Source organism: Streptomyces sp. NPDC050161 (genome assembly GCF_044460025.1).
In the GTDB taxonomy this organism is placed as follows: Bacteria; Actinomycetota; Actinomycetes; order Streptomycetales; family Streptomycetaceae; genus Streptomyces.
Genome location: NZ_JBITJM010000008.1, coordinates 57,672 through 115,342, shown reverse-complemented (window position 1 = coordinate 115,342; position 57,671 = coordinate 57,672). Strand labels below are relative to the sequence as shown.

General features: G+C 71.8%; 43 protein-coding genes and 1 pseudogene (2 of these 44 cut by a window edge). 20 read left to right on the top strand and 24 right to left on the bottom strand.

Annotated features, from left to right (window positions below; genetic code table 11):
* Together ACIBK8_RS16245 and ACIBK8_RS16240 are read right to left on the bottom strand one after the other, a co-directional pair.
* Positions 1 to 603 carry the 5' portion of an SDR family NAD(P)-dependent oxidoreductase gene (locus ACIBK8_RS16245; RefSeq protein ID WP_399042601.1) on the bottom strand. The gene continues 195 nt to the left of window position 1, outside the view, so only the first 603 of its 798 coding nucleotides appear in the window; its start codon is at positions 601 to 603; the stop codon falls past the left edge of the window.
* A 28-nt stretch (positions 604 to 631) separates the two neighbouring features.
* On the bottom strand, positions 632 to 2,089 hold the full coding sequence (locus ACIBK8_RS16240) for an MFS transporter (RefSeq protein ID WP_399042463.1): 1,458 nt from the start codon (positions 2,087 to 2,089) through the stop codon (positions 632 to 634).
* A gap of 291 nt (positions 2,090 to 2,380) precedes the next feature.
* On the opposite strand from ACIBK8_RS16240, the gene ACIBK8_RS16235 reads away from it, so the two are divergent.
* Positions 2,381 to 2,875 (top strand): MarR family winged helix-turn-helix transcriptional regulator, encoded by a 495-nt coding sequence (locus ACIBK8_RS16235; RefSeq protein ID WP_399042461.1) that lies wholly within the window; start codon positions 2,381 to 2,383, stop codon positions 2,873 to 2,875.
* Between the two features lie 103 nt (positions 2,876 to 2,978).
* On the opposite strand, the gene ACIBK8_RS16230 is transcribed toward ACIBK8_RS16235, so the two are convergent.
* Positions 2,979 to 4,355 (bottom strand): alkaline phosphatase, encoded by a 1,377-nt coding sequence (locus ACIBK8_RS16230; RefSeq protein WP_399042599.1) that lies wholly within the window; start codon positions 4,353 to 4,355, stop codon positions 2,979 to 2,981.
* A gap of 207 nt (positions 4,356 to 4,562) precedes the next feature.
* On the opposite strand from ACIBK8_RS16230, the gene ACIBK8_RS16225 reads away from it, so the two are divergent.
* The 3 genes from ACIBK8_RS16225 to ACIBK8_RS16215 all read left to right on the top strand — a co-directional run bounded on the left by ACIBK8_RS16225 (position 4,563) and on the right by ACIBK8_RS16215 (position 12,280).
* A complete protein-coding gene (locus ACIBK8_RS16225) occupies positions 4,563 to 7,298 on the top strand; it encodes a BTAD domain-containing putative transcriptional regulator (RefSeq protein WP_399042460.1) in 2,736 nt (911 codons plus the stop codon).
* A 146-nt stretch (positions 7,299 to 7,444) separates the two neighbouring features.
* Positions 7,445 to 8,122: a DUF4232 domain-containing protein gene (locus tag ACIBK8_RS16220; protein WP_399042459.1), complete on the top strand. Its 678-nt coding sequence runs from the start codon at positions 7,445 to 7,447 to the stop codon at positions 8,120 to 8,122.
* 381 nt (positions 8,123 to 8,503) lie between these two features.
* A complete protein-coding gene (locus ACIBK8_RS16215) occupies positions 8,504 to 12,280 on the top strand; it encodes a hypothetical protein (protein WP_399042458.1) in 3,777 nt (1,258 codons plus the stop codon).
* Between the two features lie 25 nt (positions 12,281 to 12,305).
* On the opposite strand, the gene ACIBK8_RS16210 is transcribed toward ACIBK8_RS16215, so the two are convergent.
* The 3 genes from ACIBK8_RS16210 to ACIBK8_RS16200 form a co-directional block, all read right to left on the bottom strand.
* A complete protein-coding gene (locus ACIBK8_RS16210) occupies positions 12,306 to 12,536 on the bottom strand; it encodes a DUF6296 family protein (RefSeq protein ID WP_399042457.1) in 231 nt (76 codons plus the stop codon).
* Positions 12,537 to 12,636: 100 nt separating this feature from the next.
* Positions 12,637 to 14,064, bottom strand: a complete 1,428-nt coding sequence (locus ACIBK8_RS16205) for a hypothetical protein (protein ID WP_399042456.1) — start codon at positions 14,062 to 14,064, stop codon at positions 12,637 to 12,639.
* A 67-nt stretch (positions 14,065 to 14,131) separates the two neighbouring features.
* The gene (locus ACIBK8_RS16200) at positions 14,132 to 14,737 is read right to left on the bottom strand and encodes a TetR/AcrR family transcriptional regulator (protein WP_399042454.1); all 606 of its coding nucleotides are present in this window, start codon (positions 14,735 to 14,737) and stop codon (positions 14,132 to 14,134) included.
* 113 nt (positions 14,738 to 14,850) lie between these two features.
* On the opposite strand from ACIBK8_RS16200, the gene ACIBK8_RS16195 reads away from it, so the two are divergent.
* From ACIBK8_RS16195 to ACIBK8_RS16185, 3 genes are all read left to right on the top strand, one after another.
* On the top strand, positions 14,851 to 16,041 hold the full coding sequence (locus ACIBK8_RS16195; RefSeq protein ID WP_399042453.1) for a cytochrome P450: 1,191 nt from the start codon (positions 14,851 to 14,853) through the stop codon (positions 16,039 to 16,041).
* A gap of 7 nt (positions 16,042 to 16,048) precedes the next feature.
* Positions 16,049 to 16,267: a ferredoxin gene (locus tag ACIBK8_RS16190; RefSeq protein ID WP_399042452.1), complete on the top strand. Its 219-nt coding sequence runs from the start codon at positions 16,049 to 16,051 to the stop codon at positions 16,265 to 16,267.
* Positions 16,268 to 16,637: 370 nt separating this feature from the next.
* Positions 16,638 to 18,119, top strand: coding sequence for a SpaA isopeptide-forming pilin-related protein (locus tag ACIBK8_RS16185; RefSeq protein WP_399042451.1), 1,482 nt, complete (start codon positions 16,638 to 16,640; stop codon positions 18,117 to 18,119).
* Between the two features lie 87 nt (positions 18,120 to 18,206).
* Here the strand turns inward: ACIBK8_RS16185 and ACIBK8_RS16180 are convergent, their stop codons facing one another.
* The 3 genes from ACIBK8_RS16180 to ACIBK8_RS16170 form a co-directional block, all read right to left on the bottom strand.
* A complete protein-coding gene (locus ACIBK8_RS16180; RefSeq protein ID WP_399042450.1) occupies positions 18,207 to 18,779 on the bottom strand; it encodes a TetR/AcrR family transcriptional regulator in 573 nt (190 codons plus the stop codon).
* 94 nt (positions 18,780 to 18,873) lie between these two features.
* On the bottom strand, positions 18,874 to 20,274 hold the full coding sequence (locus ACIBK8_RS16175) for an amidase (protein ID WP_399042448.1): 1,401 nt from the start codon (positions 20,272 to 20,274) through the stop codon (positions 18,874 to 18,876).
* Positions 20,261 to 20,470 (bottom strand): hypothetical protein, encoded by a 210-nt coding sequence (locus ACIBK8_RS16170; RefSeq protein ID WP_399042447.1) that lies wholly within the window; start codon positions 20,468 to 20,470, stop codon positions 20,261 to 20,263. Before ACIBK8_RS16170 ends, ACIBK8_RS16175 begins: the two co-directional genes overlap by 14 nt.
* Positions 20,471 to 20,620: 150 nt before the next feature.
* Between ACIBK8_RS16170 and ACIBK8_RS16165 the strand changes: the two genes are divergently transcribed.
* Complete coding sequence (locus ACIBK8_RS16165; protein ID WP_399042446.1) at positions 20,621 to 21,568, top strand: MBL fold metallo-hydrolase; 948 nt, start codon at positions 20,621 to 20,623, stop codon at positions 21,566 to 21,568.
* 29 nt (positions 21,569 to 21,597) lie between these two features.
* On the opposite strand, the gene ACIBK8_RS16160 is transcribed toward ACIBK8_RS16165, so the two are convergent.
* Positions 21,598 to 22,335: an SDR family oxidoreductase gene (locus tag ACIBK8_RS16160; protein WP_399042444.1), complete on the bottom strand. Its 738-nt coding sequence runs from the start codon at positions 22,333 to 22,335 to the stop codon at positions 21,598 to 21,600.
* Positions 22,336 to 22,965: 630 nt separating this feature from the next.
* Here ACIBK8_RS16160 and ACIBK8_RS16155 point away from each other — a divergent pair.
* Positions 22,966 to 23,136 carry a hypothetical protein gene (locus ACIBK8_RS16155; protein ID WP_399042443.1) on the top strand — a complete coding sequence of 57 codons (171 nt, stop codon included), beginning with the start codon at positions 22,966 to 22,968 and terminating at the stop codon, positions 23,134 to 23,136.
* Between the two features lie 941 nt (positions 23,137 to 24,077).
* Positions 24,078 to 24,866, top strand: coding sequence for an SAM-dependent methyltransferase (locus ACIBK8_RS16150; RefSeq protein WP_399042598.1), 789 nt, complete (start codon positions 24,078 to 24,080; stop codon positions 24,864 to 24,866).
* 16 nt (positions 24,867 to 24,882) lie between these two features.
* Here the strand turns inward: ACIBK8_RS16150 and ACIBK8_RS16145 are convergent, their stop codons facing one another.
* Together ACIBK8_RS16145 and ACIBK8_RS16140 are read right to left on the bottom strand one after the other, a co-directional pair.
* On the bottom strand, positions 24,883 to 25,827 hold the full coding sequence (locus ACIBK8_RS16145) for a helix-turn-helix domain-containing protein (RefSeq protein WP_399042442.1): 945 nt from the start codon (positions 25,825 to 25,827) through the stop codon (positions 24,883 to 24,885).
* 85 nt (positions 25,828 to 25,912) lie between these two features.
* On the bottom strand, positions 25,913 to 26,149 hold the full coding sequence (locus tag ACIBK8_RS16140) for a DUF397 domain-containing protein (RefSeq protein WP_399042440.1): 237 nt from the start codon (positions 26,147 to 26,149) through the stop codon (positions 25,913 to 25,915).
* 510 nt (positions 26,150 to 26,659) lie between these two features.
* On the opposite strand from ACIBK8_RS16140, the gene ACIBK8_RS16135 reads away from it, so the two are divergent.
* On the top strand, positions 26,660 to 26,869 hold the full coding sequence (locus tag ACIBK8_RS16135) for a hypothetical protein (RefSeq protein ID WP_399042438.1): 210 nt from the start codon (positions 26,660 to 26,662) through the stop codon (positions 26,867 to 26,869).
* Complete coding sequence (locus ACIBK8_RS16130) at positions 26,856 to 28,253, top strand: amidase (RefSeq protein ID WP_399042437.1); 1,398 nt, start codon at positions 26,856 to 26,858, stop codon at positions 28,251 to 28,253. The genes ACIBK8_RS16135 and ACIBK8_RS16130 overlap by 14 nt, the downstream gene beginning before the upstream one ends.
* 64 nt (positions 28,254 to 28,317) lie before the next feature.
* Here the strand turns inward: ACIBK8_RS16130 and ACIBK8_RS16125 are convergent, their stop codons facing one another.
* Positions 28,318 to 30,225 (bottom strand): ATP-binding protein, encoded by a 1,908-nt coding sequence (locus ACIBK8_RS16125; RefSeq protein ID WP_399042436.1) that lies wholly within the window; start codon positions 30,223 to 30,225, stop codon positions 28,318 to 28,320.
* Entirely contained in the window at positions 30,215 to 30,997 is a 783-nt protein-coding gene (locus ACIBK8_RS16120) for a response regulator transcription factor (protein WP_399042435.1), read from the bottom strand. Before ACIBK8_RS16120 ends, ACIBK8_RS16125 begins: the two co-directional genes overlap by 11 nt.
* Positions 30,998 to 31,109: 112 nt before the next feature.
* Between ACIBK8_RS16120 and ACIBK8_RS16115 the strand changes: the two genes are divergently transcribed.
* The 5 genes from ACIBK8_RS16115 (at position 31,110) to ACIBK8_RS16095 (ending at position 35,247) form a co-directional block, all read left to right on the top strand.
* Complete coding sequence (locus ACIBK8_RS16115; RefSeq protein WP_399042434.1) at positions 31,110 to 31,748, top strand: hypothetical protein; 639 nt, start codon at positions 31,110 to 31,112, stop codon at positions 31,746 to 31,748.
* On the top strand, positions 31,735 to 32,865 hold the full coding sequence (locus ACIBK8_RS16110; RefSeq protein ID WP_399042433.1) for a hypothetical protein: 1,131 nt from the start codon (positions 31,735 to 31,737) through the stop codon (positions 32,863 to 32,865). Before ACIBK8_RS16115 ends, ACIBK8_RS16110 begins: the two co-directional genes overlap by 14 nt.
* Positions 32,866 to 32,867: 2 nt before the next feature.
* Positions 32,868 to 33,620, top strand: coding sequence for an ABC transporter ATP-binding protein (locus ACIBK8_RS16105; RefSeq protein WP_393687057.1), 753 nt, complete (start codon positions 32,868 to 32,870; stop codon positions 33,618 to 33,620).
* The gene (locus ACIBK8_RS16100; RefSeq protein ID WP_399042432.1) at positions 33,617 to 34,861 is read left to right on the top strand and encodes an ABC transporter permease; all 1,245 of its coding nucleotides are present in this window, start codon (positions 33,617 to 33,619) and stop codon (positions 34,859 to 34,861) included. Before ACIBK8_RS16105 ends, ACIBK8_RS16100 begins: the two co-directional genes overlap by 4 nt.
* A gap of 257 nt (positions 34,862 to 35,118) precedes the next feature.
* On the top strand, positions 35,119 to 35,247 hold the full coding sequence (locus ACIBK8_RS16095) for a DUF6408 family protein (RefSeq protein ID WP_399042431.1): 129 nt from the start codon (positions 35,119 to 35,121) through the stop codon (positions 35,245 to 35,247).
* A gap of 55 nt (positions 35,248 to 35,302) precedes the next feature.
* On the opposite strand, the gene ACIBK8_RS16090 is transcribed toward ACIBK8_RS16095, so the two are convergent.
* Both ACIBK8_RS16090 and ACIBK8_RS16085 read right to left on the bottom strand, forming a co-directional pair.
* A complete protein-coding gene (locus tag ACIBK8_RS16090; RefSeq protein WP_399042597.1) occupies positions 35,303 to 37,417 on the bottom strand; it encodes a DUF2075 domain-containing protein in 2,115 nt (704 codons plus the stop codon).
* Positions 37,418 to 37,652: 235 nt separating this feature from the next.
* Positions 37,653 to 39,539 (bottom strand): DNA/RNA helicase domain-containing protein, encoded by a 1,887-nt coding sequence (locus ACIBK8_RS16085; protein ID WP_399042430.1) that lies wholly within the window; start codon positions 39,537 to 39,539, stop codon positions 37,653 to 37,655.
* A gap of 896 nt (positions 39,540 to 40,435) precedes the next feature.
* Here ACIBK8_RS16085 and ACIBK8_RS16080 point away from each other — a divergent pair.
* The gene (locus tag ACIBK8_RS16080; protein ID WP_399042429.1) at positions 40,436 to 43,222 is read left to right on the top strand and encodes a BTAD domain-containing putative transcriptional regulator; all 2,787 of its coding nucleotides are present in this window, start codon (positions 40,436 to 40,438) and stop codon (positions 43,220 to 43,222) included.
* Positions 43,223 to 43,248: 26 nt separating this feature from the next.
* Here ACIBK8_RS16080 and ACIBK8_RS16075 read toward each other — a convergent pair.
* From ACIBK8_RS16075 to ACIBK8_RS16045, 7 genes and pseudogenes are all read right to left on the bottom strand, one after another.
* Positions 43,249 to 43,644: pseudogene (locus ACIBK8_RS16075) on the bottom strand (helix-turn-helix transcriptional regulator); the annotation flags it as partial.
* A gap of 160 nt (positions 43,645 to 43,804) precedes the next feature.
* On the bottom strand, positions 43,805 to 44,521 hold the full coding sequence (locus tag ACIBK8_RS16070; RefSeq protein ID WP_399042428.1) for a hypothetical protein: 717 nt from the start codon (positions 44,519 to 44,521) through the stop codon (positions 43,805 to 43,807).
* Entirely contained in the window at positions 44,518 to 45,246 is a 729-nt protein-coding gene (locus tag ACIBK8_RS16065; RefSeq protein ID WP_399042427.1) for a hypothetical protein, read from the bottom strand. Before ACIBK8_RS16065 ends, ACIBK8_RS16070 begins: the two co-directional genes overlap by 4 nt.
* A gap of 24 nt (positions 45,247 to 45,270) precedes the next feature.
* Positions 45,271 to 46,728, bottom strand: a complete 1,458-nt coding sequence (locus ACIBK8_RS16060) for a hypothetical protein (protein ID WP_399042426.1) — start codon at positions 46,726 to 46,728, stop codon at positions 45,271 to 45,273.
* Positions 46,729 to 46,759: 31 nt separating this feature from the next.
* The gene (locus ACIBK8_RS16055) at positions 46,760 to 47,038 is read right to left on the bottom strand and encodes a hypothetical protein (RefSeq protein ID WP_393686915.1); all 279 of its coding nucleotides are present in this window, start codon (positions 47,036 to 47,038) and stop codon (positions 46,760 to 46,762) included.
* A complete protein-coding gene (locus ACIBK8_RS16050) occupies positions 47,038 to 51,450 on the bottom strand; it encodes an FtsK/SpoIIIE domain-containing protein (RefSeq protein ID WP_399042425.1) in 4,413 nt (1,470 codons plus the stop codon). The genes ACIBK8_RS16055 and ACIBK8_RS16050 overlap by 1 nt, the downstream gene beginning before the upstream one ends.
* Before the next feature lie 37 nt (positions 51,451 to 51,487).
* The gene (locus ACIBK8_RS16045) at positions 51,488 to 51,787 is read right to left on the bottom strand and encodes a WXG100 family type VII secretion target (protein ID WP_227046039.1); all 300 of its coding nucleotides are present in this window, start codon (positions 51,785 to 51,787) and stop codon (positions 51,488 to 51,490) included.
* A gap of 350 nt (positions 51,788 to 52,137) precedes the next feature.
* Between ACIBK8_RS16045 and ACIBK8_RS16040 the strand changes: the two genes are divergently transcribed.
* The gene (locus tag ACIBK8_RS16040; RefSeq protein ID WP_399042424.1) at positions 52,138 to 53,568 is read left to right on the top strand and encodes a ricin-type beta-trefoil lectin domain protein; all 1,431 of its coding nucleotides are present in this window, start codon (positions 52,138 to 52,140) and stop codon (positions 53,566 to 53,568) included.
* Positions 53,569 to 53,949: 381 nt separating this feature from the next.
* The gene (locus tag ACIBK8_RS16035) at positions 53,950 to 56,712 is read left to right on the top strand and encodes an AAA family ATPase (RefSeq protein WP_399042423.1); all 2,763 of its coding nucleotides are present in this window, start codon (positions 53,950 to 53,952) and stop codon (positions 56,710 to 56,712) included.
* Here the strand turns inward: ACIBK8_RS16035 and ACIBK8_RS16030 are convergent.
* Positions 56,684 to 57,671: the 3' portion of a serine/threonine-protein kinase gene (locus ACIBK8_RS16030; RefSeq protein WP_399042422.1), read on the bottom strand. 638 nt of this gene lie beyond the right edge of the window; the window shows 988 of its 1,626 coding nt (coding positions 639-1,626); its start codon lies beyond the right edge, outside the window — the gene reads right to left on this strand; it ends in the stop codon at positions 56,684 to 56,686. The genes ACIBK8_RS16035 and ACIBK8_RS16030 overlap by 29 nt on opposite strands.

The window sequence follows — 57,671 nt, the reverse complement described above, 5'->3', positions numbered from 1 at the left end:
GGGCAGGTTGTTCTCCAGGGCGGGGGTCATGACCGCGCCGGGGGCGACGGCGTTGCAGCGCACCCGCTGCGGCCCGTACTGGACGGCGATCGACTTCGTGACGCTGACCACCGCGGCCTTGACGGCGCCGTAGGAGGTTTGCAGGACGTCGCCGACGAGTGCGGCCACGGAGGCCGTGTTGATGACGGATCCGCCGCCGGCGCGGATCATGTGGGGCACCGCGTGCCGGGCGCCCAGGAGGGTGCTGCGCACATTGAGGGCGACGGCCCGGTCGAACTCGTCCATGTCCATGCGCAGCAGGTCCAGGTCCTTGCGCGGGTCGGTTCCGCCGACGTGGTTGCACAGCACGTGCAGGCCGCCGAACTCGCCGACGGCCGCGGCGACCAGGTCGGCGATGGAGCCCTCGTCGGTGACGTCCACGGTGCAGGGCAGCACCGTGCCGCCCGCGGCTTCGATGGTCGCGGCGGTCTCCTCGGCACCTCGGGTGTCGTGGTCGGCGACCACGACCCTGGCACCCTGACGGCTCATCAGTTCGGCGGCTGAGCGTCCAATGCCGCTGCCCGCGCCGGTGACGACCGCGACCTTGCCCTTGAGGCGTTCCATGGTCATGTCCCTTCGTTTTCCTGGTCGTTCAGTGTTGTCCGGTGGGGGTTCCGGGGTGTGCCATGACGGTCCCGGCGTCCTGCCCGGTGGTGGGGCGGTGGGGGCGCGGGACGGCGAGGGTGAGGAGGAGTCCGACGGCCGCGGCGAGCACCGCGACGACGTAGGTCATGCGGAACCCGTCCGCGGCCGGTACCTCGGCGGGGCCGAGCCGCATGGTCGTGTTCGCCAGGATCGCGGCCATCACCGCGCTGGACGTGGAGGTGCCGATGGACCGCATGAGCGCGTTGACGCCGTTGGCCGACGCCGTCTCGGTCACCGGTACGGCGTCCATGATCAGGGCGGGCATCGCGGCGTAGGCGATGCCGACACCGGCGCTGACGACCATCGAGGTGAGGACGATCTGCCACACCTGGGACATCAGCAGCACTCCGGCGCCGTAGCCGACGCCGATGACACCGACGCCGATGAGGAGCGTGGTGCGGGCACCGTGCCGGGCGGTGACGCGGGCGGAGACGGGCGACAGGGCCATCATCACCAGGCCGCCGGGCGCCAGGGCGAGCCCCGCCGCGAGCGTGGACTGCCCGAGCCCGTATCCGGTGGCCTCGGGCGACTGGAGCAGCTGCGGCAGGGTCAGCGACATCGCGTACATGGCGAAGCCGACGAGTACGGAGGCGAGGTTGGTGAACAGCACGGGCCGGCGCACGGTGACCCGGAGGTCCACCAACGGGCGGGATATGCGCATCTCGTAGGCCGCCCAGAGCGCCAGGATCACGGCGCCGCCCGCGAAGAGTCCGATGGTGCTGCCGCTCGTCCAGCCCCAGTCGCCGCCCTTGGTGACGGGCAGCAGCAGGCACACGAGGCCGGCGGCGAGTCCGATCGCGCCGGGGGTGTCGAACCGTCCGGGTGCCCGGTGCGGGGATTCGGGCAGCAGGGCGATCACCAGGACGAGGCAGGCGAGTCCCAGGCCGGCGGAGAGCCAGAACAGGACGTGCCAGTGGGCGTATTGGACGATGGCGGCGGAGACGGGGAGGCCGACCGCGCCGCCGACGCCGAGGGTCGCACTGACCAGTGACACGGCGCCGCCGACGCGGGCGGCCGGCAGTTCGTCACGCAGGATGCTGATGCCGACCGGGACCACGCCGGTGGCCAGGCCCTGGAGCACCCGCCCGGTGATCGCCGGGAGCAGGCTGTCGGACAGGGCGCACACCACGGATCCCACGACGAGCGCGAGCAGGCTGGCGATGAGGATCCGGCGTTTGCCGTACATGTCGCCGAGGCGCCCGGAGATGGGTGTCACCACGGCTGCCGCGAGGAGTGTCGCGGTGATCACCCAGGAGGCGTCGGACGGTTCGGCGTGCAGCAGGCGAGGCAGCTGCGGGATGACCGGGACGACGAGCGTCTGCATGAGCGACACCACGACGCCGCTCAGTGCGATCACGGCGGTGACCGCGCCCGGCCCCCTCCTGCGGGTGGAACTGGCTGACAACGGCGGGCTCCTTGGACGGGCCGGTGCCCATGGGGCACCGAAGGGCAGAGGCAGGCGGGACCGGGGGTGGTGCGCGCCGTTCGCGGGGTGCGTTCGGCCAGGGCCCGGCGCCTTCCAGGGCCCGGGACGCGTGGGGAGGGGCAGCCGCACAGGACTCGATAGGTACTGTGCACATGATGTGCACCATACGCATGAGGTGCATAGTGCACAACCTCTGTCGTGGTGGCCCCCGGCGCGGGGATGGCATGCGCGATGATGAGGGGGAACCAACGGTGGAAGAGGACCAAGGACATGAGTGAGCAAGAGCGCCGGCTGAGCGATCTGGAGCGGGAGCTGACCTTGCTGTCCCGGCATTTCGTCGCCGCCCGCGGCCCCCGCATCGGCCAGAGCCTGGAACGCTCGGCCTACGTCCTGCTCACCCGTCTCGAAGTCGGCGAGCCGCTCACGCTCAAGGAGCTGGCGCACACCTTCCAGGTCGACGTCTCCACCATCAACCGCCAGGTCAGCGCCATGCTCCGGAACGGCCTGGTGGAACGCATCCCCGATCCCGACGGCGGGATGGCCCGCAAGTTCCGGCCCACCGCACTCGGCCTGGAACGCCTGGAGGCCGACCGCGCCATCAGCCGCGCGGGGGCCACCCGCCTCATCGAGGCGACGGGGTGGACGGGCCGGCGCACCGAGCAATTCCTCACGCTGCTGGTCGAGTTCAACCAGAGCATCGAACAGCTCGAAGGGCTCACGTGGTCCCGCGAGGGCCGGACGGAGAACCCGTCGGCGGCGGACTGAGCCGGGACGCGCGGGACACGTCCGAGGCGTCCGCCGGGCTCCGGAACCGGTGAGGGGCCCGGGGGCGGACCGTTCCGCCCCCGGGCCCCTTTCGGCTGCGGTGTCAGCGGAGGGTGAGGGCGGTGCGGATGGTGGTGAACAGATCGGTCTGGTTGGTGACGCCGAGGACGCGGTCGGACTGGGGGCCCTGGGCGGCGATGCGGACCTGGGTGCCGGTGTGCTCCTGGGACTTGCCGGGGGTGTTCGTCGAGTAGTTGACCTTCAGCCGGCCGCCCTCGTCGGTGTCCAGGGTGGCGGACAGGCCGGGCGGGGTCGCTTCGAGCGGCACTATCTGGCTGCTGTGGCCGTGGTCGGCGGTGGTGACGACCAGGGTGTCGGGGTGCTTCGCGGCGTAGTCGCGGGCGACCTTGACGGCACGGTCGAACGCCGCGGTTTCACCGATCTGCCCGCAGGGGTCGGCCGCGTGGTCCTGCTTGTCGATGGAGGCGCCTTCGACCTGGAGGAAGAAGCCCTTGCCCGGCTTCTTGCCGTGCCCGCCGCGCTGCTTGGCCTCCAGCAGGTCGATGGCCTTGCGGGTCTGACGCTCCAGGCTCGGGGTGCCCGCGGGCCGGTCCGGGTTGCCGGTGACGCAGCGCTGCGGTGCGGTGCCGCCGACCGCGGCGGGCTTGCCGGTCCACTCCACCGGGACGGTCTCCGGCGCGAAGAGGCCGAGCACCGGCTTGCCGCCCTTGACGGCCCGCAGGCCCTTGTCGTCGGTGACGACCTGGTAACCGAGCTTCCTGGCCTGCTGGGTGACGGTCCTCCCCTTGTACGGGCCTTCGGTGACGGTCTGCTCGAAGCGGCCCTTGCCGCCGCCCAGCAGGACGTCCACCTTGTGGTTGACGCTCTGCTCGGCGATGGATCCGAGGCCGCCGTTGCCGAGGGTGTCGGCCGGGCACTTCTTCATGTCGGCAGGGCCCTGGCAGCTGCGGTCGCCGACGTGCGAGGCCAGCACCGCGGGGGTGGCGTCGGTGAGTTCGGCGGTGGTGACCGAGCCGGTGGCCAGGCCGTTGCGCTGGGCCAGCTCCAGGATCGTCGGCAGCGGCTTGTCGGTGTCCGGGGTCTTGGAGATGCGGCCGTTGACGGTCTTGTGGCCGGTGGCCCAGCCGGTGCCGCTGGCCGCCGAGTCGGTGACGTAGTCCGGCTTGCCGTGCTCGTCGACCGCGTACGTCGTGTAGGCGCCGGTCTTCGGGAAGCGGTCCATGTTCAGCCGGCCGTTGGCGCCCACCGTGTAGTCACGGGCGAGGGTGATCTCCGAGTCGCCCATGCCGTCGCCGATGAGCAGGATGACGTTCTTCGCCTTCTTGCCGTGGGCCGACAGGGCGGCCGGCGCGTCGGCTGCGCCCGTGTCCGACGCGGCGGCCATGGCCGGGACCGCCGTGGCGGCGACGAGGAGCGCGGCGGTGCCCCAGGCCCAACGGTGACGGTGCGGACGCGACATGGTCATCTGTGTTCCCTCTCATGACACCGGCCGGCTGCCGGTGAGGCTCACAGCCCAACAGGGCGGCGCGTACCCCGGGTGGCGTGCGGATGTCGTACCGGCAACGGGCGGGCAGCCGGAAAGGGCCAGGCCGGCCCGCGGCTGCCAGGACCGGTGGTCCGCACCCTCCGGTAATCTGATTCTTTCTCCGCAGGAGGGGTTACATCAGTGGAGTTCCGGCTGCTCGGAGCGGTTTCCGTCGCCACCGAGGTCGGCGAGCTGCCGCTCGGTCCCGCCAAGCGGCGCAGCCTGCTGGCCGCCCTGCTGCTACGTCCCAACCATCCCGTTCCGGTGGATCAGCTGACGGCCGCGCTGTGGGACCACGAACCGCCGCCGCAGGCCCGTAGCGTCATCCAGGGCCATGTGTCGCGCCTGCGGGTCCTGTTCGCCGGCGCGGACGCCGAGATGTTCGGCGTCGAACTGGTCACCAGGAATGCGGCATACGTGCTGCGGATGCCGGAGAGCCTGCTGGACGCCCACCGCTTCGAGGAGCTGGTGACGCTGGCCCGCGGCCAGCGGGTGCCTGCCGACGCGGTGTCGATGTTCCAGGAGGCGCTGTCGCTGTGGCAGGGGCCCGCGCTGACCGGTGCGTACCCGAGCCAGCCGCTCCAGGCCGCCGCGCACGCGCTGGAGGAACTGCGGCTGACCACCGTGGAGCTGCTGGCCGCCGGCTACACGCGGATGGGCGAGCACGCGCGGGCCGCCGCCGTGCTGCGCGCGGAGGCCGCCGTCCATCCGCTGCGCGAGTCGCTGTCCGCCGGGCTGGTGCGCGCACTGCAGCGTGCGGGGCGCCGCTCGGAAGCGCTCGACTGGTTCCACCGCACCCGGCGGCTGCTCGCCGACGAGCTGGGGGTCGACCCGGGACGGGAGCTGGCGGACGCCTACGCGGTGGTGCTGCGCGGTGAGCACGACGACGAGCCGCAGGCACCTGCGCCCGTACCGCAACCGGCGCCCGGCGCAGCACAGATGGCGCCTGCAGGGCTGCATCCGGGCACGATCGATCTGCTCCCCCGCATGCCGCGCGGCTTCCACGGGCGGGCGGGCGAGCTGACCGCGCTGTCCCGGGCCGCCGCGGGCGAGGCGCCCGTCTGCCTGGTCACCGGGCCCGCAGGCGTGGGCAAGACGGCGCTCGTGGTGCACTGGGCCCACCACAACCGCGACCGGTTCCCCGGCGGACTGCTCTACGCCGACCTGCGCGGCTTCAGCGATACCGGCGAGCCGACCCTCGTCGAGGTGCTGCGCGAGTTCCTGCTGGCGCTGGGGGTCGCGCCGCGCCGGATACCGGAGTCGGCAGGCGCCGCATCCGCGCTGTTCCGGTCCCTCGCCGCCGACCGCCAGCTCCTCGTCGTGCTCGACAACGCGCGCGGCTCCGAGCAGGTCAGGGATCTGCTGCCGGGCGGCACCCGCTGCGTCACGGTGGTCACCAGCCGGGACCGGCTGCGCGGCCTGATCGCCTCCGACGCCGCCCGGCCCGTGCCCGTCGACGTACTCGAACCGGAGGACAGCACCGCCCTGCTCGCCGCGGTGCTCGGCAAGGAGCGGGTGCTCGCGGAGGCGGTGGCCGCCCGGCGGCTCGCCGAGCTGTGCGGCGGGCTCCCCCTGGCGCTGCGGGTGACCGCCGCCCGGCTGGCGGACCAGCCGGACCGGTCCCTGAGCACGATGAGCACCGAACTGTCCGACGAGTCCCGGCGCCTGAGCCTCCTCGACGTGGAGGACACCGGCGTACGGGCCGCGCTGCGGCTCACCGTGCGCCGGCTGCCCGCCGACGCCGCGCAGCACTTCGCGCACCTCGGCCGGTACCCCGGCACGCACGTCGACCGCTACACGGCGGCGGCGTTGGCCGGCACCGGCCTGGCCGCGGCCGACGCCGCGCTGGACCGGCTCACCGCGGCCCACCTCCTCACCCGCACCGGTCCTGACCGCTGGACGCTGCACGATCTCGTACGGCTGTACGCGCGCGACCTCGACACGGACGCCGGCACCCTGGTACGGGTGCTCGACCACGGTGTGGCCACCGCCCTGGCCGCGGCCGACGCGGCGGAGCCGGGCGACGAGTCGTGCTTCACGCTGCCCGCCGACTTCCACCCGCCGTGCGCGGTGCGGGAGTTCGCGGACCGTGAGCAGGCCATGGCCTGGTACGCGGCCGAACGTGACGACCTGACGCTGGCGGTGGCCGCCGCGCACGCCGCCGGGCTGCACAGCAGGACCTGGCGGCTCGCCCTGGCCCTGTGGCCGCAGATCGTGTGGCGGGTCCGGGACGGCTGGAGCCCCTTGCTGGAGACGGCACTTGAGGCGGCGCGGGCCGACGCCGACCCGCGGGCCCAGTCCCGGATCCTCGCGCTGCTCGGCTGGGTGCTGACCGAAGAGGGCCGCACCCAGGAGGCGTTGGTCCATCTGGAGGCCGCGCCGGCGCTCGCCTCCCGGGCCGGGGATCCGCGCGGCGAGGCGACCGCGCTGGTCAACCTGTCGCTCGCGCAGGCGGCGCTCGGCAGCCCCGACGAGGCGGCGGACGGCTGCGCGCGGGCGGCGCGGCTGGCCTGCGGCGCCGGTGACCGGCACACCGAGCGGCTGGCCCTCTACCACCTCAGCCGGCACCAACTGGACACCGCGCAATGGCAGGCGGCCCTGGACACGTCCATCGCCGCGCAGGCGCTGGACGACGCGTCGGACTCCTCGGCGGCCTCCCGGGTGCTGCTGCGCACGGCGGCCGGTGAGGCGCTGCTGGGGATGGGCGAGGAGGCGGAGGGCATCCGGCGGCTCGACGAAGCGGCACGCGAGGCGGAGGCGTGCGGCTACGACGACGGTGCGGTACGGGCGTTGGGCGTGCTGCTGCGGGTGTCGGCCGACGTGGAGCTCCAGGCGCGGTACGACACGGCGGTGATGCGGCTCCTGGAGCGGAGCTGAGCCACCGGCCGTGACGTCCGTGGAGCGTGCGGATGCGCGGTGTCAGTGGGACGTAAGCGAGACGTGAGTGGAACGCCAACGGGACCGGCCAAGCTGGTTCCGGAGCAGGAAACCTCTTGCGCCCCACCCGACCCGGGGGAAGTCTCATGCGTACGACCCGCATCCGCACCACCGTCCTGGCCGCCGCCACCGCCGCCCTGGCCCTGAGCCTGACCGCATGCGGCGGCTCGGACGGCGCCGGCGGCACGAAGGCCGACGCGAGCCGCAGCACTGCCGGCACCTCGGCGACGGCGCAGGGCGGCGGTGCGGAGGCGAACTCGTCCCCGGTCTCCGGCGATCAGGGCACCTCGGGTTCCGGCGCGCACGACGGCTCCGGCAAGGCCACCACCGCCCAGGACGGGCAGTGCCACGGCAACGAGATCTCGTACGGCGTGCGGCACCGGTTCCCGAAGCAGCAGGGCGAGCACCTGCTGATCACCGCGCGGAACGCCGGCAGCGAGCCCTGCTGGGTCACGTCGTACCCGTCCGTCATGCTCGGGGACGCATCGAAGGCCCTGGGCCACTCGTCCAAGGACGCCCCGGGCAGCGGGAAGCGGATCACGATCCGGCCCGGCGGCACGGTCTACTCCGCCGTGAACCTCTTCGCCTACGGCTCCGGCGCCCACACGTCGACGAACGTGTCCATAGCCCTGCGCGACCGGACCGGCGACACCGGACCTGCCGTGGAGCGCGACGCGCGCGACGGCAAGGGCGCCGCGTCGAAGTTCAGCTGGTCCGAAGCCGACGTCACGAACTGGAACACCGCCAAGCCGTACGACTTCTGACCGGAACGCGCCGCCCGCGGTGGCCCGCACACACGGGGAGGGAGGCTCTGCTGCCTCCCTCCCCCGGGCCGTCCGGATCTCCCCCGCGCCGTGCGTCCCGCGGTCGCCGGGCCCGACCCCCGTACGGGCCTCGGCGCTCGCCGCGCAAGCTCGCGATCACGGACACCCACACCTCCGAGCGGAGCCCCGGTCCCCGCACGGCGCCATGGGCAGGACTGCCGGCGCCGCGTCGGAACAACCCGATTCCATCACCGCCGGAGTTGTTTGGCAGCGCTCTGAGCAGCACCGATCAATGGTGAAGTGAGCCGCGACCGCAGTTGCCCGCCGTCCGCGCCGTCCTTAGGGTGGCCGTTCGTGCCGACGGGGAATGGGGAGTGACGCGTGGGGCGCCCGGAGAATCCGATCGATCCGCAGTCGGGACCGGTGCAGCGGTTCGCCCACGAACTGCGCAAGCTCCGCGACGAGGCCGGCACCCCCGCCTACCGGGCCATGGCGCGCCGCGCCGGATACTCCGCGGGGACGCTGTCGCAGGCCGCCGCCGGTGAGCGGTTGCCGACGCTGCCGGTCCTGCTCGCCTACGTGAGCGCCTGCCAGGGGGACGCCGGGTACTGGCGGCAGCGGTGGGAGGAGGCCGACGAGGAACTGGCCAGGCTGCCCGCGCCGCACGACGAGGACGCCGATCCCCCCTACCGCGGCCTCGCCCGCTTCGAACCGGGCGACGCGGAACTGTTCTTCGGCCGCGACGAACTCACCTCGCAGCTGACGCGGATGGCCCGCGGGCACCGCGTCAGCGCCCTGGTGGGGGCGTCGGGCAGTGGAAAGTCCTCCCTGCTGCGGGCCGGCCTGGTCCCCCGCGTCCGCCGGACGACGGACGACGGCGAGGTCCCGCCGACGGCCGTCCGCATCCTCACCCCGGGGCCGCATCCGCTCGCCCACGACAGGCGCCTGGAGCCGGCCGCCGGGCCGGGCGAAACCTGGCTGCTGGTCGACCAGTTCGAGGAACTGTTCACCCTCTGCGCCGACCCCGGGGAGCGGGACGCGTTCCTGGAGCGGCTGCTCACCGCCCGCGGAGCCGACAGCCGGCTGCGGGTGGTCCTGGCGGTACGGGCCGACTTCTTCGGGCGCTGCGCCCAGCACGGCGGCCTGGTCACCGCGCTCAAGGACGCCACCTTGCTGGTCGGCCCCATGGACCGCGCGCAGTACCGGGAAGCCGTGGTGCGCCCCGCCACCGCCTGCGGGCTGACCGTCGAACGGGACCTGACCGCCCGCATCGTCGAGGACGTCGAGCACGAACCGGGCGCGCTGCCGCTGCTCTCCCACGCCCTGCGGGAGACCTGGCACCGGCGGCGCGGACGCACCCTGACACTCCAGGCGTACGAAGCGGCCGGCGGCCTGCACGGCGCCATCGCGCGCACCGCCGATGACGCCTACCACCGGCTCGGCCCCGCGCAGGCCGACCTCGCGCGGCACGTCCTGCTGCGCCTCGTCGCGCCGGGCAACGGCACCCAGGACACCCACCGCCCGGCCCCGCGCGCGGAGTTCGACCGCCTTCAGGGCGGCGCCGACAGCGCCGCCGTCCTCGACCGCCTGGCCCGCGCCCGGCTGCTCACCCTGGACGACGGCCACGTCAGGCTCGCCCACGAAGCGGTCATCACGGCCTGGCCGCGCCTGCACGGCTGGATCGGCGAGGAACGCGAACGGATGCGGCTGCACCGGCAACTCACCCGCGACGCCGCCGCCTGGCAGGAACTCGACCGCGACCCCGGCGCCCTCTACCGCGGCACCCGGCTGGCCCGCGCGCAGGAGAGCTTCACCGCCGACGAGCGCGGCGCGCTGAACCCGCTGGAGGCGGCCTTCCTCGACGCGGGCCTCGACACCCGCGCGGCGGAGCGCGCCCACGCGGCCCGCGCCGCACGCCGTACCCGTGGCGCCTTCGCCGCGCTGGCCACGCTGTGCGCGCTGCTCCTGGTGGCGGGCACCCTCGCCTGGCAGCAGAAGCGCGACACCGACCGGCAGCACACCCAGTCCGAAGCCCGCCGCATCGCCTCCGTCGCCGCCGGTCTCCGCGCCACCGACCCGGTGCGCGCCACCCGGCTGAGCGTCGCCGCCTGGCGGCTGGCCCGTACCCCCGAGACCCGCGGGGCGGTCCTGGGCGCGCTGGCGCGGCGCGAGGTGGACGCCATGCCGCTGCCGGACGGGACGAACCCGTCGGACGAGGCGTCGGACCCCGTCCTCACCGACGACGGGCGCACCCTCCTGTACCCCGACCGGGACCGCATACGCCGCTGGGACGTCCGCACCCACCGCGAACTCCCGTCCCACCGGGCCACCGCGGCGGACATCTCCCTGCACCTGCTCCAGGCGGCCACGCGGGACGGCGGGGCCGTCGCCATGGAGCACAACCCGGGCGGCCTGCGCGTGTTCCGCACCACCGGCACCCGGACGGAACGGCACGTCCTGGCCGCCGACGGCCTGCCGGTGTTCGGCGACAGCGGCAGGACGCTGCTGTCCCTGAGCCCCGGTTCCTTCGAGCTGTGGGACTGGCGGCACAGCCGCCCGCTCTTCCGGCAGCAACTGCCCCGGCACACCGGGCAGGACGGGACGGAGTACTACGAGGGCGCGGTCAGCCCGGACGACCGGTACGTCGCGGTCTGCACACCGCACTCCGCGCCCGAGGTGTGGGACGTGGCACGGCACCGCAGGAAGCGGCTGCCCTGGTCGCCGAAGCCGTGCGGTTCCGGGGTGCCCCGGTTCACCCACGACGGGCGGGCGCTGCTGAACCTGGCCGACGGTGCGGGCGCCGAGGCCCGCGACCTCACCTCGGGCCGCAGACTGTGGCGGGTCGCGCACTCCGGGCTGACGGACATGCAGCTCAGCCCGGACGGCAGCCTCCTGGCGGGCCGGGACGCCGACGAGATCCTCGTGTGGCGCACCAGAAGGCCCGGCGCTCCGGTGCTGCGCTACCCCATCCCCAACGAGGAGGTGACACACCTGCGGATGGACACCGGCCGGCAGGTGCTGCGGTACGTCGGCGGCGGCGCGGTCCGCACCCTGTCCCTCACCCCGCCCGCCGCCCGGCCGCCCGGCGAACCGCCGGTGGCGGAGGCCGAGTTCAGCGCCGGCGCCGACCGGCTCGCCACGGCACGGGAGAGGGACGGCGGCGCCGAGTTCCGGCTGCTGGACGCGCGCACCGGGAAGACGACGACGCTGCCCGCGCGCGAACCCTGCACGCCGCAGGTCAGTTCCCCGCACGACCGGTGCGAGATCTTCCCCTTCCTCTCCTTCGGGCCCGGAGGACGCCGGCTGGCCTACGGTGCCGAGACCGCGTCGCAGGTGGGCGGGCGTCGCCATCTGCCGGTGGACGGACGGGTCCACGTGTGGGACGCGGACACCCGCCGGCCGGTCGCCACTCCCCCGGCGCTGAAGGGCCGGGGCGGCACCCGGGTGTCGCAGGCGCTGTTCACCGCGCACGGCAGGTCCCTGCTGCTCTCCGACGGCGCCGAAGCCGTCAAGGTCTGGGACACCGGCAAGACCACCGTCCGCTCGCTCGGCACGGTGAGCGGCCAGCTGCTGGCGGCCCATCCCGACGGCCGCCGCTTCGTCATCGGGGTGGGCGCGAACACCTCGGGCAGGCTCGTCGGCCTCAGCTCCCGCCGCGTCTCCCGCCAGTCGCTGACCGGCGGGACCACCACGGTGATCGCCTTCAGCCAGGACGGCCGCCTGCTGGCCGCCGGCGACTCGGCGGGCCGGGTCACCCTCTGGGACGGCCGGGCCGAGCGCCGCCTCGGGGAGCTGCCTGCCACCGAGGGCGGAAGCGGCGCGGGCGGTCAAGAGGCCGTCACGGCCCTCGCGTTCGCGCCCGACGGTGACACCCTGGCGACGGCGGGCGACCACGGCACCCTGCGGCTGTGGGACACCGGCTCCAACCAGCCCCTGGGCGACGCCCTGCCGACCCTGCCCGGCGATCCGCTGCTCGCCGTGGCCTTCACCCCCGACGGGAAGAGCCTGCGCACGGCCGGCCGGCACACCCCGCTCCAGACCTACACCGCCGCCCCCGACCGCGCCGCCCGCACCCTGTGCCGGCGCGCCCGCGGCGGCCTGTCCCCGGCGGAGTGGCGCTCCTACCTGCCGACCGTCCCCTACCGCCCGACCTGCTGAAACCCCGGGACGCCGCGGCCCGGCCTCAGGGTGTGAGCGGGCGGACGAGGAGGGGAACGCCGATGTCCTGGTGGCCGCCGCTGGCGAGCATGCGGACCTCGCCACGCTCGCTGATCTCCGCACGGACGATCCCGGTCTCGTCCTCGTAGATCGGGTACCCGCCCGCGCCCGCAGCCGCCGTACGCCGGACGATCACGACGTCGTCCTCGACGGCAGCCGCTTGAAACACCAGCTCATAGCCTTCCGGGTAATCCATGGGGGCGCTCCGCAAGGGTCGGCGACGACGGTCGCAGTGTCCCTCCATCGTCCCTCACGCCGGGCCGCCCCGCCTGAGGAGCACGGGGGGGGCGGCCCCGCTACGGAGCCGCCGCCCCGTCGCCGGTCTCCCCCTCCAGCAGTTCCCGGGCCGCCCGGGTCCGTGGGTGGCCGGGGCCGAAGGCGCGCTCGCAGGCGTCCGCCGCCTCGCGCGCCAGCCGCCCGGCGTCGTGGGAGGTGAGCTTCTCCGGTTTGCCGTTGCCCATGGTCGAGTCCAGGAAGCGCACCACGGGCGCCGGAAAGATCCCGACACCCCGGGTGCGGGCGGTGCCCTCCTCGCGCAGCGAGCGGACCGCAGCCGCCGTCACCTCGGCGTGCAGGGAGCGCACCAGCGCGCCGTCGCGCGGATGGTCCCGGTCCAGCGCGTCGGCGTCCCGGAAGGCGAGGGCGTCGTGGACCAGGGACATGGCCTCGTGCCACAGGCGCTGCCTGCCCAGCGCCCTGGCCCGGCTCAGCTGGGCGAGCATCCGCGCCGGATGCGCCCCGCCCAGGACCCGCCAGCGCAGCCCGGCGGCCGAGTGCAGCAGCCGCTCGCTCTCGGCGTAGCGCCGCAGCCCGTACCGGGCGTCGGCCACCGCGTACAGCACGTCGGCGGCGCGCGCGAGCACCTCGCAGTCGACGGTGGACAGCTTGCCGGTGAACGGGCCGGCCACGTTCTCCCGGAACAGTTCGGCCAGGCTCGGCCCGGTGTGCCCCGCCAGGGTCAGCCCACGGGCGCTCACCTCCTGCTCGGCCTGTGCCAGCACGGGCCGCAGCACGGCGTCGGCCTCGGCGAAGTCGCCGCAGCGGGTGTGCAGTTCGCCGAGGGCCAGGCCGTCCGCGATCCGCAGGCCGCCGGGCGCGTCATCGGCCGGGGCGCACTCCGCGATCCGCGCGGCGAACGGCAGCGCCTCCTCGTACCGGCCGCACCACCGGTACGCGTCCCGGACCCGGCGCCCGGCCGCGAGTGCCGCCGTGCGGTCACCGCCGGAGCGCCACAGCAGTGCCCGTACGTGCGGTGCGAGCAGGTCGGGCGCGGTGCCTTCGGCCGCGCGGAGCAGGGCGCGGTCGAGCAACGCGGCGGCGCAGGAGTCGAGCCGGGCACGGGCCTCGTCGGGCAGGCGCCGCGCCCCCTGTGCCGGGACGGCGGCGTCCGGCCGGATGCACGGCACCTGCGGCGCCGCGTCCCCGCCCGCCGTGCCGTCCGCATCCGTGGTCCCCACCACGGTGACCGGCAGCGCGCCTACGGCTGATTCCAGCCGTTCCACGGGGATCCCGGGCAGCGGGACCGCGGCGAGCGCCCGCGGTGACAGGACGTGTACGGGCAGCGGCGCCGCGGCGAAGGCGGCCAGCAGGTCGTCCGGGACGAGCGGGACCGCATCGCCCGCCTCGTCCGCGCCGTACCGGTAGGTGATGTTCAGGTCCCGGCCGGCCTGCTGGATGCGGCCGTTGTCCTGCGCGTCGGCCCGGAAGGACGCCCCGTCGTTCATCGCCGCCGCCCCGCCCGGTGTCCCGCTGCCGCCTGGCACGGCGCCGGGCCCGGCCTGGTCCGTGTCGTCACCGCTCGTCGCCGCCCTGCGGCGGCAGGCCGTCCAGGAGCCGGCCCAGCATGCCCCGCACCAGCGTGCAGACCTCGTCGGGGTCCGCGCTGGCCAGGGGTTCCTTGGCGATGACCACCCGCATCAGGCCGATGCCGAGCAGCCAGGCCATCGCGAGGTCGGCGCGGAGCGGGGCGTCGTCGGCCCGGGAGAGCGTGGCCAGGGTGTCCGCGTACTCGTCGCCCAGGGCCTGCACCGCTTCGGCGGCCTCGTCGTGGCTGCCGATGGAGCGCAGGTAGACGGCGAGCGAACGGTCGTGGGGGTCCTTGCCGGTGTTGGTGAGGATGCCGCGCAGCGCGACCTCGAAGAGCTGCTCGGGCGGTGTGTTGCGCAGCTGTTCCTGGCCGCTGTGTGCCATCACCTCGGTGAGCAGCGCGTTCTTCGAACCGAAGTAGCGGAACAGCAGGGCCTGGTTGACGCCGGCACGGGCCGCGATGTCGCGGACCGTCGCCGCTTCGTAGCCGCGCTCGGCGAACAGGTCGGCCGCCGCCTCCAGCAGCCGCCGCCGGGTGGCCCGCGCGTCCCTGCGGGGCTGACCTGCCGGACTCTCGGCGGACTTCGCCATCACCACGCTCCTTACCGAAGGCCCGCCAGGATACGGCCATTTGTGTCATTGACCCACGGGGGCCGGCGGCCTAACGTCATTTGTAAGCAGGTGCTTACACAAGGGAGGTCACCATGACCGCAGCCGACACAGCGCCCCTCACCTATCCCTTCAATACGGCCGACACACTGAGCCTTTCCGACGCGTACGAGCAGGCCCGCGACACCCCCGGCCTGGTGCAGGTCCGCATGACGTACGGCGATCCGGCCTGGCTGGTCACCCGTTACGCCGACGCCAGGCTCGTCCTCGGCGATCTGCGGTTCAGCCGCGCCCTGGCAGCCGAGCACGACGAACCGCGGCAGTCCGAAGGCCAGCGCAACAGCGGCATTCTGAGCATGGACCCGCCCGAGCACACCCGGCTGCGGTCCCTGGTCGCCAAGGCGTTCACGGTCCGCAACGTGGAGAAACTCCGGCCGCAGGTACGCGAGTTGACGAAGGATCTGCTGGACGAGCTGGAGGCCGCCGGGCCGCCCGCCGATCTCGTCGACCGCTTCGCCCTGCCGATACCGGTCGCGGTGATCTGCCGGATGCTGGGCGTCCCCGTCGAGGACCGGCCGAAGTTCCGGGCGTGGAGCGACGCCGCGCTGTCGACCAGCTCACTGACCGCCGAGGAGTTCGACCGCAACCGCGACGAACTGCGCGCCTACATGGCCCAGTTGATCGACGCGCACCGGCGCGATCCGCAGGACGACCTGATGACGGCGCTGATCGACGCGCGGGACGCCGACGACCGGCTGAGCGAGCTGGAGCTCGTCGACCTGTGCGTGGGCATCCTGGTCGCCGGGCACGAGACCACCGCGACGCAGATTCCCAACTTCGTGCACACCCTGCTGGACCACCCCGGTGAGCTCGCGCGGCTGCGCGCCGAGCCCGAGCTGATCACCACCGCGGTGGAGGAGCTGATGCGCTTCGTCCCGCTGGGCAGCGGCGCGGGTCAACCCCGTTACGCCACCGAGGACATCGAGGTCGGCGGCACCCTCGTCCGGGCCGGCACCCCCGTCCTGGTCGCCGTGGGAGCCGCCAACCGCGACGCGCTGCGCTTCAGCTCACCCGGCACCCTGGACCTCTCCCGGGCCGGCAACCAGCACCTCGGCTTCGGTCACGGCGTCCACCACTGCCTGGGCGCGCAGCTGGCCCGGCTGGAGCTCCAGGAGGCGCTCGGCGCCCTGATCAGCCGCTTCCCCGGGCTGCATCTGGCCGGAGACATCACATGGAAGACCGAGATGCTGGTGCGCGGTCCGCGCGTCATGCCGGTGGGCTGGTGAGGCGCCGATGACCTGGCAGGTGGAAGTAGCCCCGGAACGCTGCATCGCGTCGGGTATGTGCGCGGGCATCGCACCCGATCTGTTCACGCTCGACGGCACCCACTCCCGGCCGGTGCACGGCGAGGTCACGGCGGGCGACGAACGGGCCCTGGACGCCGCGGACATCTGCCCGGCGATGGCCATCACCGTGCGGGAGAACGGGGAGGAGATCGGGCCGCGCCCGTAAGACGCCGAGCCCCACCGCGGGGCGGGCCCGGCAAGCAGCGCCGCATCCCGCCCCGCCCTCCTTGATGCCGAACTCCCTTATTCCATCTCTTTCCTGACGCTACGTAATGTTGATCTCGTGCCACCGAGAGGACCACGACACCCCCGCAAGCCCCCGATACCTCCCGCCCGTCCCGCCCGGATGGGCTTGATTGCGCACACTTCCTTTGACATGCCCCGAACGTCGTACTTTTCTGTGGCAGTCTGCGGGGCAGCCGGGCGGGACAGCCGGGACGTTCGCCATGTCCTTGCGTCGCCCGTGCTGTGCGACCGCGGGCGGGAGGGGCTTGAGCCCGTACCGGGCGGCCCACGTGACGAGGGGGCAGGGATTCATGCACACAGCTCGAACGAAGAGACTTTCGGCCATCGGTGCGGTGGCCGTGGTGATGGGGGTGGCGGGCGCCACCGTGCTGCCTGCGGGCGCGGCGTTCGCCACGGACCGTGAGGGGCACAAGGGCAGGGCCGTCGGCTGGCACCTGCGGACCGGCAAGCACACCGCCATGTGGACCGGCACACACGTCCTGGACAACGGCAGCCACGCGCTCTGCCTCGACCTCGCGTGGTACGGCCCGGACGGCACCGACAACGGCTACGAGAAGACGGGCGCGCCGAAGCAGCTCAGCGAGGACACCCAGGCCCAACTGGCGGAACTGGCAGCCAAGTACGGCAAGCTGCCCGACACCGTCGAAGGCCGCAACCAGTCGGCCGCCGCCGCCCTGGTGACGTGGGCGCTGGCCGCGCACGACGGCATCGACGAGAACGGGTACAACGGCGAGAAGCTGCCGTGGGGTACCTGGCTCGACAAGGGGATGCCGAAGGGCGCCATCGCCGGTTACGGCGCCGACGCGAAGGTCGACACGGCGCCCGTCGTCGCCGCCTTCAACCGCCTGCGGACCGAGATCCGCAAGGTCGACGCCACCCCGTACACCGTCAGCGTCGAGGGCTCGGGGAAGACCTACCCCTACGAGCGGGATCCGGAGGAGAAGTCCCTCACGGTCAAGGTGGCGCGGAACGGCGAACCGGCCGCCGGCATCCCCGTGAACACCACGGAACTGACCAACATCGCCAAGCCGCAGGCACCGGGCACGGTCGGCAGCACCGACACCCAGGGCAAGGCGACGTTCCGCTTCACACCCGACAAGCCCGGCACCAAGGCGGGGGCGAAGTTCGCGGCCAAGGTCTCGATCAACTCGCCCACCTTCTGGCACACCGACCACACGGTGCACGGCAAGCCCATGCAGCGCCTGGTCTACTTCGAGGCCAGGCAGCAGCCGCTGCCCGCCGCCGGCGAGATCACCTTCCAGCCCGCCGCCATCGTGATCGCCGTCAAGAAGGACCGCGGCACCGGCGATGCCGTCTCCTCCCCTGCGACGTACGAGATCCACGCCGACGACAACGGCGCGCCCGGCACGTCGATCACCACCGTCACCACCGGCAAGGACGGCAGGTCCCAGCCCGTCGACCTGCCCGCCGGCACGTACTGGATCGTCGAGACCAAGGCGCCCGCCGGCTACCAGCTCGACAAGGAGCCCCGGCGCATCGAGGCCAAGTCCGGTGAGCAGCAGGTGATCACGGTGTGGGACAACGCCGTGCCCACCCCCTCGCCGACGACACCCGCATCGCCGCCGGCCACCCCCGAGCAGCCGCGGCCCGAGAAGCCGGCCCCCGCGGCCGTCGTCCCGAGCGGCGGCCAACTGGCCCGCACCGGCGCCGGTTCCACCCCCTACCTCGCCACCGGCGCCGCCGCCCTGGTCGTGGCAGGCGGCGGAGCGCTGGCCCTGGCCAGGCGCCGCAGGTCCACGAACGGGTCGTAACCGGTCCGTCCCGCACGGCGGTCCACGGGCCGCCGTGCGGGCAGCACGGCAATGGACGTCACGACAACGGACGTCACCACAACCGCATCACGGCAACGGCATCAGCCGGTAGAAGACCGTGGCGACCAGCTCACGGGCGTACTGCGCGTCGAGGAGCCCCGGGCGGAAGAGGATGCGGTACATCATCGGGGCCACGACGTGGTCCATCACGATCTCGCTGTCCGGCACGTGCTCACCACGCCCGGCGGCCCGCCCGATGATGGTCTCGACCTGCTCGACGGCGTACGCGGAGCACTGCCCGGCGTTGCCGCCGTCCGGATCGCCGGCGAGTGCGGCGCGGATGTAGGAGCGGCCCGGCGGGGAGGACATCTCCTCCAGGAAATCGGCGGCCCAGTGTTCCAGGTCGGCGCGCAGGCTCCCGAGGTCGGCCGGCGGCGCTTCGGGCCGCAGCCGCTCCACCGCGACGTCCGACAGCAGTTCCTGGAGGCTGCCCCAGCGGCGGTAGATCGTCGACGGGGTGACACCGGCCCGCCCGGCGATCTGGGGCACGGTGAGGTCGGCTCCGCCGTCTTCCGCCTGGAGATCGCGCACCGCCGTGTGCACCGCCTGCTGCACGCGGGCACTGCGCCCGCCGGGGCGGGCCGCTGCTCTGGGACTCATCCCACCACCTTAACGCAAAGCCATTGCGCAATGTGGTGACGTCGCCCCCGCCCCGGACCGCCGAAGCGGGCGGCCCTCTCCTCCCCCGGCCGCCTCACGCGGCGGCGACCGGAGCGAGCCGCGCCCCGTCACCGCGGGTCGCCTCGAAGGCACGGCCGGCACCGAGGATCGCGGCCTCGCCGAACGGCCTGCCGATCAGCTGCATACCGATGGGCAGCCCCGCGCCGTCCAGCCCGACGGGCAGCGACAGCGAGGGCAGCCCGGTGATGTTCGCCGGGGCCGACAGCCTGACGTAGCTGTCGCTCACGCTCTCGGTCGACCCGTCCGCCCAGCGCACGGTCTCCTGGTCGCTGCGGGCGGCCACGCACGGCACCGTCGGCGCCGCGATGACGTCCACCGCGTCGAACACCTCGGCCCAGGCGCGCCGCATCAGCGTGCGGGAGCGCTGTGCGCGCAGGTAGTCGCCAGCGGAGACGAGCGCACCGGCCTCCAGCAGGACCCGGACGTCGGCCGTGTACAGCTCGGGGGAGGTCCGCAGCGTCCGCTCGTGGTAGGCCGTGGCCTCGGGCACCATGAGGCCCCACGCGGTGGCCTGGATGTAATCGGCCATCGGAATGCCGACGTCCACCAGCTCGGCCCCGAGCCGCTCCAGGTGGCCGATGCCCGCGCGCACCGCCGCCGCCACCTCCGGGTCGACCCGGTCGAAGTAATGGTTCGCGGGCACGCCGACCCGCAGCCCGGCCAAGTCCTCACCCCTACCCTCCGGATGACGCCGAGATGCCCACAACTCCCTTACTCCATCGCCTGGTTGCCGCCCCGTCAGCACGTCCAGCACCAGCGCGGCGTCCTCGACCGTGCGCGTGATCGGGCCGACGTGGTCCAGGGACCACGACAGCGGCGTCACGCCGCGCACAGGCACCGAACCGTAGGTGGGTTTGAGCCCGACGACACCGTTGAGCGCCGCCGGAACCCGGATGGAACCGCCGGTGTCCGTGCCCAGCGCGAAGGCCGCCTCGCCCGCCGCGACCGCGACGGCCGAGCCACCGCTCGACCCGCCGGCCACCCGGTCGGGGGCCCACGCGTTACGGGTCTGCGGCGTCGTCAGCCCGTACGCGAACTCATGGGTGTGGGTCTTGCCGATGAGCACCGCCCCGGCGTCCTTCAGGCGCGCCGCGACCGTGCTGTCGGCGCTCGCCGTGTGGTGCGCACGGACCCGGGAGCTGGCTGTGGTCGGCAGCCCGGCGACGTCGATGAGGTCCTTGAGGCCCATGGGGATGCCGTGCAGCGGACCGCGGTACCGGCCGGCCGCGATGTCCCGGCCCGCCTGCGCCGCCGCCGTGCGCGCGGCCTGCGCGCGGACCGTCACATACGCCCCCAGGTGCCCCTCCACGGCCTCGATCCGCTCCAGGAACGACTCGGTCAGCTCGGCGGGCGAGAGCTGCCCGGCGGCGATCGCCTGCGCCGCGGCGGCGAGCGTCAGCTCATACGGCTGCATCGGACAGCTCCTCCCCCGCGAGGTACGCCGCGGCGGGCGCGGTCTCCGCGAAGTCGAGGTCGCGCAGGGCGCCGATGACGCCCTGGATGTGGTTGGCCGTGGCGGACACCGGGTCGAGCCGCTCCGCCGCGAGCGGCAGGCCGGCCCTCAGGGCCCATGGGGACACCTCGTGCGGGAGGAGGTCAGCGGTGGTCATCGGCAGGTCCCTTCGCGACGTGGAGCGAGCGGCACCCGACCCACAAAAGCTTCGTATTTGCGTTAACGGCACCGTACGACATACCGTCCACTAACGCAAAGACGATGCTTTAACCGCGTCCGCACACCCCGCGCACCCCAAGGAGTCCCGTTGCCCTCCTCCCCCAACACCCCCGATTCCGCGCCCACCTGGGCCGTCGGCGACCTGCTCGTCCACCGCATCGACGAAGTGACCCTCCCCCCGCAGACCGGCCCCTGGCTGCTGCCCGACGCCACCCCGGACGCCGTACGCCACGCCCCCTGGCTCCGTCCCGACTTCGCCGACCCCGAGGGCATCCTGCGCCTGGCCAGCCACAGCTTCGCCATCGACGCGGGCGGCCCGCGCATCCTCGTCGACACCGGAATCGGCAACGGCAAGACCCGGGCCAACCCGGCCTGGCACCAGCTGGACACCGACTACCTCGGGCGGCTCACCGCGGCGGGCTTCCCGCCCGAGAGCGTCGACCTGGTCGTCCTGACCCACCTGCACACCGACCACGTCGGCTGGAACACCCGCGCCGACGGCGGGACATGGGTGCCCACCTTCCCGAACGCCAGGTACCTGACCGCCCGCGCCGAATGGGACCACTGGGCACACACCGACATGGACGAGCCCCGCGCCCAGATGTTCCGCGACTCCGTCCACCCGGTCCGCGAGGCCGGCCTGCTCGATCTGATCGACGTGCCGGACGGGGGCACCGAAGTGGCCCCTGGCATCAGCCTGTTGCCCACCCCCGGCCACACCCCGGGGCAGGTCGCCGTACAGCTCCGCAGCCGCGGCCGGTCAGCCGTCATCACCGGCGACTGCATCCACCACCCCGTACAGCTCCGCCACCCCGGCATCACCAGCTGCGTCGACACCGACGCCGCCCGCGCCGTCCACAGCCGCCGCACCCTCCTCGACGCGCTCGCCGGCACCGACACCCTGCTCCTGGGCAGCCACTTCCCCGCCCCCACCGCCGGCCTCGTCACCCCCGAAGGAACCACCTACCGCCTCACACCGGTCCCCGCCAGCACCCCGCCATCGGCTCCGGAATCCGGCGACCACTACGCCAACTGACGGCCATCCAGCGCCAGTTGGGGCACTCTCTAATCCTGCGCCGTAGGACGCACCACGATGTCCCCCACGTCCACGCCGTCCGGCTGCTCGACGGCGAAGGCGATGGCGCGGGCCACCGCGGCCGGCGGGATCGCGATCTCCTCCATCCGGTCCACGATGCGCGCCTTCACCTCCGGCAGTGGCATGGCCTGCGCGAAGTCCGTGCGGACGAAGCCCGGCGAGACGACGGTTACGCGCAGCCCGTCGCCCGCCTCCTGGCGCAGCCCCTCGGAGATGGTGCGGACGGCGTTCTTCGTGCCCGCGTACACCGACTGGAGCGGGACGATGCGCAGCCCGGAGGTGGACACGACGTTCACGAAGTGACCGAAGCCCTGCTCCCGGAAGACGGGCAGCGCCGCGGCGATCCCGTACAGCACGCCCTTGAGGTTGACGTCGATCATCTCCTCCCAGTCCTCGACGCGCAGGTCGTCCAGGGGTGAGATCAGCCCGACCCCGGCATTGCTGACGAGGACGTCGGTCTTCCCGAAGCGGTCGCGGGCCAGTTGGACGAGGGCGGCCAGGTCCGCGCGCCGCTTGACGTCCGTGCGCGCCCAGACCGCTTCACCGCCGGACTCCGCGATACGGGCGGCCAGGGCTTCGAGCCGCTCCGGTCTGCGTGCCCCGAGCACGACCTTGGCACCGCGCTCGGCCAGCAGCAGCGCGGTGGCTTCGCCGATACCGCTGCTCGCACCGGTGATCACGACGACCTTGCCTTCAATCCCCGACATGGAGGACCTCCTTCCGGAAAGGGGGCACACGGTCAGCCCGCGGCCCTGCCCTCACAGTAAAGACGGCGGCGCCCCTGCGATGCCGGGGGTCGACGGACGCACCCGCGCTCGCGCCCGGCCTGATCGGAGGCCAACAGCCGGTCTTCCCGGTGCACTTGCACGGGAACCGGACAGCCGGGGCGCCCAGCTACTCCTTTTGGATGACCGATAAGAGTGTCCGATCCCCGGCCCTCTGAAACATTGCCGCACCCAATTCCCGCTCCCCTTTTCGCCGCTGACCACCCTTGATCGAAAGTGAAGGAATTCGCGCCTTTGACGCCCCGTTGAGGCGAGGAGCGGACTCCGCAACCGCACAAGGTCATTCCGCTTTCACCGGGATCGCGGCGATGGCGAACGCGACACACGGCTGGCTACGTTGCAGCGCAGGACAGCACGAAGGGCTTCGAGGGGTTGACCGCCCGCCTCGAAGCCCTTGGGAGGTGCCACACAAGGAGGCACCTCTTACACGTCCGCCCATCGACCTTGAAGGGGTTCGAGATGACCGAACGCGCAAACCGGAAGCGGACCAGCCGACTTCCGGAGTTTCCCGACCGTAGCATTCCGCCGTTTTCCTGCGCGCAAACAGCCACCGTGCGCGCTTTCGCCCGCACCGTGCGCCGGAGTTCCGTCCTGGCCGCCACGCTGGTGGCGGCTGCCGCACGGCGTGGCCTCACGCTCCCGGCGAAGGCCCTCATCGCCCTGGTTCCCGCGCTCTGGTGGGACCAGACCCGGGTGATGTACCTGCGGGTCCGGCGCCCGTGACCCCCGGTCGCTGCCGGCGCATCGCGGTGCGCCGGCAGCGACCTGCCACCGTCAAAGGACCCGGCGGGCAGGCAGCTTGCTTTCGGCCATTGTGGAACGGCGTGCAACAAGCTTTCTTGATCGCACAGGAATTCCGCCCCTCCCCCGGAGCGCCCGCAACCGACGGCACGGCCCGTCGCGCCACCGCCCGCACGCCGAGGCCACCGGCGGATCTCCGCCCGCCGCCACGGCACGCGGCACGACCACCGCGCGCGCGAACCCCGCCAACGGAGCGCCCGGAACGGACGTCACTCCCGTACGGCACACACCGGCCCCGCGCCGCGTTCCGCACCGGCCGACGGGGTGTTCACTCCCGCTACCTCACCACCGGCTCGAAAGCATCGACGTCGAGCGGAAGTTACCCCGTACCGGCCCCGGGATCCGGCATCGATGCTGAAGGGAGCCGCACCAGGCCCGCCGCCGAACCGTCGCCATCGGACGGCTGCCCGCCCCTCTCCCCCCTGTCGGAACGCAAAGCCGCCGCGGCGCGGGCCCGAACGCCCCTCCCCCGCCACCGGGCCGAGCCCCGTTCCCCCGCCATGGCATCAGCCCGTCGGTACACCGGGCGGCGGGCCTCGCCGGCATCGGCGGCACGTAACCGAAATCGTCGCCGGGATGCGTCATGCGGTCCCCGATATACCCGCGCCGCATTCTTCCGGCATATGCTCGCACCATAACCCGCACCACACACCGGAATTCACGTCCGCGCGACCGCGTACGCCGGGGCATACCCCTCCCCTGCGATGCGGCCGATTCCCCCTGCGTGGCCCCCCGTGCACGGCGGACGAACTAGTCCGTGCGGGGGGTTGCTTCTAGCATGGATGGCTTAGGCGATCAGTCCTGCGCGTCTCGCGGAGAGCAACTGCGAGACGGACGCACGGCGCGGGGAGAACCACATTTCCATTGATGTCAGTACACCCAGCGTTGCAAGAATGTACGACTATCTTATCGGCGGTACGGATAACTTCTCCTGTGATCGCAAAGCCTGTGCGGAACTCCTGCGCATCGCGCCGAGCACCCGGGAACTCGCCCTTATCAACAGGGCGTTCCTCCTGCGCGCCGTGCGGTATCTCACGGCGGAATGCGGCATCCGGCAATTCATCGACCACGGATCAGGGCTGCCGACCCGCCCCAACGTCCATCAGGTCGCCCAGGACATCGCGCCTGACGCCCGGGTGGTCTACCTCGACAACGACCCCATGGTGCTCGCCCACGGGCGGATGATGCTCCAGGAAAACCTCGCGACGACCGCCGTGGTGGACGCGGACCTGCGGGACACCGACAAGATCTTCGAGAACCCCGAGGTGCGTCGGCTCATCCGGTGCGACCAACCCGTCGCCGCCCTCTTCGTCTCCGTACTGCACTGCGTCCCGGACCGCGACGACCCCTGGCGGCTGCTGCGTGACGTCGCGGACCGCTTACCGTCCGGCAGTTACCTGGTGATCACCCAACTCGCCAGCGACAACGCGGCGTTACGGCGCGAGGCCACGGAGTTCATGCACCGGACGACCGGCGGACGGTGGGGCAGAGTCCGCTCCTTCGCCGAGGTCGACCGCTACTTCGACGGTCTGGAACCGGCGGAATGCACCGCTCCGGTCGATGTGTCGCAGTGGCACCCGGACACCGACCTCTCCCCTCGGCAGGCCACCCGGGAATGGATCGGGTACGGCGGTGTGGCACGCGTCGGATAGCCGGCCAGGCGCTGTCCTAGGGCTCGTCCGTCTCGGCGAGCTTGTCGATGTAGTGCTGGAGGATGTTCAGGGTCGCCTTCTTGTCGGCGGCCAGATCCCACAGGTAGAGCAGATCGACCTTGTGCTCCTCGACTTCCTGGGGATTGCTGACGTACGTGCCGCCCTCCAGGTAGGCCATGTCGCTCCCCTTGCCCTGCGGGAACTTCAGCAGGGTGATGGCGGAGATGGGCGCGGCGGCGTGCTCGGCCGCGGTGAAGGGGAGGACGCGGATGTGGATGCGCTCCCGGTTCTCCGCGTAGTTGAAGAGATGGCGGAGCTGTTCGCGCATCACGGCCCGCCCGCCGGTGGGCTTGTTGAGGATGCTCTCGTCCAACAGCGCGTAGTAGTCGGGGGCATCGGCCTCGTCGAGGAGCCGCTGCCGCCGAAGGCGCACGCTCAGCCTGCGGTTGATCCGCGATTCGCTCTTCTCGTCCGGGTCCTCACCGGCCGACCTGCGGTACGGCGCCCTCATCACGGCCCGCGCGTACTTCGAGGTCTGGAGCAGACCGGGGACGAAAAAGCCCTCGTAGGTGCGGATTTCCCGCGCCGCCGCCTCCATGCTGATCAACCGCCCCAGCCAGCCGGGCACGACATCGCGGAAGCACGCCCACCATTCCTTGACCAGGGACTGCCGCGTCAGATCGCGCAGCGCCGCCAACTCGCCTTCGTCCGTGCGGCCGTAGAACTTCGCGAGCGCGATGACCACCTCTTCCTTGAAGGGGGTCTTGGCGTCCTCGTAGCGGCTCAGGGTGGACGAGGAGCCGATCACGCCGGCGTCGACAACGTCCTTGAGGCGGTGGCCGGCCAGTTCGCGCAGCTGCCGCAGGTAGGTGCCGAGCACCCTGCCTGCGGCGACCGGCGGTTCGGCCTGCTCCTCAACACCGTCGTTGCCCGGGACAACACTAAGGACGCGGTCGATCACTCTGACTCCTCCACACCGGCGAAACTCCCGCCAGCATCCCAGCATGAGGAATCGGGCAGCCGCCACGAACTCTGCCCAATGGGTTTCAGACAGTCATGCGGTCGAACTCGCCCTTCCGCGCGCCGTCGAGGAAGGCCGCCATTTCCGAACGCGTGAACACCAGAGCGGGGCCGCCGGGAAAGCGGGAGTTCCGGAAGGCCACCTCGCCACCATCCAGGCGTGCAATTTCCACGCAGTTGCCGACCGGGTCGCTGGCCTCGGCCTTCACCCAGGCGGCAGCCTCGATCGAGTCCGCAGCCACACCATTTCCGTAATGCACCATATTCTCCCAGTCATTCGTTCCTGACCAGCGCCGATACTCCTGACGCCCGGCCACTCGCACACAGCGCACCCGGCGTGCTCGACGGCCATGTGCACGCGGCCGTGAAATTGCACGAGATCCGGGGGCGGCGCCGATCTTAGCCGCCGGGCTCGGAATCCCGCCGTCCCTCGAAAGAGCGTTCCTTCGACGCGAATATAGGAGGTAATACATTCGAATGATCCCGCCGTCATTCCCGGGTCCTGCGCGCACCACATTGGCTGAAGTGGATTCGGTAGCGCGCGGTGGCGGGCAGCGGCGCGGGATGGCGAACGCGCGGCCCGTCCGGGTACCCGAGGTGAACGGGCCCGCCCGTCACGGGATTCGGCCCGGCCGCGGCCCTGTGCAGCTCACCGCGGTTCCGCCGCCGCACCGCGCGGAGCGACCGCCTACCCTCGCAAAGACAATTGTGTTGCGTTTACTGCCGGGGGTGCCGCCTGACGTCGCCCGTCGGCACCGACATGAAGGGCGTACATGCGCACCATCGATTCCCCGTCCGGGGAGGCCGCCGAACCGGCGCCGTCCGCGGTCCCGGATCCGCAGGACGGGCACCGGGCCGCCGTGGCCGCCGTGGCCCGGCACCTCAACATCCTGATCAGCCCCCTGCACGAGCTGGACCTGACGGACGTCCGGCCGGAAGGCGGCCACGGCAGCGGGCGGGGAGCGGCCGATGCGTCCCTGTGAGCTGACCCTCGCCGAGGCGTCCGAAGCCGTGGCGGCACGGGAGTTGACGGCCCGGGAGGTGACCGAGTCCGTCCTCGAACGGATCGCGGCGGTGGATCCGGTGCTGCACCCGTACGCCATGGTGACGGGCGAGCGTGCGCTGCGTTCGGCCGCGGAGGCGGACCAGGAGATCGCGGCCGGCCGGTACCGGGGCGCGCTGCACGGCATGCCCGTGGCGTTGAAGGACCTCATCGACGTCGCCGGCCTGCCGACCGTGGCGGGTTCGCGGGTGCGGGCCGGTCATGTCGCCGCGCGGGACAGCACCGTCACGACGCGCCTGTCGCAGGCCGGCTCGGTGCTCGTCGGCAAGGCCCACACCCACGAGTTCGCCTTCGGGGTGACCACTCCGCAGACCGCCAACGCCTGGGACCACGGCCGCATCGCGGGAGGGTCGAGCGGGGGCTCGGCGGTCGCCGTCGCCGCCGGCGCGGCCACCTTCGCGCTGGGTACGGACACCGGGGGTTCGATCCGCGTGCCGGCGGCGCTGAACGGCGTGGTCGGGCTCAAGCCTTCGTACGGCCTGGTCTCCCTGAACGGCGTGGTCCCGTTCGGCTGGTCCATGGACCACGTGGGGCCGCTCACCCGCACGGTGCGGGACGCGGAGTTGGTGCTGCCCGCGCTCACCGGACACGACCCCGATGACCCGGCATCCGTCCGGGCGCTGCCCCGCCCGCGCCAGGGCCGCCCGGAGGACGGTCTGGCCGGGGTGCGCGTCGGTGTGCCGGTCAACTACTACTTCGAGCGCGTCGACCCCGAGGTGGAGGCCGCCGTGCGCGGCGCCCTGGCGCGACTGGCCGGGCTCGGTGCCGAACTCGTCGAGGTCGAGATCCCGCTGGCGCGGTACCTCCTGCCCACCGGGTGGGGCCTGCTGGCCCCCGAGGCCGCGGCGTATCACGAGAAGACGCTGCGGGCGGTCCCCGAACTGTACGGTCCTGACGTCCGGCTGCTTCTGGAGGGCAGCGGGTCCGTCGCCGCCAGCGACTACCTGCGGGCCCGGCGGGCGCGCACGCTCCTTCAGCAGGCGTGGGCCGGCATGTTCGACGAGGTCGACGTGATCGCCGCGCCCACCGTGCCGTTGACGGCGGTGCCGATCGGGCAGGAAAGCGTCCAGTGGCCGGACGGCAGCACGGAAACCCTCCTGGACACGTACTCGCGGCTGACCGCTCCCGCCAACATCACCGGTGTGCCCGCGCTGTCCCTCCCGGTCGGCCGCGACCACGCCGGCCTGCCCATCGGCATGCAGCTGATGGGCCGCTACCTGGACGACGCCGGTGTGCTGCGCGTCGGCCTGGCCTACGAGGCGGCGCACTCCCCGGCCGGCGAGCTGGCTGCCACGGCCATCTGATCCGGCGCGCCCGCGCGGCGGCCCGGACGGACCCCACGGTGCCGTCCGGGCCGCCCCCTCCGCCTCACCCGGCGCCGTCACCCGCCCTCACTGCCTCCGGGAGCAGCGGGAGGGTGAGCCGGAAGACGGAGCCCGCGCCCGGGGTGCTGCGCGCCGTGACGGTGCCGCCGTGCATCTCGGCGAGTTTGCGCACGATGGACAGGCCCAGGCCGCTGCCGCCCGTCTGCCTGCTGCGGGACTTCTCCGCGCGCCAGAAACGGTCGAAGACGTGCGGGAGTTCGTCCGGCGCGATACCCGCTCCGGTGTCGGCCACGTCGATCCGTACGGACCCGTCCGCCACTTGCGACCGCAGGGCCACCGTGCCGCCGCGGGGCGTGTGCCGGATCGCGTTGGAGACCAGGTTGCCGGTCATCTGCCGCAGCCTGACCGGGTCCGCGTCGACGAGCGTCCCGTCCTCTGCGGTGACGGTGAGCGTCACGCCGCTGGTGTCCGCGTCGGCGCGGTGGGCGTTCGCGGTCTGCGCCAGCACGTCCGCGACCTGCACCGGCGCCTTCGACAGCCGCAGCTCGCCCGCGTCGGCCGCCGACAGATCGCGCAGGTCGTCGATGATGTGCTGGAGCAGCAGCGCCTCCTCAAGTACGGAGGCGAGCAGGTCGTCATCGGTCTCGACGACGCCGTCCTCGGCCGCCTCCAGCCAGCCCCTGATGTTGCTCAGCGGCGTCCGCAGTTCGTGCGCCACGTCGCTGACCATCGCCCTGCGGAGCCGTTCCAGCTCCGCGCGGCGTCCGGCCATCGAGTTGAAGGCGACCGACAGCCGGCCGATCTCGTCGGCGCCCGTCACCTGCACCTGGGCGTCCGCGTCGCCCTCCTCCAGCCGCTGCACCGCGGCGGTCAGCGCGCGCAGCGGACGCACCAGCCGGATACCGGCCAGGACGGTCACGGCGACGGTCACCAGCAGCACCAGCGCCGCGCCTCCGGCGATCCGCGCCTTGTTGGCCGGGGACAGCGCGAAGAAGGTGGTCGCGGTGCGGCCGGGGCTGGAGACGTACAGCTGCGCGGCGGGCGCGACGTACGGGGCGAGTTGTTCCGCGCGGCTGGTGGCGATGCACGAGGAGACCTGGGGCCGGCCGGCCTCGCGCCCCGTGGCCACCGGCTTGCCGCTGTCGTCGAGCGACAGGGTCACGGCGGGCGCGCCGCGGTGGGCGAGGCAGGAGTTGACGAGGGTGCCGAGCGCGGCCAGCGCCTTCTTCTCGGTGGGAGTGGGCTCGTCGATGATCTCGGTTCTGCACCGGGCCGAGGTGCTCATGTCGGGCGGCAGCGGCACCCGGGAACGCCCGCTCGGCTCCCGTTCGATGCGGACGTCCTCCTGCGTGGTCTGATGCACGCACGCCTGGACACGCGCGGCGAGGCCCGCCAGTCTGTCGCGTTCGTCGCGGGGCAGCAGGAACGGCCCCACCGCGCGCGGGTCGATCAGGTCACCCGCCGCACCCGGCAGCAGGTCGGGGTCGACGGCGAGCGGGTCGATGACGGCGGTGGGCTTGGCGGGCGGCCGGAACGGCACGCCGGGTTCCGGGTCGGAGTCGGCGACGGGACGCGGGTGGCCGCGGGTGGTCAGCACGATGCGGTGGCCCGTCCTGCGGGCGAGCGCGTGCACCGTTCCCGCGGCGTCCGACCAGTCCGGGTGCCGGGCCGCGTAGCCGAGCAGCGCGTCGTACGTCTTGGCGTCGTCGGCCAGCGCCTGGCCCTGTTCCTGGCGGATCGCGACGGCCGTCATCCGGACGACGACGTAGGCGGTGGCGGCCACCGAGCAGACGGACACGACCACGGACACCGCCAGCAGCCGCAGCAGCAGGCTGCGGCGGAGCGGCACCTCGCGGCCCAGCGCCGCCGGCAGGAATCGCCAACTCTTCGTACGGCGGCGGCTGTTCGCGGCCGTACCGCCGCGGCCGTACCGCTTCGTCTCAGGGCCCATGGCGGATGTCCTTGCGCCCGGCGGCGTGCCCCGGGTCCTCCCGGCCGGTGGGCGGTTCCTCGTCGACGAGCTTGTAGCCGACGCCGTAGACCGTCACCAGCCGGCGGGCGTTGCGCGGGTCCTGCTCGATCTTCTTGCGGAGGTTCATCACGTGCACGTCCACGGTCCGCGCGGTGATGTAGCGGTCGAAGCCGTGCAGCCGCTCCAGGATCTGCGCCCGGGTGAAGACCTGCCCCGGCCGCGTCGCCAGCACTTCGAGGAGCCGGAACTCGCCCGGTGTGCAGTGGATCCGGCGGTCGTGGGCCCACACCTCGTGGCGTCCGGGGTCCACGGTCAGCGGCCCGACCCGCAGGACCGGGTCCGGCACGGCCGCATCGGCGCCACCGCCCGTGCCCGTACGGCTGCCGCGCCGCAGCAGGGACCGGGCGCGGGCCATCAGTTCACGGGGGCTGAACGGTTTGGACATGTAGTCGTCCGCGCCCAGGTCCAGGCCGAGCAGCAGGTCGTCCTCGGTGGAACGGGCGGTCAGCATCAGCACCGGCAGGGCGGCGAGTGCCGCCTCGGCGCGCACGATCCGGCACACGTCGAGGCCGTCGATGAACGGCATCATCACGTCGAGGATCAGCAGGTCCGGTGGACGGCGGCGCAGCTCCGCGAGCGCCGTGGCGCCGTCGTGCACCACGACCACGTCATGGCCCTCGTGCTCCAGATAGCGGCGGACCAGCTCCGCCTGTTTTCCGTCGTCCTCGGCGACGACCACGCGCGCACACATGCTGGTGAGTCTAGGAACGCCGTGCGCGGCCCGGGGCGGCCGGGCACGACCCCTATGAGCACGCCATGAGTTCCTGACAGCTTCCTGACAAGTCGTCGTGATGCTGGGCGGCATGCGGAACACGAAACCTCTGCCCCCCGCGGTCCGTACGGCCGCGTTCTCCGTCTGCGCGCTTCTCGCGGCGACCGTGCTCACCGCCTGCGGCGCGGGCGACGGTGGCGACGCCAAGGCCGGGAAGGACGGCGTCTCGACCCTGGAGACCGGAAGCCCGTCGTCAGCCGGTAAGTCCGGTGCGTCGGATTCGTCGAAGACCGACTCCCGGCGGCCCCAGTTGCGCATGGACTCCTCGGACGAGGAGAGGAACAGGCTCGGCGACGCCTACAACGCCTGCCTCCAGGCCCACGGCGTCCCCATGAACACCAAGCGGGCCGAAATGGCGGGCGCCAAGCAGGCGGCGCCGGTGCAGAGCATGGAGGTCGCCAAGAAGTACAAGCCGGCCTTCGACGCGTGTCTGGTGAAGCTGCCCCTCCAGCCTCCTGAGCTGGACTCGAACGTCAACCCGCACTACACGGACCAATACCGCGTCTTCGTGAAGTGCCTCAAGGCCAAGGGCGCGCACATCCACATGACCCAGGACGAGCACGGCGTCGCGAACGGCTACACGTACGACGACAACAACGGCATCCCGGAAGCCGAGGAGTTCAAGGCCAGCAAGGTGTGCCAGAAGGAGTCCTTCAGTGTCAAGCACTGACAGCGCACCGGCGCCCGGCCGCAGCCGGGGCAGGCGGGTCGCGGTGGCAGCGGTGGCCGTGGCGGTACTCGCCGGGGGCGCCGCCGGTGCGGTGGCGCTGACCGCGCACGGCCGTGACCAGCAGCCCAAGAAGGCCGGCGCCCCCTCGGCCGGGACGACCAAAATCGTGCGGACGGACCTCGCCGACAGCCGGACGCTGCCCGGCACCCTCGGCTTCGGCGGGCAGCGGACCGTCAAGGGCACAGGAAAGGGAGCGGTGACCCGGCTGCCGAAGACGGGCGCCCCGGTATCCCGCGGCAAGCCGCTGTACTGGGTCGACGACCAACCCGTGATGGTGTTCTTCGGCGACACCCCGTTCTTCCGTACCCTCGGCACCGCGGGGACCGGCGGACGGGACGTGACCGTACTCGCCGAGAACCTCCGGGCGCTCGGCTACGACACCGGCCCGACGCCGCGGGCGACCGCCTCCAACGGAGACACGGAGCCCGGCACCGAACTGACCCCCGCGCTGCTCGCCGCGCTCAAGCGCTGGCAGCACGACACCGAGCAGCAGGAGACCGGGAAGCTCGTCCCCGGGCACATCGTCGTGCTGCCCGGCCCCTACCGGGTCAGCGGCATCAAGGCGCAGCTCGGGGATCCGGCGGCGTCGGAGGTGCTGACCGTCACGTCCGTCCGCAAGTCGATCCGGGTGAAGGTGGACGCGCAGGACTCCGGCCCGATCCACAAGGGCGACTCCGTCACCCTCACCCTGCCCAACACCAAGACCGTGCCCGGCAAGGTCACTTCGGTGGGGCAGACCGTGCAGGGCGGAACCGATGACGACGGCTCGGGCACACCGTCCGAAGCCACGCTCCAGGTCACGGTCGAGCCGGAGGACAGCGCCGCGGTGAAGGACATCAGCTCGGCGTCCGTGCAGGTCACCTTCACGACGGAGAAGCGCAAGCAGGTGCTCGCCGTCCCGGTCGGCTCGCTGCTCGCACTGCGCGAGGGCGGCTACGCGCTCCAGCGGCCCGGCGGTCAACTCGCCGCCATCAAGACCGGGTTGTTCGCGAAGGGCATGGTCGAGGTCTCGGGTGCGGGCATCAAGGAAGGCGACCGGGTGGTGACCACGTCGTGACCCTGCCGCACACCGCACCGGCCGCCGACGGCACGTCCTCCGCCGCCCCGCACCGCCGGACCGGCCCGCCCGTCCTCACCGTCAAGAACGCGACGAAGGCGTACCACGGCGGCGTCAAGGCGCTCGACGACGTCTCGCTCACCATCGCCGACGGCGACCTGCTCGGCATCGTCGGACCTTCCGGGTCCGGCAAATCGACGCTGCTGAACATCATGGGCACCCTCGACCTGCCGACCAGCGGCTCGGTCGAGATCGCCGGCGAGGACCCGGCCCGGCTGTCCGACCGCCGCCTGTCGGCGCTGCGCGGACGCTGGCTCGGCTTCGTCTTCCAGCAGTTCCACCTCACCGACGGCCTGAGCGCCGCGGAGAACGTCGCCACCGGACTGCTGTACGCGGGGGTGCCCCGCCGGCAACGCAGGCCGCTGGCGGTCGCCGCGCTGGAGCGGGTCGGGCTCGGCCACCGCGTCGGGCACCTGCCGCATCAGATGTCGGGCGGCGAACGGCAGCGCGTGGCCATCGCCCGCGCTCTGGTCAACCGGCCCGCGCTGGTACTCGCCGACGAGCCGACCGGCGCCCTCGACACGGCCAACAGCCAGGCCGTGCTCGACCTGCTCATCCGGCTGAACGCCGAGGGCACCACCATCGCCGTCATCACCCACGAACGGGACATCGCGGAACGGCTGCCACGCCGGGTCGAGATCCGCGACGGCCGCATCGTCGCCGACGAGGCAGCGCACACCGGGGGCCCGCAGTGAAACGCACCGACACCGACACCGCACCGGACGCCCCGGACGCCGACCCCAGCCGCCCGGTCCGGCTCGCCCCCTCCGACGTGCTGCGCCTGGGGCTCCTCGGGATCCGCACCCGCCGGATGCGCGCCGCGCTCTCCGCGCTCGGCATCTCCATCGGCATCGCCACCCTGATCCTGGTGACCAGCATCCCGGCCTCCAGCCAGCGCCACCTCGACCAGCAACTGTCCGCGCTGGGCACGAACACGCTGCGCGCCGAACCCGCCCCCAACCAGAAGCCGCCCGTCCTCATCCCCGAGGAAGCACCGGACATGGTCCGGCGGATCGGCCCGGTCACCCATGCGAGCGCCGTCGCCAACACCCATGCCCTGGTGCGCCGTTCGGAGCACACCGACCCCAACGACGGCCTCGGCCTGACCGTGCTCGCGGCCCGCACCGACCTGCTGCCCGCCGTGAACGGCACGGTCAGCTCAGGTAAATTCCTGACCGCGACGACCGGCAACTTCCCCACCGTCGTCCTCGGCTACGAAGCCGCCGCCCGGCTCGGCATCCCCCGCCTGACCCCCGGCCAGGAACCGCCCCAAGTCCTCATCGGCGACACCTACTTCACCGTCGTCGGCATCCTCGACCCGATGCGCCTCACCCCCGACCTGGAACGCTCCGTCCTGGTGGGCTGGGGCGCCGCCAAGAAGGTCCTGCACTTCGACGGGCACCCGACGGTCGTCTACACCACGGCACACGAGGACTCGGTGGAGGACGTCGCCTCGGTACTCGCGGCCACCGTCTACCCGCAGACACCGGGCCTGATCCAGGTCAGCCGCCCCTCCGACGCCCTGACCGCGAAACGCGCCACCGCGGCGACCTTCTCGGCCCTCTTCCTCGGCCTGGCAGGCGTCGCCCTGCTGGTCGGCGGCGTCGGCGTCGCCAACACGATGTACATCTCCGTACTGGAACGCCGCCGCGAAATCGGCCTCCGCCGCGCCCTCGGCGCCCACCGCGGCCAGATCCGCAGCCAGTTCCTCACCGAGTCGATCGCCCTGTCCCTCCTGGGCGGCCTCCTGGGCACCACCGTCGGCGTCCTGGCCTCCCTCGCCTACGCCACCTACCAGGGCTGGCCCCCCATCATCCCCCTGTCAGCAATAGCCGCCGGCACCACCGGAGCGATCGCGATCGGGGTGGTGGCGGGGGTGTATCCGTCGATGCGGGCGGCGGGGGTGGCGCCTACTGAGGCGTTGAGTGCGGGGTGAGGGGGTAGCGCAGCATGGCGCCCCCTCCGGCCACCCGGCCGTGGCCCACGGCGGCCAGAAATCGAGCGCACCCAACTCACCCCTGTATTAGAGTTGTTCACGCTGCGCACCTTCCCGGAGGGTACGTCGGCGGTGATGGTGCTGATCCTCGGCTGTGACTGACGAGTGGTTTCCACTGCGTACTGCACGTGGTGTGAGTGCGGATGCCCGGTAGGGCGATCCCTGCCACTTCCAGCTCATACCAAGGAGTGGTACACATGACCCCCGTTGCGTACAAGCCTGCACGTCGTAACCGGTTTCGCGAGATCCTGGTCGACGTCGCCGTAGGTGTCGTCACCAATCTTGTGGTGGCGGCCCTGACCGCGGCAGCGAGCCTGATCTTCTGACCCAGGCAAGTGGCGGGCCCGGAGAGCCCGCCACTCCATATTTTCGGCAGGCTGGTCAGAACAGCCGCAGGTTCGGCTCCTCCGCGTGCGGCTTCTTCCTGTTCTTGCGGGGGCGCTTTCCTCTCCGGGGCCGAGGCAGGTGTGATACGCGCGCTTCCTGCGGCAGGTTCTCCCATGTGGGGCGCAGGCCGTCGATCTGCACCTCGCCGACGAGCTTCTTCAGATAGGCCCGGGTCTCCTCGTCCGTGGAGTAGAGCACTGTCGCCCGGCTCGCCCGGGTCATCAACACGTGGTAGGCATGGCTGACGAGTCGGGCGAACTCCTGATCATCGACGCTGCCGGCCTTCACCTTCGGATCGAACGACCCGGACACGGCGACCCGTTTGACACCCGATTCCGGGTCCGCATACTCCTTGCCTCGGCGGAATACCCATCGATCGCCGCGGCGCACCATGTCCTCCCCCATGATCACTCCGCACCAGTCCCACTCAAGGCCCTGCGCCGTGTACACACAGCCGATCTGGTCGAGGCCGTTCGCGTGCACCGACCAGATCCTCGACGGTGGTGCATCGTTCTCGCAGAACGATGTGCTGTCCGCGTTCCATGGCCTGTGCCAGCCGCCGATGCGCACGTCGGCTTCCAACCGCTTTTCCTTGCCGAGTGGTTTCGTCCAGGGCCAGCAGTAACCCGCGACCATCCGCGCGGATGCCCCTGCCAGGGCTTCGGTACGAATGACGTGTTCGAGTTCCTCCGGGGTGTCCGCCACCTCGATGTGCATCAGTCCGTCCGGTCTCCACTGCTCCGGCGTACCGTCCGTCACTCCGAGCACGTCACGGACCCAGCGAACATAGGCATCGCTGCCGCCGCACCGGAACTGCTCCCGGAGGCCGTATCGGACGAGTCGGGCATCGTGTCGCTGCGCCGCATCCTCGATCAGGCCGACAGTACCCACCTCGTTCGGCCGCACGGCCTGGCCCTCGTCCAGGAAGAACACCGTCAGACGGGACGAATCGAGAAGTTCGTCCACCTGCGGGCGTGTGCCCTGCTGTTCGGGTTTCCAGAAACGGTTGGTCGTGCGGTCCCGCAGGCGGTGCGCCTCGTCGCAGATCAGCACGTCCAGCCGTGGGTCCGGCGGGGTGACGAAACTGCTGAAGTAGGCGAAGGTCTCCCGGAACTGCCGGTCGCCGTAGCCGACGTGTTCCTGGATCGCCCCGTTGAAGGCCCTGCTGCCGCTGGCGTACTTGACCGCCCGCCCCTGGGCCTCCAACTCCGCCTTGACCTGGAGGCCGATGGCGCTTTTACCGGTGCCGGCACCACCGGTCACCAGGAAGATCACGCGCCGTTCGTCCGGGACCAGGGCGGGGCACCGAGAGTCCGGTAGAACCTTGGAAGCGGTGTCCATGATCTGGTCGGCGACCACCTTCTGCCGCCCGCGCAGGGTGAATACGGTGTCGTCTCCGCGGGAGCAGATCATGGCGTCGAGCAGTGGCGTGTTACGCAGGCCCATGCTCCGCAGGAGCATCTCTGCGGCGGATGCCCCACCCTCCTCGGCGAAATGCTTGCGGAGATCGGACAGCAGCTCGTTGCGGCCGTCGCTCGTGTACACACGGGCGTAGGCTCCGGTCGGCGCATCGACGTCGAGCAAGGGCTGCACGGACTCATCCGTGGCGTTGTGCAGGTAGGCGAAGCCACCGCACTCGTAGGAGAGCCCGTTCAGCGGCCCGCTTTCGCTTGTGAAAGCCTCGTAGTACTCGCGCAGTTGCAGAGCCGGGTGCTTCTTCCTGTCCATCCCGGGGACATGCACCATTTCCGCGGTGGCCCGTTCCACCCTGGTCACCATCGACCAGCGTTTCAGCTCGACGAGTTGAACGGACAGTCGGTGTTCCTGCGGATGACGACCCACGAGAACCACATCGATGAGTCGGGGGTCACCCGGTCGGTCGTTCTCGTTGAGCGTGGCAGCGCACTCGACGATCATCTCCACGTTTCCGCGGCCGGCAGCGACCAGGTCGTGGGCGAGGCTCACCAGGCTTTCCGCCCAAGCGGAACGTTCCGTCAGCGAGGCGTCAGCCCCACGGAAGTATCGCCATCTGGCGGCGAGGTGCGGCACCATACGACGCCTCGCGTTCAGGGCGAGCAGATCTTGGGCCGCCAGCTTCAGCAGGAGCATGGACACGAGGTGGGTTCCCCCTGGGCACGAGTGACTCGTGCGGGTGGGGGGCATGTCCTCATGAGGAAGCCCGTCGGGCCGCAACCGGTACCGGTGATCTTAGAGACGCCGGCGCAGACCGAGAAACAGCAGCACCGCTGTCGGCCCGAACCACAGGCATCGTGGCCGAATCACGCTGTCCGGGTGTGACTCGGAGCCATGGATCTCCTCGCCCCTGTTGCCTTCTCGGCAAAACTCAGCAGCCGGATTCCTCTTCCCGGCACTCAGCCACCAGTTCTCGTAGCTTGTCCTGGGTCTCCGGGTCCGTCGAGTGCACGATGGTGCCGATCATGCCTCGGGTCAACAGCACCTTGTAGGTGTTGCGGATGAGCCGGTCCACATCGGCGTCCGGGGTGGACTTCTTGAAGACAGGGTCCTTGGAGGCCGTGCGGTCCGTCACCCAGCGATCACCGCGCCAGACCAGGTCGGGACCGATGATGACACCGGACCAGTCGTACTCGAAGCCCTGCGCCGTGTACACACAGCCGATCTGCCCGAAGCCCGCGGGATCAGTGGCCCACAGAGCTGCCGGCGGTGCGCCAGATACCGAGCGGTCGCCGCGCAGGTTCCAGGGGCGGGCCCAGCCGCCGATAACGACATCGGCCGGGAGCGGTTCGCCGGGCTTGGGCTCCGGGGACCAGCGCCAGCAGTAGCCGGCGGACATGCGGGCGCTGTAGTTCCGGGCACGGCGGGCGTCGAGGAATGCTTCCATCTCCTGCGGACTGTCGGCGACCGACAGCCGCATGCGATCGTCCGGCTCCCACACCACCGGACCGCCGGGCTCCAGACCGAGCAGTCGTTGCACCCAACGCAGATAGGCATCGCTGCCGCCGCAACGGAACTGGCTCTCCAGCGGCACGACATGGCAGCCGAAGCCGTTGGCCTCCGCCGCTGCTTTGATTTCGTCCACGGTGCCCATCTCGCCAGGGCGCACCACCTGGTGCTCGTCAAGAAGGAAGACGGGCACACGGGCAGCGTTGATGAGTTCGTCGATCTGCCGCTTGCCGGTGCGGTGTGCCGCGGGCGTGTAGCGGTTGGCGGAGGTCTCGCGAATGCGGTGGGCCTCGTCGCAGATCAGGACGTCGAGACTGTTCTCCTGCGCGGTCATGAAGCTGTTGAAGTACTTGAACAACTCCTGCACCTCCCGCTTGCGGGTACCCGCGACCTTCCGCATCGTCTTGGTGAACGACTGGGAGCCGGTAGCGTGCAGGGCCGGAATGCCCTGCCGATACAACTCGCCGAGCAGGGACAGCGCAATGACACTCTTGCCGGTGCCTGGCCCGCCGGTGACGACCACGACCTCTTTGTGGTCGGACTGCTTCGCCTTGCGCACGGCATTGAGCACCATTCGATACGCGACCTGCTGTTCGTCAAGGAGAAGGAACTGCTCGCGTTGACGCACCTCTTGGGCGGCGACCGCCATCAATTGTTTCGACGGTCCGGTCTTGCCCGCCTGCAGTTCATCGGCGGCGCGGACGCCCGGGTGCTTGTCACTGAGCCTCGCGCGGAGGTGGTCGAGGAATTCTCCGCGCCGATCGCCGGTGAACAACTGACCACGATCATCGGTTTCCAGCTCACGCAGGCCGCTGACGCCGAAGTCGGTGGCGTTGTGGAGGAATGCAACTCCACTTACCCTGCCGGGGTGCTCGGCCACCGCACCATTGAAATTGACGAGGTACTCGCAGTAACGCCGCACCTGCTCGATGGGGTTGAGGACCGGATGCGCGTAGGTGTCGATCCGGCACAGAGCCGGATCGTCCTCATCGGGCGTGGCTTGGCTCCACTGCTTCAGCTCCACCACGACGTACGACGGCTCTCCTGTCACCGGGTGCACTCCGGCGAGCACGACATCGGCACGCTTGCTGTTCAGAGGGAGCGTGTACTCCAGCAGGACCTCCACGTCGCCCAGACCCGCATCGTTGAGCGCGGCAGCCATGACGGGGATGCTGCGCTCCCAGGAACGCACCTCCGAGGCGCCGGGCCGGTAACCGTGCATGCGGACAAACTGGTCGGTGTGATGCAGGAACAGCGAACCGTCGAGTGCCTTGACGGCGACCGTTTTCGCGGACGCGCGGAACAGCAAAGACTTCCCCCAGGCAGCACGAAGTGACTCGTGCGGGTGGGGGCATGTCCTTCGAGACTCCACCGGGGCGGAGCGGAAGCCCGTCGGGCCGCGTTGACGATGTATCCGAGAATACCTGGCGGTATTGACAGCCGTGCCGGTGGCCGCAGGGACGACGCAAGACCTCTCCAAGGCGTCCGTTTCCTCGCAGGCAATTCGACACCGTGCCCCGCACCTAATTCCCTGCCGTGAAAGCATCGAGAGGGATCAGAACGGGTGGCACTCAGCAGGCACTGCGGGGCGGCTCAAGGTGATCCGGCAAGCGGACAGGACGGCCCGGCTTGCGTGTTGGCCCTTCTCGGTGGCTTCTTTGCCGCTCCACCGGGTGGGATCGCCGCCGCGCACCGTCCCTGCCGACGCGCGCGGCGCTCTCGCGGCGACGCCGAACCACGCCGAGCGCCTTCCAGGCGCGACGGACCGGGCCGTTCCGCGAAACCCGTATCGCCTTCCTGCGTGCCCGAATGGTGACCGTGCTCGCGGCAGGGTGTGTGTCGTCATCGCCGCAACGTTCCTGCGACGCCTGCCGATCTCCCCGCCGAGGAGACCAATGCGAGGCGCTGAGAGGACGGACCAACACCGGCCGAGTCCCCTCCTCGCGCCCCTCCCCCCTGCCCGTCATGCGGCTTGACCTGCCCGAATGTGACCGGTCGGTGTGGTCTCGCCTTGAACATTCGGGTGTGGAGCCCGGAGACTGGCCAGACCCCTGACCATCAGCCGCGCGGCGCTCGCGGCTTGTCCGCCCGGCGGCGTACGGGCAAGCGCTGCTCCCTCTGGAGGTCGCCATGCCGGTGTCGTGCGGTGATCGCCTGCGGGTCGAGACGCTCGGGCCGCTTCGTGCGTACGCCGGAGGGCGGGAGTTGGCTCTCGGGCCCCCGAAGCAGCGCGCGGCGTTCGCCATCCTTGCGCTGCGGACCGGCAGGGTGGTCTCGCGGGACGAGTTGGTCGACGGTCTCTGGGGGGAGTCGCCGCCGGCCACCGCGGTCGGCAGCCTCCACACCTATGTGTCCGGGCTGCGCCGGGCGCTGGCCGGGCTCGGCGATCCGCCGCTGCCGCTGACCAGTTCCGGTCCCGGCTACGCGCTCCGGCTCGACCCCGCGCGGCTGGACATCGCCATGGTGGAGCGGCTGGCGGCGCAGGCGCGCAGCAGCCGGGCGGAGCAGGATCCGACCGCGGCGGTCAGCGCCTACGACCGGGCGCTGAGCCACTGGTACCCGGGCACCGCGCTCAGCGGGCTGCCGGGGCCGCTCGCCGCTGAGCACCGGGTACGGGCGTCGGAGCTGCGGCTGAGCCTGCTGCTCGAGCGTGCCGAGTCGCTGCTGGATCTGGGGCAGCCGTCGCGGGTGGCCGACCAGTTACGGCGACAGGTGCAGGACAACCCGTACCACGAGCGGCTGAGCGCCCTGTTGATGACGGCGCTCAGCCGGAGTGGCCGCACCGCCGACGCGCTCGCCCACTATCACGAGCTGCGCAAAAGGCTCGCCGATGATCTGGGGATCGATCCGTCGGCAGAGCTACGGGCGCTGTACGGGGCGCTGCTCGTCGACCGTCCGAGCACGTCGGCGCCGATGGCCGCCGGGCCTGTCCGGCCGGCACAACTGCCGCAGGGTGTGGGCAGGTTCGCGGGCCGGACGGACGCGGCGCAGCAGGTGCTGGAGGCGGCGCGCACGCCGTCGCCAGGTTCGTCGCGCATCGCGATGATCGTCGGGGTCGGCGGCGTCGGCAAGACCGCGCTCGCCGTGCACTGCGGTCATCAGCTGGCCGATGCCTACCCGGACGGCCAGTTGTACGTGAACCTGCACGGCTTCGACCCCAAACGGCCGGCCAGTGCGCCGGCGGACGTTCTCCACCATCTGCTCACCTCGCTCGACGCCAGGGCGATTCCCGCGTCGGAGGAGGCGCGCGTCGCGCTGTGGCGCAGTCTCGTCCGGGACAAGCGGTTGTTCATCGTGCTCGACAACGCCGAGTCCGCCGACCAGTTGGACGGCCTGCTGCCCGGCTGCGGCCCGTCCTTCACCGTCGTCACCAGCCGGAACCGGCTGGGGGGTCTCGCGGTCAGGTACTCCGCCCGCCGGGTCTCGCTGTCCCCGTTCAGCGCCGACGAGTCCCTGGAACTCCTCTCCGACGCGATCGGCAGGGCCCGGGTCGACGCGGAGCCGAAGGCGGCCCGTCGCCTCGCGGAGCTGTGCGGCCATCTGCCGCTGGCGCTGCGTGTCGTCGCCGAGCAGGTGTCGGCGGGGCCTTCGCAGCGGATCGCCGATCTGGTGGCCGACCTGGAGGATGTGTGGCTCCGGCTCGACACGCTGGAGATACCCGGCGATGAGCTGGCCTCGGTGCGCGGGGTGCTCTCCTGCTCCTACGCCAAGCTCCATCCCGGGACCGCCCACGCCTTCCGCGTCCTCGGTCTCTTCCCTGGGGAGAGCATCCGCCTGGAGACGGCCGCCGCGCTGCTGGACGTGCCGCCATCGGCCGCGACGGACGTGCTGCGGGACCTGGCCTCCCAGCATCTGGTGGAGGCCGTGGGTGACCGCTATGTGATGCACGACCTGACCCGGATCTACGCGGCGGAGGTGTGCCGGGGCGGTGAGCCGGCCGCCTCGCGGCGCCGGTCGCTGGAGCGGACGCTGCGATGGCACGTGCAGGCGCTGGCGCGGTACCACACCGCAGACGGGCTTCCCCTCCCGTTCACCGTCGAGGCCGAGGCAGTGGGCGAGGAGCCGCCGCGGTTCGCGGACCAGCGGGAGTTGGTGACCTGGTGCGCGCGGGAGTGGGAGAACCTCGGCCCGCTCGTGCGCGCGGCGCAGCGGATCGGCTGCCACGACGCGGCCTGGCAGCTGGCGTATCTCCTCTTCGACTACTTCTACGCGGCCGGGCAGGCCCGGGACTGGGCCGACACCCTGCGGATCGGTCTACGCAGCGCCGAGCTGACCGGGAACCGGCGGGCCGAGGCCGCCCTCCTCAACCACCTGGGCGTGGCCGACTCCCGGATGGGGCGGAACGCCGCCGCCGTGGAGGAGTTGGAGCGCGGGCTGCGGCTCGCCGACGAGCTCGACGACGACGTCCTGCGTACCGGTCTGCTGGGCAACCTGGCCTCCGCGCTGCGGGAGGCCGAGGACTACCCGGCGGCCTTTCGGCACGCCGAGCGGGCGTTGGCGCTGGCCTACCGCACCGGCTCCGCGTATCACCAGTCCGGCTGCCTCGACGTCCTGTGCGGACTGCACGCCGAGCACGGCGAGTTCGCGGAGTCGCTGCGTTACGGCACTCCCGGCCTCGCCGCGGCGCGGCGCTGCGGCAACGCGCTGCTGGAGGCGAATGTGCTGATCAACCTGGGGCTGGCGGAGCACGGGCTCGGCGATGCCGAGGCGGCGGGGCGGTGTTTCGAGGACGCGCTGTCCCTGTGCGTGGCCAACGGGGACCGCTACCACGAGGCGTTGTCCCTGTTCGGTCTGGCCAGGACGCGGTGGCTGGGGCAGTCCCGGCGGTCGGCCGAGGCTCTGGCGGAGCAAGCCCGGGACATACTGGCGGAGTTGGACGCGATGGAGTTCACCGGCGTCGCCGGTCTCCTGGACACGCTGGACGCCACCGGCTCGCGTCCGGTGTCGCCGGGACGCGGCGCGGGGCTGGGCAGCGTGAGCCCGTTGCGCTGATCGCGTTGCCAGAACAGCACCGCTTCGACCCGGCTGCGTGCACCCAACTGCCGGAAGATGCGGTTGATGTGGTTCTTCACGGTCTTCTCACGGAGGTGCAGCCGCTCGGCGATCTCGGCGTTGCGTGCCCCGCGGGAGACCAGGGCCATCACCTCGTGCTGGCGCTGGGAGAGGGAGACCGCCGCGGGGTCGGCCGCGTCCGGTTCCGCCGGTGCCCGGTCGTATCCGTGCGGTGCCGGCGGACCGGGCGTCGTGTCCGGCTGTTCGGCGTGACCGACCACGTTCAGCCGGTACTCCGCGCACAGCCGACGAGCCGTCGGCAGGTCGGGGCGGGAGCCGGAGACGGCCCCCCGGTGCAGCACGGTACGGCCGACGGCCGGCACACCGGTCGCCGGCCGTACGGCGACCTCGACGTAGGGCATCTGGACTATCTCCACGTCAAGGTTCTTGTCGGCGAACACCTTCCTGATCCGGGCCAGAATGTCCGGGCTGACGATGGCGATGCGTACCCGGTCGGCACTCTTGGGGACAAGGGAGGAGCTGGCGACGACTGTCATGCCCTCCAGCGTGCGGGATGCGGCTTCATGTTCTCTTCATGTCCGCCTCATGCGGCGTCCCGGCTTCTCCTGCCGGTGCTCCCGCGTCCGCCGGAGGGGTCAACTCCGCCAGCTCCGCGAGCACTTCGTCCTCGGTCGGGGCGTCGATCCGGTTCGCCCAGCGCATCGTCGAAACGATCATGTCGAAGAGCAGCACGACGGCCTGGACCGGCTCGGCCTCGACGTCGCCGTCGGTCAGCACGGTGAAGGTCAGCAGCGCCCACACCCCGGGCGCGTCCGGATTGGACACGTAGTACGACACCCGCCAGGACGGCGCCTTGCGCCCGGCCGGACCGCTGTCCACGACGGTGGCGAGGCGTACCGCCGGTGCCTGCCCGATCTCCAGGTAACTCCCCTCGTCCCCCGCGTCGGCGAGGATGGAGGCCAGCAGGGCTTCCGCGTCCTCGTCCTCCTCACCGTCCTCGATGACGGTGACCAGCATCGACCCCGGCAGCTTGACGCCGTTGAACTCGCGCAGCGGCAGCAGCACCGAACGGGCGCCCTGCCGGGATGCCTCGTCGGTCGCCGCGACGAGTTCCTTGCGGAGCATGCGGCGGAACGGGCCCGCCTTGTCGCGCGGCAGCGAGTCGGGCAGGTGGTGGCGGATCAGCTCGTCGATGACCCGGCCGCGCAGCCTGGTCATGTCCGGTGTGGTGGGGATCTGCACCCAGCCGTCGGGCAGCACGAGTTCGAAGTCGATCACGACTGCACCTCGCCCTGCGGTGCGCGGAAGCCGAGCCTGGCCTGGCCGCCGCCGGGCGGCGGCGCGCTCTCCTCCGCTATCTGCTGCATCAACTGCTCTATTCCCGAACCGATCACGGCCATCAGACCCATCTCGAACACCAACGTCGTCAGCAGGACGTCCACGCCGACGTCCGCCGTGTCACCGCCCTGGGGGACGTCGAGGCGCAGTGCCGCCCCGACCCGCCCGTAGGCCGCGCCGTCGGACGTCCGTCCCAGGGCGAAGAGCCGGAACCCGTCACCGCTCAGCGTGGTCACGTAGTCCACCGAGGGCGGCCGGTCATCGCCTTCGACGCCGCCCGCGCCCATCAGCTCCAGGAGGTAGTTCGGGTCATCGGCCTCGGGCCTGCGGAACTCCACGACGACCGGGACCGGTGCCCAGCGCGGCTCGCCGTCCAGGAACGCCGCGCCCCACGCGAGCCGCGACCATGCGGGCAGTTGCGCCGCGCGTTCACGCAGCCATTCGACGACGCCGTGCCCCACCGCGTCCGCGGTGAACGGGAACTCCGTCCCGGCGTCCGCCGGCCAGGACTGCCGGGCGGCGTCCAGGCCGGCGGACGTCCAGGCCGTGAAGAGTTCCACCATGTGCTCGGCCCAGGGGTCGTCATCCCCCTCGTCGGGCCGGACGTCGGGTACCCATTCCCAGTGCCAGGGAGCGTGGGCCAGCGTCGAGAGTTTCTCACTCATCGTTTCTCTCGTTTCTCCCACTCATCAGGTGGCGACCACGCCGGGCGGATTGACGTTGGGGATCCATCCCATTTGGCGTCCGCCGCTGTAGATCAGTCCGCCCATGCCGAACGCGCCGTTCACGCCGCCCCAGACGTACCAGAGGGGCGAGATCTTCCCGAGGTTGGCGGCCTGCACGATGGCCGACAGGTCACGGGCGCCCTGGGTACCGGTGAGGATGCCGCCGAAGTCCTTGCCGAACTTCGCCGGATCGCTCTTCAGCATGGCCCAGAACTTGCCGACGTCCTTGAACTGGCTCCCGGCCGATGACCAGAACCCGGCCTCGGGGGTGAGGAAACCGCCCTTGCCGAGCATCCAGTTGGTGGCCGGATTGTTGAACCACTCCGACATGTTCTTCCAGTTGGTGGCCGCGTTGCCCGGCGGCACCAGCGGCCGGAACGAGTTGCCCGGCCCGAGCGGCCTGGAGAAGTTCGGCACGGGACGGAAGGTGTTGCCGGGACCGAACGGCCTGGAGAAGTTCGGCACCCCGCGTCCCGCGGCCCCGAGCGTCACCATCTCGATGTTGTTTCCGCCGCCGGTGGTGATCGGACCGGGGCGCCCCTTGCCGAAGACGGCGGCGTTCTTGGCGGCGTTGGAGATCCCCTTGCCCACCACCGAGGCGATGCCGCCGAGTCCGGCGAGGCCGAGTCCGACCGCACCCATGATGACGTCGACGATGCTGCCCTTGCCGTGCGCGTAGAGCACACTGCTGGCGACAAGTGAGACCACACCCGCCGCCACTCCGGCAAGGACCAGGACGTTCACTCCCGGTATGAGGATGGCGAGGACGCCGAGGATCATGCCGATGATGCCGAAGATCTTGCCGATCTTCGCCAGTACGGCATCGATCTTGTCCTTGGTGGAGTCGGTCAGACCGTCCTCGTATTTCTTGCAGTTGACCGCGTCACCGAAGCGCTTGCCGGCCACGTTGAGCGCGTCGACCGCGCTGTGGAGCCGGTTCTTCGCCGCGGTCATCTTCCCGTCGGCGTCCGTGGTGGCCTTGTCCTTGGCGGTGCCCTTGTCCTTCTCCTCGGAAGAGATCTCGCCGTCCGAGTCCTTCTCCGGGTCCGGCATGGCCTTGGCCTTCTTCTGCGCGCCCTCGGCCTCCTCGGCGTCGGTGCGGGCGGCGGCCGTCTCGTCCAGGCCGTGCTTCAGATCCGGTTCGTACTTCCCGATCTCGTTCGCGACGTCGTGGTAGCGGACCCCGGCCTTGTCCAGGCTCTCCTTGATCGAACCCGCGTCTTTCTTGAGACCCTGGACGTACTTGCCGACGAGGGCTTCGCTGCCGCTTTCGACGATCTTCTCCAGCTTGTCGACGGCGTCGTCGATGGTGGTGGCGATCTTCTGGTAGCGCTTTTGCGCCTCATGCACCACGTCGAGGTCGGCGTGGACGGGATCCCTGTCCAAGTCCAGCGGCGACCAGTCGAGTTTCCTGATAGACATCGGTTCTCCTCAGCCCTTGCCTGCCCGCGCCTCAGCCGTCCTTGAACGAGTCCAGCAGTTGCTGGTCCCCGTCCGTCCATGCCTTGTCGAGCTTGGACACCTTGTCGCGGAACTTCTTCATGTCCGCGACCATCTCGTCCCGGTGGACGGTCCAGTTGTCGGCGAAGTCGCCCATCGAGAGATTGGCGTTGAGCTGGCCCCAGAGCCCCTTGTCGTCGTTCTGGAAGTCGAGTGCCCCCTCGAACTGGCTGATGAGCTCGTTGAGGTCGCTGACCAGGCCCTGGAGGTCCTTCACCACGAGGTCTGCCATCACTGCTCCCTACGGTTGTCGGCGGCCGGCGCGGGACGGGCCGCCGCCAGCGGAATCTGCGTGGTCATCAGGCTGCCGCTGCCCAGATGCAGCAGGCCGGCGCCCGGTACGACCTTGGCGGCCACCTGGGAGCGGGAGAGCCTGACCCCCACCAGGTCCCCGTCCCCCATGTTGGGCGGCGACAGCAGGACACCCCGGCGGTTCTTCTTGATCTCCGACTGCCAGCCGGAGAAGCCCACCCCTACGGTGGCGACGTCCCCGCCGATGATCACGCCACGCCCGCTGCCCGACGCCTTGCGGACGAAGGTCTTCAGCCAGTCCCGGCACGGCAGGTCACGCCACATCTCGGCGTCGTCGACCACCAGCACCACCGGGCCGTCGCCCGGGTCGAGCAGTTCGGCGAACTGCGCCTCGGTGGGCTCCTCATCGGTGATGACGCCACGGACACCGGGGCGGCCGGCGAAGCCGCGCAGCGGGGAGTTCATCGGTGCCCCGATCACCACCTCGGTTCCACCGCGCAGCAGCGACTCCGTCATCACGCCGAGCGCCGTGCTGCGCCCGGAGCGGGACGGTCCTGCGACGAGGAAGGTCGGCTGGTCGCCGTGGAGGTCGGCGCCGACCGGCTCGATGTCGTCGCCTGCCACACCCACCAGTGCCCACATCCGCTCCGGCGTGCCGACCTGCTCCCATGCCTGGTCGAACGACAGCTCGGTCGGCATCACCGCGATGCGGTTCGGCCGGGCCGACTTCGGGACCGCGGCCTCCCGTTCGGTCAGCCGGGCCGCCAGCGCATGCACCGCGGCGGCCTGCGCCGGACCCGCCGGGTCGGCCGCCACCAGCGCGACCTGGGTCTCGACCGCGTTGATCGCGCGGTATCCGCGGCCCGGCGGCAGGTTCTCCGGGATTTTGCGCGGGTTGAGCCCGGCCAGGCTGGCATCGGTGCGGTCCGAGAGCCGCAGGATGAGCTTGTCCTCGCACAGCGACGCCATCCGGCCGCTCAGCAGCATCCGGTCGCCGGCGATGACCAGATGCACTCCCGCGCTGCCGCCCTCGCGGTGGAGGGTCTGGATCAGTTCGGTCAGCGACCCGCCGTCGTACTCGCCGAGGGTGCCCATGAAGCCCTCCCAGCGGTCCAGCAACAGCACGATGTGCGGCAGCCGTTCGGCGGGCGGCCTGGCCGCCCGCTGCTCGGCCACATCGGCGAACCCGGACTCGCCGAGCACCCGTTGGCGCTTTTGCACCTCGTCGTGCAGCCGCTTCAGCAACCGGACCGCGCGGTCGGTCTCCGAGCGCTGCACCACCGCGCCGCAGTGCGGCAGCCGGCTCAAGGAGAGCAGCGCGCCGTTGCCGCAGTCGAGCCCGTACAGATGCAGATCCGCCACGCTGGAGGCACTGGCCGCGGCGGCGGCGAAGGTGCGCAGTGCCGCCGAGCGGCCCGAGCGCGGGGCACCGACGATGTGCAGGTGCCCGAAGGTGGCCATGTCCACCGTCGCCGGCTCCTGTCGCTGCTGCGTCGGCAGGTCCTGGAGCGCCCAGGAGAACACCGGGTCCTCCCCGGAGCCGTAGACCGGTTCCGACGCCAGCTCGACCACCGGGGACAGCGGCAGCGGCGGAAGCCACGGACGGCGCTGCGGAGCGATGCCCAGCAGGTCACCGGCCTGGCGGACGGACTTGACCAGCACCGAGAGGTCGGTCGCCTCGTCGGTTTCCGTGGCGGTGCGCGGTCGCTGCGGTGCGGGCAGTCCCAGGTCCAGCCAGGAGACCGGCTGGAAGAACGGTGCGGCCACCGCCTCCGTCCGGTTCGACGACGGGCGGCGGCCCCCCACCCGGCCGGTCTGGAAGGGGATCAGCGAGCTGTGCCCGAGGCGGGCATAGGCCCGGCCCGGTGTCGACGCGGAGATGTTCGCGGCCTCGCGGTCGTCGATGACATCGGTGCTCTCCCCCGCGTCCGTCACCCGCAGGGCGATCCGCAGGTTGGTGTTGGCGCGGATCTCCGCGGAGACCACGCCGGAGGGCCGCTGCGTCGCCAGGATCAGGTGGATGCCCAGCGAACGGCCGCGCTGCGCCACGTTCACCAGGCCGGTGACGAAGTCCGGCAACTCCCGTGCCATGGAGGCGAATTCGTCGATGACGATGAGCAGGCGCGGGATCGGCGCGAGTTCGGGCCGGCGGCTCGCGTAATCGAGGTAGTCCTCCAGGTCCTTGGCGCCCGCGGCGGCGAGGAGGCGCTCGCGGTGGGTCAGCTCGGCGGTGAGCGAGGTCAGGGCGCGTTCGACGAGATGCGGGTCGAGGTCCGTCACCAGGCCCACGGTGTGCGGCAGATGGACGCACTCCTTGAAGGCGGCGCCGCCCTTGTAGTCGATCAGCACGAACGTCATGGCGTCCGGGCGGTTGGCCACGGCAAGCGACCCCACCAGCGTCTGGAGGAATTCCGACTTGCCGGATCCCGTGGTGCCCGCCACCAGGCCGTGCGGGCCGTGGCTGACCAGGTCGAGGGCGAACGGGCCGTCGAGCGAGTAGCCGACGACGGCCTTGGTGCTGCGGCCCCCGGCGCGCCAACGGCCCGCGATGGCCGCGGCGTCGGGGTCCTCCAGGCCGATGGTCTCCAGCAGGCGTGCGGCCGTCGGCAGCGCGGCCTCGCCCTGGTTCTTGCTGACGTCCCGCAGCGGCGCGAGGCGGCGCCCGGTGGCCTCGTACCAGCTGTGCACGACCTCGTCAGCGAGGATGCCGTCGATCTGGTCGGCGCGCTGCTGCCGCAGGCTCGCCGGGTTACCCGCGCCGCCGACCACGACGGTGGCGCACTCCTCAGGAAGGGTCCGCTCGTCGGTGTCCACGCAGATGCTGTAGACGCCGACGGCCGGGCCCTCGCGCAGGATCGTCACCACTCCTGGCAGCGCCCGCAGCCGCCTGGCGCCGTCCATCACCACGACGATGTCCGGGTCGGTCAGCACCGCCCCGGAACCGACGTTGAGCCGTTCCTGCTTCCGGATGTTGATCAGCTCGATCAGCTCGGCGACCCGGTGGCTGAGGGTCTGCGCGTCCGCGCCCACCAGCGCCAGGGCCTGCTGCCCCAACTGCGGCCTGGTGTGCGGCAACCAGGCCGCCCACTCCCACAGCCGCTCGCCCGCCGGATCGGTCAGGACGTACAGCTGCACATCGCGCGGACTCTGCAGCACCGCCAGCTGCCCGACCAGCCAGCGGGCCATCTGCCGCGGCCACTCCTCGTGCCCGGCGACGCCGACGACACCCGCGTGCGCGATGGAGAAGGCGGCCGGGACGTCCGGCGCGGCCCGCAGATCGCGCTGGCGCCGGTTGTTGTCGCCCTCCTCCTCCACCACGATCTCGGTGGGAAGGTCGGCGATGCCGACCCGGACCAGCAGGTGGTCGGGGTCGACCCGGCGGCGTTCCCAGAGCCGGGCGCGCGGACCGGTCGCGATGGCCAGCAGTTCGCCGGGGTCAGGGCCGGCGGCGCGGCGGTCCAGGCGCTCCTGGTCCAGCGCGACGGCGATCTCCCGCTCGGTCTCGGCCCGTTTGGCCTGGTACTCGGCCAGCTTCTTGCGGTGTCCGACGCGGCCCTGACGCCGTCCCGAGATCCAGTTACCGATCATCATCACCGGTGACATCCCGGCCATGAGCAGGAACATCGGATTGCTCGAAACCAGCGCGATCACCCCGCCGAAGACCGCGGGCAGAGAGGCCGCCAGCCACGGCAGCGCGCTCGGCGTCGGGGCCTTGGGCTCGGCGGGGAGGCGGAAGGCGGTGCGCTTGGTCGGCGGGAGCAGCCGCGGCGGACGGTTGTAGTCCAGGTACTCGCCGTCCGGAGAGGGGTCGATGATGGCGTCCGGGCGCTGTACCGGCTGCGCCTCCAGGAGGGTGTCCCCGCAACGGAGTTGGGCACGGGGCTCCCAGCGGACCTCGTGCCCCGGCAGCGGGGCGCGGTCCAGGAGGGGGCCTTCGGCCGACGCGCAGACGTACACCGACGCGTCCAGGAACACCCGGATCACGGCGACTTCGGCCGGCTGGTCACGCCCCACCCTGACCCGGCAGTTGGCGCCGGACCCGATCAGATGCTCGCCGGCGTCCAGGTGCCAGACCTGCCCCGCTCCCGTACCCGCCACCGCCCGGACGGTCACCAGACCGGTCCGCTTTCGCGCGGCCTTGCCCGGCTGGTCCAGCCACAGGACGCTGCCGTCGTGGATTCCGCTGTGCGAGAGGGGCTGGTCGAGGTCGAGCAGCTGGTCGCCGAGGTAGATCTCCGGCATGCCCGCACCCCCCGGGTGCCCGGCCGCCACGGCATCGACGCTGGTCAGCAGCTTCCACACCACGTCGCGTACGACGGTGGCGGGATCGGCATCCACGACCATGTCGGCCGACACGTCCGGGCGCCGGGCGATGGTGATCATCATGGGCATGGCTGGACCCCTCTGGCTGCCGGCCGACTACTCGTGCTTACTTCTTGTTCAGGGAGCCGGACAGCTGGGTGTCCATGTCCTGCATCGCGCTGACCGCCTTGTCCAGCCACTGCGAGAGCTGGTCCAGCGTCTCCATGGCCTGGTTCGCCGAGGTGACGAACTCGGTGTGCACCTCGTCGAACTTGCCGGAAGCCTGGTCGGTGACGAAGCCGCTGGCGGTCAGGTCGTCGACGATGCTCTTGCACTCGCTGAGCTTGCTGTCGATGTCGGCCTTGTTGTTGCGCATACGGGTCGCGCTGTCCTGCATCTCCCCGTACGTCACGTTCATGTTCGCCATGAGAAGTACCCCTTCTGCTGGTCGCCTTGGACATCGCCCGGCGCATCGGCACACGCCGGCACTCCCCGGCGCGGACGCGGTCGATGCTAGGAACGGACGCACGGGGGGTCCACAACTCCGGTGCAGTGGTGGGCCCAAGGGCCCAAGCTCTCCCCCTGCCCGGCGTTGACACCCCCGCTCAGGACGGCCAACGTTCTTCCCACGCCCGCGAAACCGCGCGAAAGCCGGTCGCCGTCCGGCGGGCCCCAGTCGAGGAGTTGAAGGTGACACAGCCCAGCCGACCCGCCGATCGAGGTCCTCGCCCCGGCAACTGGCTTACCCGGTTGTTCGGTAGGCGGAAACCCGACCCTTTGGCGGGTGGCCTGCGCGCCGATCACGGCCTGTGGACGGTCGACCGCGTGATGCGCGTCATGGCCACGGCCTGCGCGCGGGAGAACCGGGAGGTCCCGGTGGCCCACGCGGTCATCGTGGGATCCGACACCGTGCGGTTCCTCCTCAAGACTCCCGACGCGCGGCCCCCGGCGGGCTGGACCGCCGATCACGACGCGCGTGCCTGGTACGCCCAGCTGCGCTGGGTACAGACCGCGGAGGTCACCGAGTCGCTGCCGGAGCCGTACCCGCAGCTGGTCTCCATCGGCAGCAACAGCCAGGGCTTCGCGCTGCTCAACCTCGGCAAGTCGGGCGGCATCATCGCCCTGGAGGGCGACAGCCGGCGCGCCAGGGGGCTCGTCCAGGACTGGACCCGTGAGCTGACCACCAACCCGTGGTCACGGGGTGTCCAGGTGGTCCGGGTCGGTTTCAAGCCCGGCACCGCGGACCCGATAGGGACGACCGAGGTACAGAACCTGGCCGACGCCGCGTCGGCGCTGGCCCAGCCGTCCGGCGGGGTGCTGATCCTGGCGAGCATGCCGGGCGGGCGGGACCGGGAGCGCGTCCATTACCTGGCTGACCACCCGAAGACACCGTGGTCGGTGGTGGTCCTGGGCCGCGGCGACCGCCCGCGGTGGCGGTTCACCATCGACTCCAGGGGCCTGATCGACACCCGGCTGCTGCCCGAGCCCGTGCATCATCCGCTGAACCCGGCGCTGGACACCCCGCCCCTCGCGGACGACGTCAAGGACGTCACGGTCACCCCGGTGCCCCAGTCGGCCGCGGGCTCCGCCGGCCGTCCCTTCCCCGAGAACCCCGGCCCCAAGCCGCCGTCCACGCGCCGCCGCACCACCATCATCGCCGCGTCCGTGGCCGCCGCCTGCGTCGTGGCCGCCGCCCTCGTCTTCACCTTCACCAACATGTCCGCCCAGGACTCCACCGCCGCCGGACACGCCACAACCGCCCCCGGCGCAACCACCCCTCCATCACCCCCCGCCACCGCGACCACCCCCGACACCCCGAACTCCCCGCCCCCTCAGGACCCCCAGAACGCCCCGGGCGCCCCCCTGCTGAACACCGCAAAGAACACCTGCCTCACCGGCGGCGCCGGGTCCGACGGCACCCCCCTGGCCCTGGCCCCCTGCGACGGCGCCGCCAACCAGCAGTGGAAGGTCACCGACGACGGCACCATCCGCACCAAGAACCTGTGCATGGACGCCGCCGCGGGCGCCACCACCGTCGGCACCACCGTCCAGATCGCGAACTGCAGCGGAAACCCCGCCCAGCAGTTCTCCCTGCGCGACGGCACCATCCACTCGACCCAGGCCGACAAGTGCCTGAAGGACGTCAACGGCCACATCCAGCTGTTTCCTTGCAGCAAGGAGGGGGCTGAGGCCTTCCAGCCGAAGTAGCGGTCACGTGGGCGTCCAACGGCCTTGTGGACGCCCGGTGTGCAGAGGTGCACAGCCGCTGGGTGGCCCGGAAGCCCTCGTGGCCGAGGAGGCGCTGGACCCCGGAGAACGAGGCGCCCTTCCCGACCGGCCACGAGGCACGGGTGTGACGGCACCATAGGGGCGGTGCGTAAAGCCGACGAGCCGTCGCCTCGGTCGAGGCGACGGCTCGCGTACGGACTGGGCGAGGAGCGGTCGTGAGGTGCCGGCGCCCACAACGGCAACAGGGTCATGACATGTAGCCTGATCCGGATGTAGAGCATCCGATGAGACTCCGCAGCACAGGATTTCACTCCCCGGTACCGGGCTCGTCATCGGTACGGAAGAGGCTGGGAGGCCCCGGTGGAGCGCGCGGATCCCGTCCCCTTCGTCGGCAGGGCACCGGAGCTGGCGACGCTCGACGCGCTGCTCGACGCCTCCCGCGATTCCGGGCTCACGGTCGTCGATCTGACCGGCGAGCCAGGCATCGGCAAGAGCCGCCTGCTGGGCCGGTTCACGCAGCGGGCACGGCGACGCGGCTCCGTGGTGCTGCGCGGCCGGGCCACGGAGCCCGAGCGGAGCAGCCCGCTCCAGCCGTTCGCCGACGCGCTCACCGACCTCGGCGAGGAAGAGGCAAGGGCGCACCCGGCACTGGCCACGCTCACCGCCGGTCATTCCCCCCGGGACGTCGCACAGGCTCTCGCGCGGACCCGGCCGCCCGGGGTCGTGATCGTCCTGGACGATCTGCACTGGGCGGACGCCGCGTCGGTGCGCCTCATCGACCATCTGGTGCGCCACCCCGTGGCGGCGCCCGTGCTGGTCGTCGCCGCACGGCGGGTCCGCCAGTCACCGCCGGGGCTGTCCGCCACTCTCGCCCGGGGCGCCGACATGGGTGCCGTGGCCCGGCTCGACGTGGGAACTCCGGGTCCTGAGGAGTTCCCGCCCGGCACCGAAGCGGCGTACGCGGACAGTGCCGGCAATCCGCTGTACCTGCGGGCTCTGGCCGGAGCGGGGCCCGGTGGCGGCACCGCCCTCTCGGTCCTGTCCGTGGTACTGGACGAGCTGGCGCCGCTCACGCCCCTGGAACGGCAGGTCGTCGAGGCCGTCTGTGTGCTCGGGACACAGGCCACCACCGAGCTCGCCGCGACGCTCGTCGAGACCGAAGGACCCGATCTCGTCGCGGCGCTCCGTGGCGTCGTGGCGCGCGATCTGGTGCGGCCGGGCATCGACGGGCACGGCCTCGCGGCCCGCCATCCGGTCTTCGCCCGGCTCGTCCTCGACGGGCTCGACCCGTGGCGGCGCCGCGAGCTGCACCGGCGCGCCGCCGAAGCACTGGCCGATGCCGGCGCCCCGGCCTCGGTACGTGCCGACCACATCGAGCGGACGCTGACCCGGTGGGAACCGGAGGAAGGTGCCGTCCTCGTGGAGGCCGCCGTGCAGAGCGCCGTCACCGATCCCGCGGCCACGGCGCGACGGCTCGCCGCAGCGCTGCGGCTGCTGCCCGAGCACCTGCCCCACCATCGCGCCACGCGCAGCGAGTTGATGCTGCTGCGAGCCCGGTCCCTCGGCGCCGCCGGAGCCGTGAAGGAGAGCCGTGATCTGCTGCACGAGCTGATCGCCCTCCGGCCGCCCGGCCCCGGAGGCGACGACGAACTGCGCACCGCCGCCGTGCTGTTGTGCGCGTTCATGGAGCGGCACCTGTACCGCTACCCGGAGGCCGACGCCCTGCTGCGCCGTGAACTGGACCGCCGGCCGGGGCCCCCTCCTCCGCAGCGCGACGCCCTGGTCGTCGAATGGGGTAACCATTCCCCGTTCGCCACCCGGTTCCCCTTCGTGCGCGAGGAGTTGGCGCGTACCCTCGCCTCGACCCGGGCGCGCGGCGACGAGCTCGGCGAGGCCGAAGCGCTGACGCTCGCCGCGCTGGGCGAGGCGTACGAGGGGGAGACGGACGCGGCACGGCGGTACGCCGACGCGGGGGCGGCACTGACCGACGTGCTCCCGGACGCCCATCTGGTCGGGCTCGGCGAACCGATGGTCCGGCTGGCGTGGAGCGAGGTGTTCGTCGACCGGTACGCGGACGCGCTGCGGCACACGGAACGGGGCACCGAGATCGCGCGACGCAGCGGGCGGCCCTTCACCCTGTCCCAGCTCAACCTGTGTGCCGCGTACGCCCATTGCCAGCAGGGGCGGGTGACCGAGGCGCTGCGGCTCGCCGACGAGTCCGTCGCCGTGGCCCGCACCCTGGGCGGCGGCGAACGGCTCGGCTTCAGCCTCGCGATGCGCGCCACGGTCCTGCTGCAGGCACGGCCGCCGGGCGACCCGGAGGTGCTCGCCGAGGCCGAGGAGGCGGTCGCCGCCGTGGGCGCGGTCGAGGGCTGGTGGGCGACGCTGGCGCGCTGCCTGGTCGCGTACGCCGTTCAGGGCGCGGGCGACCCGCACCGGGTGCGGGACGTGCTGCTGAGTGCGGGCGGCGGGCGCGACCTGCCGCGCGTACAGCCCTCGGTACGCCCCAACTTCCTTGAACTGCTGGCCGGTTCGGCGCTGGAGACGGGCGATGTCGCCGATGCCGAGCACTGGGCGCGCCTTGCGTGTGCCGAGGCGCGGCGGCTCGACGTGCCGACGCAGACCGGGGCCGCGTTGCGGGCCTTCGGCATGGTCGAGGCCCGGCGGGGCCGGCCGGCCGCCGCCGCTCGGGCGTTCACCGAGGCGGCCGATGAGAGCGCCCGCTCCGGCGCCGGGCTGCGCGAGGCGCACAGTGCGCTGCTGGCCGTGCCGTACGCGAAGGCGGCCGGGGACGACGCGGGGGCGGCGGCCCTGTGGCGGCGCGGGCATCGGATCGCCGCCGACGGCGGGGCGGTGCTGCTGCTCGCCCTCGCCGACCGGCTCCGCCCGGCCGAGCCCGAAGTCCCGGACGTGCTGGGCGAGTTGTCCCGCCGTGAGCGCGAGGTCGCCGACCTGGTCGCGGCGGGACTGAGCAACCAGGCCGTCGCCGAGAAGCTGCATCTCAGTACGCGGACCGTCGAGAGCCATGTGGCCCGCGTCTACCGCAAGACCGGGATCGGCTCCCGGGCGGCGCTCGTCGCGCTCATGACGCGGATCAGCCCTCCTGAGGGTGGACTGCGATGACCTTCCCGTCCACGTCCGCCTTCAGGTAGGCGGAGCCGTAGTCGTCGGACAGGTACACGCTGATGCCGGGTCCGGTGTGAAAGAGGGTCGACGGCGGGTTCAGCACGAGGTAGCGGCTGGTGGGCTTGTCGACGCCGAGTTCGGCCTCGGCCCGCTTCAGGAGCTTCGGCACGGCGTCCCAGTCGATGTCTTCGAGGTCGGTGGCGACGGTCCCCGACATGACGGTGCCGCCCACGCCGTCGCGCACGGCGACGTCTTCGCCCGTGTAGGCGAACCGGTCGTAACGCTTGGTGCTGCCCTTGACGAGCGCCTGCGCGGTGACCGATTCGGGGTGGACGATGAAGCTGGTGGCCTTCGACGTGCCCATCACCGGCTTCAGTTCGGCGATGGCCTTACGGATGCCGTCCGGTGTCAACAGGTCCTTCTCCTTGGGGGACTTGGCGGTTCCGGGGACCGTTGCCGGTGGAGCGGTGGCCGCGGCCCGCCCCGCCGCGTCGCCCGTCGAGTCCGGGAGCCACGACCACACCATGGACCCGAGAGGGATGCCGATCGAGAGGACGAGAGCGACGACGCCGAAGGCGGCGAGGGCCGCACGCCGACGGGAGGGCTGGTACGGCGCGTCGGTGCGGATCGGTGCGGATGCCTGCCCGGGTTCGTCCACGGGCTCGGGCGGGGCGATCCGGAAGGACGTGGCGTCGGCCGGAGCGGTGGGGGGAACACGATCCGCGGGGCCCGGTTCAGGAGCCGCCGACGGGCCGCCGAGGCCGATCGGCTCACCTGCCACGTGGGCGAGTTGCCGATCCAGCGTCGCCGCGTCGGGACGCGCCGCCGGATCGTGCACGAGCAGCGACATGAGGACGTCGGTCAGCGGACCCGCACACCGGGGTTCGGGCACCTCGTCGTGCAGCACAGCCGCGAGCGTGGCGAGGGTGCTGCCCCGGCGCAGCGGGTTTCGGCCC

Excerpts from the sequence above, each read along its gene's own strand:
- ACIBK8_RS16235 (WP_399042461.1), top strand. The coding sequence starts at position 2,381 with ATGAGTGAGCAAGAGCGCCGGCTGAGCGATCTGGAGCGGGAGCTGACC.
- ACIBK8_RS16230 (WP_399042599.1), bottom strand. The coding sequence starts at position 4,355 with ATGTCGCGTCCGCACCGTCACCGTTGGGCCTGGGGCACCGCCGCGCTC.
- ACIBK8_RS16220 (WP_399042459.1), top strand. The coding sequence starts at position 7,445 with ATGCGTACGACCCGCATCCGCACCACCGTCCTGGCCGCCGCCACCGCC.
- ACIBK8_RS16210 (WP_399042457.1), bottom strand. The coding sequence starts at position 12,536 with ATGGATTACCCGGAAGGCTATGAGCTGGTGTTTCAAGCGGCTGCCGTC.
- ACIBK8_RS16205 (WP_399042456.1), bottom strand. The coding sequence starts at position 14,064 with ATGAACGACGGGGCGTCCTTCCGGGCCGACGCGCAGGACAACGGCCGC.
- ACIBK8_RS16200 (WP_399042454.1), bottom strand. The coding sequence starts at position 14,737 with ATGGCGAAGTCCGCCGAGAGTCCGGCAGGTCAGCCCCGCAGGGACGCG.
- ACIBK8_RS16195 (WP_399042453.1), top strand. The coding sequence starts at position 14,851 with ATGACCGCAGCCGACACAGCGCCCCTCACCTATCCCTTCAATACGGCC.
- ACIBK8_RS16190 (WP_399042452.1), top strand. The coding sequence starts at position 16,049 with ATGACCTGGCAGGTGGAAGTAGCCCCGGAACGCTGCATCGCGTCGGGT.
- ACIBK8_RS16185 (WP_399042451.1), top strand. The coding sequence starts at position 16,638 with ATGCACACAGCTCGAACGAAGAGACTTTCGGCCATCGGTGCGGTGGCC.
- ACIBK8_RS16180 (WP_399042450.1), bottom strand. The coding sequence starts at position 18,779 with ATGAGTCCCAGAGCAGCGGCCCGCCCCGGCGGGCGCAGTGCCCGCGTG.
- ACIBK8_RS16175 (WP_399042448.1), bottom strand. The coding sequence starts at position 20,274 with ATGCAGCCGTATGAGCTGACGCTCGCCGCCGCGGCGCAGGCGATCGCC.
- ACIBK8_RS16170 (WP_399042447.1), bottom strand. The coding sequence starts at position 20,470 with ATGACCACCGCTGACCTCCTCCCGCACGAGGTGTCCCCATGGGCCCTG.
- ACIBK8_RS16160 (WP_399042444.1), bottom strand. The coding sequence starts at position 22,335 with ATGTCGGGGATTGAAGGCAAGGTCGTCGTGATCACCGGTGCGAGCAGC.
- ACIBK8_RS16140 (WP_399042440.1), bottom strand. The coding sequence starts at position 26,149 with ATGGTGCATTACGGAAATGGTGTGGCTGCGGACTCGATCGAGGCTGCC.
- ACIBK8_RS16135 (WP_399042438.1), top strand. The coding sequence starts at position 26,660 with ATGCGCACCATCGATTCCCCGTCCGGGGAGGCCGCCGAACCGGCGCCG.
- ACIBK8_RS16130 (WP_399042437.1), top strand. The coding sequence starts at position 26,856 with ATGCGTCCCTGTGAGCTGACCCTCGCCGAGGCGTCCGAAGCCGTGGCG.
- ACIBK8_RS16125 (WP_399042436.1), bottom strand. The coding sequence starts at position 30,225 with ATGGGCCCTGAGACGAAGCGGTACGGCCGCGGCGGTACGGCCGCGAAC.
- ACIBK8_RS16120 (WP_399042435.1), bottom strand. The coding sequence starts at position 30,997 with ATGTGTGCGCGCGTGGTCGTCGCCGAGGACGACGGAAAACAGGCGGAG.
- ACIBK8_RS16115 (WP_399042434.1), top strand. The coding sequence starts at position 31,110 with ATGCGGAACACGAAACCTCTGCCCCCCGCGGTCCGTACGGCCGCGTTC.
- ACIBK8_RS16095 (WP_399042431.1), top strand. The coding sequence starts at position 35,119 with ATGACCCCCGTTGCGTACAAGCCTGCACGTCGTAACCGGTTTCGCGAG.
- ACIBK8_RS16090 (WP_399042597.1), bottom strand. The coding sequence starts at position 37,417 with ATGCTCCTGCTGAAGCTGGCGGCCCAAGATCTGCTCGCCCTGAACGCG.
- ACIBK8_RS16065 (WP_399042427.1), bottom strand. The coding sequence starts at position 45,246 with ATGAGTGAGAAACTCTCGACGCTGGCCCACGCTCCCTGGCACTGGGAA.
- ACIBK8_RS16060 (WP_399042426.1), bottom strand. The coding sequence starts at position 46,728 with ATGTCTATCAGGAAACTCGACTGGTCGCCGCTGGACTTGGACAGGGAT.
- ACIBK8_RS16055 (WP_393686915.1), bottom strand. The coding sequence starts at position 47,038 with ATGGCAGACCTCGTGGTGAAGGACCTCCAGGGCCTGGTCAGCGACCTC.
- ACIBK8_RS16050 (WP_399042425.1), bottom strand. The coding sequence starts at position 51,450 with ATGCCCATGATGATCACCATCGCCCGGCGCCCGGACGTGTCGGCCGAC.
- ACIBK8_RS16045 (WP_227046039.1), bottom strand. The coding sequence starts at position 51,787 with ATGGCGAACATGAACGTGACGTACGGGGAGATGCAGGACAGCGCGACC.